At 73.3% G+C, this 48,892-nt stretch carries 42 protein-coding genes and 1 other RNA gene; 10 read left to right on the top strand and 33 right to left on the bottom strand.

Features of this window, described 5'->3' with window-relative positions:
• Positions 1-90: 90 nt before the first annotated feature.
• A complete protein-coding gene (locus tag ACIBG6_RS12970) occupies positions 91-864 on the bottom strand; it encodes a cyclase family protein (RefSeq protein WP_399222635.1) in 774 nt (257 codons plus the stop codon).
• Between the two features lie 228 nt (positions 865-1,092).
• Here ACIBG6_RS12970 and ACIBG6_RS12965 point away from each other — a divergent pair, with 228 nt between their 5' ends.
• The gene (locus ACIBG6_RS12965) at positions 1,093-1,557 is read left to right on the top strand and encodes a nuclear transport factor 2 family protein (RefSeq protein ID WP_399222634.1); all 465 of its coding nucleotides are present in this window, start codon (positions 1,093-1,095) and stop codon (positions 1,555-1,557) included.
• A gap of 165 nt (positions 1,558-1,722) precedes the next feature.
• On the opposite strand, the gene ACIBG6_RS12960 is transcribed toward ACIBG6_RS12965, so the two are convergent.
• From ACIBG6_RS12960 to ACIBG6_RS12905, 12 genes are all read right to left on the bottom strand, one after another.
• Positions 1,723-1,986, bottom strand: a complete 264-nt coding sequence (locus ACIBG6_RS12960; protein WP_384147617.1) for an acyl carrier protein — start codon at positions 1,984-1,986, stop codon at positions 1,723-1,725.
• Positions 1,974-2,744: a 4'-phosphopantetheinyl transferase family protein gene (locus ACIBG6_RS12955; protein WP_399222633.1), complete on the bottom strand. Its 771-nt coding sequence runs from the start codon at positions 2,742-2,744 to the stop codon at positions 1,974-1,976. The genes ACIBG6_RS12960 and ACIBG6_RS12955 overlap by 13 nt, the downstream gene beginning before the upstream one ends.
• Before the next feature lie 161 nt (positions 2,745-2,905).
• Positions 2,906-4,639 carry an acyl-CoA dehydrogenase family protein gene (locus tag ACIBG6_RS12950; RefSeq protein WP_399222632.1) on the bottom strand — a complete coding sequence of 578 codons (1,734 nt, stop codon included), beginning with the start codon at positions 4,637-4,639 and terminating at the stop codon, positions 2,906-2,908.
• 61 nt (positions 4,640-4,700) lie between these two features.
• Entirely contained in the window at positions 4,701-5,666 is a 966-nt protein-coding gene (locus ACIBG6_RS12945; RefSeq protein ID WP_399222631.1) for an aromatase/cyclase, read from the bottom strand.
• 152 nt (positions 5,667-5,818) lie between these two features.
• On the bottom strand, positions 5,819-6,613 hold the full coding sequence (locus tag ACIBG6_RS12940) for an SDR family NAD(P)-dependent oxidoreductase (RefSeq protein WP_399222630.1): 795 nt from the start codon (positions 6,611-6,613) through the stop codon (positions 5,819-5,821).
• A complete protein-coding gene (locus ACIBG6_RS12935; RefSeq protein ID WP_399222629.1) occupies positions 6,586-7,707 on the bottom strand; it encodes an acyltransferase domain-containing protein in 1,122 nt (373 codons plus the stop codon). The genes ACIBG6_RS12940 and ACIBG6_RS12935 overlap by 28 nt, the downstream gene beginning before the upstream one ends.
• Positions 7,704-8,921: a ketosynthase chain-length factor gene (locus ACIBG6_RS12930; RefSeq protein ID WP_399222628.1), complete on the bottom strand. Its 1,218-nt coding sequence runs from the start codon at positions 8,919-8,921 to the stop codon at positions 7,704-7,706. Before ACIBG6_RS12930 ends, ACIBG6_RS12935 begins: the two co-directional genes overlap by 4 nt.
• Positions 8,918-10,186, bottom strand: coding sequence for a beta-ketoacyl-[acyl-carrier-protein] synthase family protein (locus ACIBG6_RS12925; protein ID WP_399222626.1), 1,269 nt, complete (start codon positions 10,184-10,186; stop codon positions 8,918-8,920). The genes ACIBG6_RS12930 and ACIBG6_RS12925 overlap by 4 nt, the downstream gene beginning before the upstream one ends.
• Before the next feature lie 64 nt (positions 10,187-10,250).
• Positions 10,251-11,375 (bottom strand): ketoacyl-ACP synthase III family protein, encoded by a 1,125-nt coding sequence (locus tag ACIBG6_RS12920; protein WP_399222625.1) that lies wholly within the window; start codon positions 11,373-11,375, stop codon positions 10,251-10,253.
• Positions 11,376-11,422: 47 nt separating this feature from the next.
• Positions 11,423-12,916, bottom strand: a complete 1,494-nt coding sequence (locus tag ACIBG6_RS12915; protein ID WP_399222624.1) for an MFS transporter — start codon at positions 12,914-12,916, stop codon at positions 11,423-11,425.
• Positions 12,917-13,159: 243 nt separating this feature from the next.
• Positions 13,160-13,834 carry a response regulator gene (locus ACIBG6_RS12910; RefSeq protein ID WP_399222622.1) on the bottom strand — a complete coding sequence of 225 codons (675 nt, stop codon included), beginning with the start codon at positions 13,832-13,834 and terminating at the stop codon, positions 13,160-13,162.
• Positions 13,831-15,111 (bottom strand): histidine kinase, encoded by a 1,281-nt coding sequence (locus tag ACIBG6_RS12905; protein ID WP_399222621.1) that lies wholly within the window; start codon positions 15,109-15,111, stop codon positions 13,831-13,833. Before ACIBG6_RS12905 ends, ACIBG6_RS12910 begins: the two co-directional genes overlap by 4 nt.
• Positions 15,112-15,280: 169 nt before the next feature.
• Here ACIBG6_RS12905 and ACIBG6_RS12900 point away from each other — a divergent pair, with 169 nt between their 5' ends.
• The gene (locus tag ACIBG6_RS12900) at positions 15,281-16,438 is read left to right on the top strand and encodes a serine hydrolase domain-containing protein (protein WP_399222620.1); all 1,158 of its coding nucleotides are present in this window, start codon (positions 15,281-15,283) and stop codon (positions 16,436-16,438) included.
• Positions 16,439-16,537: 99 nt separating this feature from the next.
• Here the strand turns inward: ACIBG6_RS12900 and rnpB are convergent.
• Positions 16,538-16,936: RNase P RNA component class A (gene rnpB, locus ACIBG6_RS12895), an RNA gene on the bottom strand.
• Between the two features lie 78 nt (positions 16,937-17,014).
• Here rnpB and ACIBG6_RS12890 point away from each other — a divergent pair.
• Positions 17,015-17,773, top strand: coding sequence for a MerR family transcriptional regulator (locus ACIBG6_RS12890; RefSeq protein WP_399222619.1), 759 nt, complete (start codon positions 17,015-17,017; stop codon positions 17,771-17,773).
• Positions 17,770-18,621: a hypothetical protein gene (locus ACIBG6_RS12885; RefSeq protein ID WP_399222618.1), complete on the top strand. Its 852-nt coding sequence runs from the start codon at positions 17,770-17,772 to the stop codon at positions 18,619-18,621. The genes ACIBG6_RS12890 and ACIBG6_RS12885 overlap by 4 nt, the downstream gene beginning before the upstream one ends.
• Here ACIBG6_RS12885 and ACIBG6_RS12880 read toward each other — a convergent pair.
• Positions 18,566-20,008 (bottom strand): RNB domain-containing ribonuclease, encoded by a 1,443-nt coding sequence (locus ACIBG6_RS12880; RefSeq protein WP_399222616.1) that lies wholly within the window; start codon positions 20,006-20,008, stop codon positions 18,566-18,568. The genes ACIBG6_RS12885 and ACIBG6_RS12880 overlap by 56 nt on opposite strands.
• Positions 20,009-20,103: 95 nt before the next feature.
• Between ACIBG6_RS12880 and yaaA the strand changes: the two genes are divergently transcribed.
• Together yaaA and eda are read left to right on the top strand one after the other, a co-directional pair.
• Positions 20,104-20,871, top strand: a complete 768-nt coding sequence (gene yaaA, locus ACIBG6_RS12875; RefSeq protein WP_399222615.1) for a peroxide stress protein YaaA — start codon at positions 20,104-20,106, stop codon at positions 20,869-20,871.
• 66 nt (positions 20,872-20,937) lie between these two features.
• Positions 20,938-21,576, top strand: coding sequence for a bifunctional 4-hydroxy-2-oxoglutarate aldolase/2-dehydro-3-deoxy-phosphogluconate aldolase (eda, locus tag ACIBG6_RS12870; protein ID WP_399222614.1), 639 nt, complete (start codon positions 20,938-20,940; stop codon positions 21,574-21,576).
• Here the strand turns inward: eda and ACIBG6_RS12865 are convergent.
• The 5 genes from ACIBG6_RS12865 to ACIBG6_RS12845 form a co-directional block, all read right to left on the bottom strand.
• Positions 21,566-22,378, bottom strand: coding sequence for a GNAT family N-acetyltransferase (locus ACIBG6_RS12865; RefSeq protein ID WP_399222613.1), 813 nt, complete (start codon positions 22,376-22,378; stop codon positions 21,566-21,568). The two genes, eda and ACIBG6_RS12865, sit on opposite strands and share 11 nt — an antisense overlap.
• Positions 22,379-22,441: 63 nt before the next feature.
• Complete coding sequence (locus tag ACIBG6_RS12860) at positions 22,442-24,082, bottom strand: bifunctional RNase H/acid phosphatase (protein ID WP_399222612.1); 1,641 nt, start codon at positions 24,080-24,082, stop codon at positions 22,442-22,444.
• A complete protein-coding gene (locus ACIBG6_RS12855) occupies positions 24,082-24,822 on the bottom strand; it encodes a zinc ribbon domain-containing protein (protein WP_399222701.1) in 741 nt (246 codons plus the stop codon). Before ACIBG6_RS12855 ends, ACIBG6_RS12860 begins: the two co-directional genes overlap by 1 nt.
• A complete protein-coding gene (locus ACIBG6_RS12850; RefSeq protein WP_399222611.1) occupies positions 24,819-25,649 on the bottom strand; it encodes a Nif3-like dinuclear metal center hexameric protein in 831 nt (276 codons plus the stop codon). Before ACIBG6_RS12850 ends, ACIBG6_RS12855 begins: the two co-directional genes overlap by 4 nt.
• 62 nt (positions 25,650-25,711) lie before the next feature.
• Positions 25,712-26,761, bottom strand: a complete 1,050-nt coding sequence (locus tag ACIBG6_RS12845; protein WP_399222610.1) for an ABC transporter substrate-binding protein — start codon at positions 26,759-26,761, stop codon at positions 25,712-25,714.
• A 227-nt stretch (positions 26,762-26,988) separates the two neighbouring features.
• Here ACIBG6_RS12845 and ACIBG6_RS12840 point away from each other — a divergent pair, with 227 nt between their 5' ends.
• Complete coding sequence (locus ACIBG6_RS12840; protein WP_399222608.1) at positions 26,989-28,137, top strand: hypothetical protein; 1,149 nt, start codon at positions 26,989-26,991, stop codon at positions 28,135-28,137.
• A gap of 25 nt (positions 28,138-28,162) precedes the next feature.
• Here the strand turns inward: ACIBG6_RS12840 and ACIBG6_RS12835 are convergent, their stop codons facing one another.
• Positions 28,163-29,263, bottom strand: a complete 1,101-nt coding sequence (locus tag ACIBG6_RS12835) for a Gfo/Idh/MocA family protein (protein WP_399222607.1) — start codon at positions 29,261-29,263, stop codon at positions 28,163-28,165.
• A gap of 79 nt (positions 29,264-29,342) precedes the next feature.
• Here ACIBG6_RS12835 and ACIBG6_RS12830 point away from each other — a divergent pair, with 79 nt between their 5' ends.
• On the top strand, positions 29,343-29,747 hold the full coding sequence (locus tag ACIBG6_RS12830) for a winged helix-turn-helix transcriptional regulator (RefSeq protein WP_399222606.1): 405 nt from the start codon (positions 29,343-29,345) through the stop codon (positions 29,745-29,747).
• Positions 29,748-30,051: 304 nt separating this feature from the next.
• On the opposite strand, the gene ACIBG6_RS12825 is transcribed toward ACIBG6_RS12830, so the two are convergent.
• The 4 genes from ACIBG6_RS12825 to ACIBG6_RS12810 all read right to left on the bottom strand — a co-directional run bounded on the left by ACIBG6_RS12825 (position 30,052) and on the right by ACIBG6_RS12810 (position 33,824).
• A complete protein-coding gene (locus ACIBG6_RS12825) occupies positions 30,052-30,993 on the bottom strand; it encodes a 3-oxoacyl-ACP reductase (RefSeq protein ID WP_399222605.1) in 942 nt (313 codons plus the stop codon).
• Positions 30,994-31,029: 36 nt separating this feature from the next.
• The gene (locus tag ACIBG6_RS12820) at positions 31,030-32,106 is read right to left on the bottom strand and encodes a Zn-dependent alcohol dehydrogenase (protein ID WP_399222603.1); all 1,077 of its coding nucleotides are present in this window, start codon (positions 32,104-32,106) and stop codon (positions 31,030-31,032) included.
• A 41-nt stretch (positions 32,107-32,147) separates the two neighbouring features.
• Complete coding sequence (locus ACIBG6_RS12815) at positions 32,148-33,002, bottom strand: MaoC/PaaZ C-terminal domain-containing protein (RefSeq protein WP_399222602.1); 855 nt, start codon at positions 33,000-33,002, stop codon at positions 32,148-32,150.
• Positions 33,003-33,443: 441 nt separating this feature from the next.
• On the bottom strand, positions 33,444-33,824 hold the full coding sequence (locus tag ACIBG6_RS12810; RefSeq protein WP_399222601.1) for a hypothetical protein: 381 nt from the start codon (positions 33,822-33,824) through the stop codon (positions 33,444-33,446).
• A gap of 164 nt (positions 33,825-33,988) precedes the next feature.
• Here ACIBG6_RS12810 and ACIBG6_RS12805 point away from each other — a divergent pair, with 164 nt between their 5' ends.
• A complete protein-coding gene (locus ACIBG6_RS12805; protein ID WP_399222700.1) occupies positions 33,989-34,621 on the top strand; it encodes a response regulator in 633 nt (210 codons plus the stop codon).
• A 12-nt stretch (positions 34,622-34,633) separates the two neighbouring features.
• Here ACIBG6_RS12805 and ACIBG6_RS12800 read toward each other — a convergent pair whose 3' ends face one another.
• The 7 genes from ACIBG6_RS12800 to ACIBG6_RS12770 all read right to left on the bottom strand — a co-directional run bounded on the left by ACIBG6_RS12800 (position 34,634) and on the right by ACIBG6_RS12770 (position 47,386).
• Positions 34,634-35,923, bottom strand: a complete 1,290-nt coding sequence (locus ACIBG6_RS12800; protein WP_399222600.1) for a phospholipase D-like domain-containing protein — start codon at positions 35,921-35,923, stop codon at positions 34,634-34,636.
• A 25-nt stretch (positions 35,924-35,948) separates the two neighbouring features.
• Positions 35,949-37,433, bottom strand: a complete 1,485-nt coding sequence (locus tag ACIBG6_RS12795; protein ID WP_399222598.1) for an MFS transporter — start codon at positions 37,431-37,433, stop codon at positions 35,949-35,951.
• A 73-nt stretch (positions 37,434-37,506) separates the two neighbouring features.
• The gene (locus ACIBG6_RS12790) at positions 37,507-38,706 is read right to left on the bottom strand and encodes a lipid-transfer protein (protein WP_399222596.1); all 1,200 of its coding nucleotides are present in this window, start codon (positions 38,704-38,706) and stop codon (positions 37,507-37,509) included.
• 13 nt (positions 38,707-38,719) lie between these two features.
• Positions 38,720-40,894, bottom strand: coding sequence for an acyl-CoA dehydrogenase (locus ACIBG6_RS12785; protein WP_399222595.1), 2,175 nt, complete (start codon positions 40,892-40,894; stop codon positions 38,720-38,722).
• Positions 40,895-41,080: 186 nt separating this feature from the next.
• On the bottom strand, positions 41,081-41,488 hold the full coding sequence (locus ACIBG6_RS12780; protein WP_399222594.1) for a hypothetical protein: 408 nt from the start codon (positions 41,486-41,488) through the stop codon (positions 41,081-41,083).
• Between the two features lie 19 nt (positions 41,489-41,507).
• Positions 41,508-46,040: a polymorphic toxin type 27 domain-containing protein gene (locus ACIBG6_RS12775; RefSeq protein ID WP_399222699.1), complete on the bottom strand. Its 4,533-nt coding sequence runs from the start codon at positions 46,038-46,040 to the stop codon at positions 41,508-41,510.
• Positions 46,041-46,387: 347 nt separating this feature from the next.
• Complete coding sequence (locus ACIBG6_RS12770) at positions 46,388-47,386, bottom strand: GlxA family transcriptional regulator (protein WP_399222593.1); 999 nt, start codon at positions 47,384-47,386, stop codon at positions 46,388-46,390.
• Positions 47,387-47,438: 52 nt separating this feature from the next.
• Between ACIBG6_RS12770 and ACIBG6_RS12765 the strand changes: the two genes are divergently transcribed.
• On the top strand, positions 47,439-47,843 hold the full coding sequence (locus tag ACIBG6_RS12765; protein WP_399222592.1) for a cupin domain-containing protein: 405 nt from the start codon (positions 47,439-47,441) through the stop codon (positions 47,841-47,843).
• A gap of 26 nt (positions 47,844-47,869) precedes the next feature.
• On the opposite strand, the gene ACIBG6_RS12760 is transcribed toward ACIBG6_RS12765, so the two are convergent.
• Entirely contained in the window at positions 47,870-48,844 is a 975-nt protein-coding gene (locus ACIBG6_RS12760) for an endonuclease/exonuclease/phosphatase family protein (protein ID WP_399222590.1), read from the bottom strand.
• Positions 48,845-48,892: the final 48 nt, after the last annotated feature.

Below are 48,892 nucleotides of genomic sequence, written 5' to 3'. Positions count from 1 at the left end.
AAGCCGGCGAGGCATGGTGGGGGGTCGTGGCGGGGGGGGTCCCCGTGCGGGAGGGGTTCCGCCCCGCTCCTCGTCCCGCGGCGCCGCCGCTCACTCCGGGACGTGGGCCACCGCCCGGGTCCAGCCCGCCCCGGCCCGGGCGATCTTGACGGGGAAGCAGGTGACGGTGAAGCCGTACGGGCGCGGCAGGGCCTCCAGTCCGGCGAGCCGCTCGATCTGGCAGTACTCGATCTCCCGGCCGGCGAAGTGCGCGGGCCACAGCACGTCGCGGTCGCCGGTCTCCTGGAACGTCTTGATGATGTGCCCGAAGGGGGCGTCCAGACTGAAGGCGTCGGTGCCGATCACCCGGATGCCCAGGTCGAGCAGGTACCGCACGGCCGAGCCGTCGAGCCCGGTGAAGTCGGTGAAGTAGCTCTGGGTGCCGACGCGGGCGGCGGCGCCGGTGTCGAGCAGCACGATGTCCAGCGGCTGCGGCTCGTACCCGGTCTCGGCCACCGCCTTGCGCAGCCGGTCGGCGTCGACGGTGCCGGTGCCCGCGGCCCGCAGGTCGAGGACGAAGGCCGGGCGGTGGAACCAGTCGAGCGGCATCTGGTCGATGGTGCGGGGCACTCCGTAGGTGCCGCGCGACCCGTAGTGGGCGGGGGCGTCCACATGGGTGCCGGTGTGTGCGGTGAGGGTCAGGAAGTCGTTGGTGAGGAACTCGCCGTCGGGCAGCACGGAGGTGTCGAAGTCGACGCCGAAGACCCGCTTCATGCCCTCGGCCATGTGCCGGGCGCCTTCCTCGGCGGACATGATCGTGTGGGTCACGGTGTCCGGCTCCCAGAACTCGCCGTCCACCGGCGAGGACAGATCGATCAGAGGCATGGGCGTGCTCCTTGGCAGTCGGGCTCGGACGGACGCCATCGTCGGCGGCGGGCCTCGTACGCCCCTGGAGGATGTGTGAAACCCCGCCGCCCCTCAGGGCCCCCTCGGAACTCCCCTCCGAGCCCCTTCAGAACCGGCCGAGTCCTCTTCGAGGAGCCCCGGCGACCTTGGTGACGGCGGCACGGGCCGACCGCGGCCGCCGACCGTCCCATCACCGGAGGGAACACCATGCCGACCGTCACGTCCGACGCCCCCGCCGCCGGAGCGCAGACCGAACTCCGCCACGAGGTCGAGGAGTTCTACGCCCGGCACTTCCAGGCCGGGGACGGGGGCGACGCGGTCGCCTGGGCCGAGGGCTTCGCCGTGAACGGCTCCTTCAGCTCCAACGCCCGCCCCGAGCCGGTGGTCTCGCGCGCCGTCATCCTGCCCGCGGTCACCGCGATGTTCGCGGCCCGTACGGCGGAGGGGACGCAGCACCGGCACATGCTGACCCAGCTGACCGTCGAGCCGCGCGAGGACGGCACCGTCCTCACCCGCTCGTACGTCCTCGTGGTCTCGACGCCCCGCGAGGGCGGTCCGGCGCTGCTGGCCAGCACCCTCGTGACCGACGTGCTGAACCGTGAGGACGGCGCGCTGCGCATCCTCGCCCGGCACGTCGACCGCGACGACCTGCCGCCGACGTCCACGCTCTGACCGCACCACCGCACCACCGGCACCACCCACACCGACTCCGTGCCCCGGTCTCATCCCCCGTGACCGGGGCACGGTCATGTCCGCGGGCGGCACGCACGGCGAAAAGGGGCGGGGCCCGGCCACCTTCCGGTGGTCGGGCCCCGCCCCTCTGCCTGGCTCGCCCGTTCAGGCGGCGACGGGCACGGCCTCCGCGCCGTTGACCAGGGCGAGGAGGAGGGCCGGCGTCTCCGCCTCCGCCACGACGTCGTCGGGCAGGGCGACCCCGAGGTCGCGCTCGATCCGGCCGGTCGCCTGGAGCAGGGCCAGCGAGTCGTAACCGAGCTCCACGAAGGGGGTGTCGAGGATGTCGCCCCCCAGGTCCACGCCCTCCTCCTCGCCCGCGGACTCACGGAGGATCTGCAACAGGGTGTCAAGCGTCAGCCGGGCCATGATGGAAGTCCCTTCCCTACAAGCTCTGTCGAGTCACTTACAAGAGGATTCTCGGCCGACTTCCTCGACAACCGATCGAGCGGATCTGAACACTCCGCATGCCCGTCCCGCCTGGTGTCGCGCACCGCGAGACCCACGAGGTGGGTGCCGTCCAGCGGCAGCGTCGTGAACCGCCAAGCGGGGTCGGTGACCGGGGTGCCGTCGTCCCGGAGCAGCACGGCCTCTCCCCCGCCCCCACCCTCCTCCGGGACGAACCCGAACGACGTGAAGGGGAGCAACCGCCCCTGGGCCAGGGCCTTGGTGTACGCCTCCTTGAGCACCCAGAGCCGCAGCAGCCGGGCGTCGCGCTCCGCCTCCGGCAGCCGGGCGAGCGCGTCGCGTTCGGCGGGTGCGCACATCCGGGGCTCCAGGCCCGTGCCGTACAGCCGCCGGCCCGCGCTCTCCACGTCGACGCCGACGCAGCCGAGGACGGTGACCGCGACGCACAGCAGGTCCCCGGTGTGGCTGAGGCTCAACGCGACCCGGGGCCTGCCGCGTACGAGGGGGCGGCCGGTGAGTCCGTAGGCCAGTTCGAGGCCGTCCGGCTCCACCCGCAGCGCCCGCGCGGCCGCGTACTTGAGCAGCAACCGTCCGGCCGCGAACCGCGCCGCGTCGGCCCCCTGCCGGGCCTCGTACCGCGCCCGGTCGTCGCCGAGCAGCGCCCGCAGCCGCGCGGGGGCGGTCAGGGAGGGGTGCCAGGGCGCCACCCGGGACCACACGACGGCGGTTCCGCACCGCGCCAGGTCCCAGGCGACCGGCCCCCACGGCCCGCGGGGCCCGGGCACGTGCCGGGGTACGGGTACGGGCCGGGGTACGGGTACGGGCCGGGGTACGGGTACGGGCCGGGGTGTAGGTATCGGCCCCCCGTCGCTCGGCGGGCTCATCCCGCGAGCACCCGGTCGTCGAGGTCGTAACTGCGGGCCTCGGCGGCCCGGCGCAGGACCTCCTCGCAGAGGCCGGCCTCGACCCCGGGCGGGAGCGGTGGGGCGGCCCGGCCGAGTCGGCGCAGGATCCGGTGCAGGGCCACGGCGAGCCAGCCGGGATCGGCGGCACTGGCGTCCCGGGGGCTCTCCCGCCAGACGCCGAAGCCGGCGGCGGCGGCGAGCAGCAGGGCGTACCGGTCGGTGAGCGGGAACACCCGGGACGGGTAGGGGCCGGACCCGAACCTCCCGAGACCGTCGCAGGCCTCCTGGAGGCGGACGGTCTCGGCGGCGAGCAGCCCGAGCTGGGCCCGCAGGGTCCGGAGCACGGGATCGCCGCCCGCGAGCCGCCGTTCGCCCGGCGCCTCGGCGAGCAGGGCGCAGAGCCCGTCGCGGCCGTCGGCGGCGGTGAACACGGCGGGGTCCAGCGGCAGCACGGGGCCCGGGCGGAAGAGCGCGGCGGGCGGCGGCGCCTCGCCGGTCCAGCGGCCGCTGCCGATCCAGCCCAGGTGCTGGGCCATGACGGTCTGGCAGACGACGTTGCCCACATGGCCGAAAGTGACCGTGGGGAAGTCCCGTACGTGCTTCTGGAGGATGGCGTAGGCGCCGTCCCGGGCGTGGAAGGCGCCGCCCAGGATCACGGAGAGGGCGTTGAGGTTCTCCTCGACCCCCGCCGGGACCAGGTACTTGGCGGCGGCGGCCAGGACCGGGGAGCCGCCCGGCAGCAGGTGCAGGGCCCGGGCCGCCGTGCGGGCGAGGGCGTCGGCGAGCAGGAGGTCGGCGAAGGCGCCCGCGACGGCGGTCCGCGCGTACGACACCTGGGGCAGCGGGCGGCTGAAGGGCCGCTGCTCCACGGCGTACAGGGCGGCGGTGCGCAGGGCGGTGTCGGAGACCCCGATGACCATGGAGGGGACGGCCGCGTGGATGAGCGGGAAGACGGAGAGGCTGTGGCGCACGCCGCCGCCCCAGCTGCCGAGCAGCGCGCTGCGGGGCAGCGGGCGCTCGGTGAACTCCAGGCTGCCGACGCGCAGTCCGCGCATGCCGGCGGCCCGGCGGGTCTCGCCGCGGCGGACGCGCGAGCCGGTGAGGTCGGCCGCGTCGAGCAGGAAGAGCGAATGCCCGCCACCACCGCCGTCATCGCCCTCGCCGGTGCGGGCGAAGGCGACGACCAGGCGGGCGTCCTGCGCGTTGTGGACGGCGCGCTTGCGGCCGTCGAGCAGAAAGCCGTCCGGGGCGTGCCGGGCGTGCAGTTCGTCGCTGACGAAGTCGTTGCCGTGGGCGAACCGGTGGTACGCGATGGTGGCGCGGCCCCCGTCGAGCAGGACCTCGGCGGTCCTCGCCCGCTGGGTGTCGTCGCCGAAGGCCCAGACCGCGGTGGCGGCCATGAAGGAGGTGAGCGCGCTGCCGACGCCCAGTGCGGCGTCGCGGCGGAACAGGGCGCGCAGGACGGGCCCGAGCTCGTCGGTGCCGCGCAGCCGGCCTCCGAGGGAGGCCGGCACGAACTCGGCGTTCAGGCCGAGCCGGTCGTAGAGCGCGACGCCCGCCGGGGGCAGGACGCGCTCCTCGTCGGCGGCGAGCACCGCGGCCCAGCCGACGGGGTTGGCGGGATCGCGCGGATCGCCGAGCGCGGCCTCGACGGCGTCGATCCGCGCCCCGACCGGGAGGGCCGGGACGACCGGGACCCCGACCTGCACCCTGCCCGATGCCTCAGCCGAATCCCCGGCCGGACCCCGGCCCCGCCCCGGGCGCATGGGGTCACGCCCGGGCGGCCTCGGCGTACGCCTTGGCGTGCCGAAGCGTGGTGGAGCTGTTCGTCCCGAGGGCGTGGCGCACCAGGGACCTGGCCTCGGTGAGCGTCGCGGCCTCGCCGAGGGCCTGCCGTACGCCGGCCGGGTCCAGGGTCACGGTGTGCCAGGAGGTGGCGGTGACCTCGTCCCCGTGCTGGACGACGGTCCAGCGGCCGGTGTGGCCGGCCATGACCGGCGGCACCTTCAGCTGCTTGTAGACGAGCAGGCCCCGCTCGGGGAAGCTCACGCGGACGGAACGGGTGTGGTGGAGGGAGCCGTCGGGGCTGCGGGTGTCCATGTCGAGGACCTGGATGCCGCCGTCCTCCTCGGTGAAGCGGGTGGCGGCGACGTGCGGCAGTCGCTCGGGCCACTGGTCGGCCCGGTCGAGGAACGCGTACACGTCTCGGGCGGAGCCCTGGATCCGCTCGCTGTCGCTGAAGGTGAACGTCAGCTCGTCCCCCTCGGCGCCGGCGGCGGCCTGCTCGGCGGTGTCCCGCAGGGCGGCCAGCTCCTTCACGCTGTTGGTCTCGACGGCCCTGGCCACCCACTCGGCGGCCTCGGGGTCGTCGTCCACGACGGCGTAGTCGTGGAGCAGGACCACCCGGCAGCCGCCGGCCGTGTCGGCCTCCACGCGCCATTCGCCGCCCATCGCGGCCACCGGCGCGGAGGAGACGACCTGACGGAAGACGACCGTGCGCGCGGTGCGGTCCAGGGTGCGCCGGGAGGCCCAGGAGCGGACCTCGCCGTTGGCGAAGGCCCAGATGCGCAGGGCCTGTTCGGTGCCGTCGTCCTGGGTCACCTCGGCGTACACGGTGGGCCCGAACACCTGGGGCCACCGGGTCACGTCCGCGACCAGGGCGAAGACCTCCTCGGGCGGGGCTGCGACGACGGTCTCGTGCCGGGTGACGTGGATGGTGGGGGCGGTGGTGGTCAAGGCGGTCTTCCTTCCGGTGGCGGGGGGGGGCCGGCGCCACCGCCGGAGGGGCGGCGCCGGGGGGAGGCTGCGGGCGACGGTGGACGTCCGACGCCGGCCGTGGCGGGCGCGCACGGCCGTGTCCGGCCGTGGCGGGCGGGCGGGCGGGCGGGTCAGTAGTTGCCGAGGCCGCCACAGACGTTGAGGGCCTGCGCGGTGATCGACGCGGCGGTGTCGGAGGCGAGGTAGCCGACGAGACCCGCGACCTCTTCCGGGGTGGAGTAGCGGCCGAGCGGGATCTTCGCCTGGAAGCGCTCCAGGACCTGCTCCTCGGTGGTGCCCCAGTGGTCGGCGTACCCCTGGCGCACCCGGCCCGCCATGGGCGTCTCGACGTAGCCGGGGCAGACCGCGTTGACGGTGATGCCGGCGCGGGCCTGGGCGAGCTCCAGGCCGAGGGCCTTGGAGAAGCCGACGACGCCGTGTTTGGAGGCGGAGTACGGGGCGGCGAGGACGACGCCCTGCTTGCCGCCCGTGGAGGCGATGCTGATGATCCGGCCGGCCTTGCGCTCCAGCATGCCGCCGGTGGTGAGCGCCTCGCGGGTCAGACGGAAGACGGCGTTGAGATTGGTCTCGATGACGTCCTCCCACAGCTCGTCGGAGAGTTCGGCGGTGATGCCGCCGCCGCCCCGGCCCGCGTTGTTGACGAGGACGTGCAGGGGTCCGAGGCGGTCGACGGCGGCCCGGACCACGTCCTTGGCGTCCTGCTTGGAGGTGACGTCGGCGCGGACGCCGTCGGCCTCGTGGCCGGCGCTCCGCAGCTTGTCGACGACGGCGCGGACGTCGTCCTCGTTGCGGGAGCAGACGAAGACCGCGTGCCCCTGCTCGGCGAGGAGTTCGGCGCAGGCGAGACCGATCCCGCTGGTGCCGCCGGTGATGAGGGCTACGCGGCGCCCGCTGTTGCTGTCCATCTCTGGTCCTCTCGCTGTCGCGTGGAAGGGGAAGGGGTGGTGGGGTCGGCGGAGTCGGTGGGGCCGACGAGGTCCGCAGGGGCGCGGTGCCCGAGCCGATGCCCGTGCTCCCGCAGCTTCCGGGCCACGGTGGCCAGTTGCTTGACGTCGAGCGGCGCGCCGGCCCGCACCGGGGAGAGGGGAACGACGGCCGATCCGTTCCGGGTGACGGCGGTGTGGCGGCGGGCGAGCATGGAGAGCCCCTGCCCGGGTCCCGCCTCGACCAGGAGGAAGGGGCCGCCGCCGACGGGTCCGGCCCCGTCGAGGAGGTGGTTGAGCGCCGGGCCGAAGAGGACGGTCCTGGCGGGTTGCATCGCCCAGAACCCCGGGTCGCTCAGCTGCGGTTCGGCCAGCGGGCGCGTGGTGTATCCGGAGACGACGACGGTCCGCGGCGCCTTGTAGGCGATCCGCTCGTACGCGGGGCGGGTGCTCGCGCAGGCCGCCTCGACGGAGGGGCTGTGGAAGCCGGTGGTGGCCTTGGCCCGCATCCAGGTCAGCGATCCGGCGTCCAGGGCGTCGGTGACGGCGGACAGGTGGGGCTCGGGGCCGGCGATCATCACCTGGGTGGGGGCGTTGACCGCGCCGACGACGACCTGCGAGGTGAGCCAGGGGGTGAGCAGCGCCGGACTGGCGGACACCGCGACCATCCCGCCGGGCGGGGCGGCGGCGAGCGCCCGCACGCGGGCGTCGAGGGCGGTCACCGCGTCGGGCAGGTTCATGATCCCGGCGAGGACGGCGGCCGCGTACTCGCCGGCGCTGTGCCCGACGAGCGCGACGGGCCGGACGCCCCAGGAGGCGAGGAGCGTGCCGTAGGCGACGTCGAGGGCGAAGAGCAGGGGCTGGGCGCGGCGGACGTCGTCGATGTCGACGAGGGGCCGCTCGGCGAGCCAGTCGTCCCGCACCCGGCGCCCCTCGGCCCCGAGAAGCCCGAGGACCTCGTCGACGACCCGGGTGAAGACCGCTTCGGTGCCGTAGAGCCCGTGGGCCATCCCGGGGTACTGGGAGCCCTGCCCCGGCAGCATGAGGATGACGGGGGTGGGCGCCGCCCCGTTCATCGTTCGCTCCCGCGCAGGAGGACGGCGCTGTTGAAGCCGCCGTGGCCGCGGGCGACGACCAGGGCCGTGCGCAGGCGGGCCTCGCGGGCGGTGCCGGTGACCAGGTCGAGGCCGTACGAGGGGTCGGCGGAGTCGACGTACGGGGTCGGCGGGATGACGCCGTCGCGCAGGGCGAGCAGCGCGGTCGCCGTGTCGAGGGAGCCGCCGCCGGCGAAGAGCCGGCCGGTGCCGGCCTTCGGCGCGGTGACGGGCACCCCGCGCTCCCCGAAGACCGCGGCGAGCGCCTCGGCCTCGGCCCGGTCCCGGTCGGGTACGCCGGACGCGTCGGCGAAGACGACGTCCACGTCGGCGGGGTCGGCCCCGGCCTCCGCGAGAGCCGCGCGGATCGCCCGCTCCAGGCCGGGCGGCCGGCCGGAGCCGGGCTTCGGGTCGAGGGTGGCCGCGTACCCGGCGATCTCCCCGTACACCTGGTGGGCGCCGCGGGCGCGGGCCGCTTCGGCGTCCTCGACGACGAGGAGCGCCCCGCCCTCGCCGGGCACGTAGCCCGACGCCTCGGCGGAGAACGGCAGGTAGGCGCGCTCGGGGTCGTCGACGCGGCTCAGCTCGCCGGTGGCGATCTGGGCGACCCAGCCCCACGGGCAGAGCGCCCCGTCGACGCCGCCGGAGACGACGAGCCCGGTGCCGCGCCGCAGCTGCCGCCGGGCGTGGCCGAGCGCGTCGATGCCGCTCGCCTGGTCCGTCACCAGGACGCCGCTGGGGCCGCGGAGCCCGTGCCGGATGGATATCTGGCCGGTGTTGACGGCGTAGAACCAGGCGAAGGACTGATAGGCGGAGACGTACTCCTTGCCCTTGCTCCACAGGTTCTGGAGCTCGCGGTGGCCGAACTCGACGCCGCCGCCGGAGGCGCCGGTGATGACGCCCATGCCGTACTCGTCGAGCGCGGCGGTGTCGACGGCCGCGTCGGCGAGCGCCTCGTCGGCGGCCTTCAGGGCGAGCCGCGTCATGTGGTCGGTCTGCGGGATGAGCCTGCTGGGCAGGTGCTCGGCGGCGTCGAAGCCGTCGACCTCGCCGGCGATCCGCGTCGGGTACTGCGTGGCGTCGAAGCGGGTGAGGGGTCCGAGACCGCCCTGCCCGTCGAGCGCGGCCTTCCAGTAGGCCTCGGCGCCCAGGCCGTTGGGCGCGGTGACGCCGATGCCGGTCACTACCGCGGTCACGGGTTCCTCCTGTCGGGGTTCGCGAGGACCATCGCGGTCTGGAAGCCGCCGAAGCCGCTGCCGACGCTCAGGACGACGTCGGTGCGGTGGTCGCGCGCGGTCAGCGGCACGTAGTCCAGGTCGCAGTCGGGGTCGGGGGTGTGGAGGTTGGCGGTGGGCGGCACCACGTCGTGCTCGATGGCGAGCGCGCAGGCCGCGATCTCCAGGGCGCCGATGGCGCCGAGGGAGTGCCCGATCATCGACTTGATGGAGCTGACGGGTACGTCGTAGGCGTGGGCGCCGAGGCTCCGCTTGAAGGCGGCGGTCTCGTGGCGGTCGTTCATCTTGGTGCTGGAGCCGTGCGCGTTGACGTAGTCGACGGCGTCCGGGGAGATCCGGGCCTCGCCGAGGGCGCGGTCGATGGCCTCGGCCATCTCCCTTCCGTCGGGCTTGAGTCCGGTCATGTGGTACGCGTTGCAGCGCGAGGCGTAGCCCGCGATCTCGGCGTAGATGTGGGCGTTCCTACGCCGGGCGCTCTCCAGTTCCTCCAGGACGAGGACGGCGGCGCCCTCGCCGAGGACGAGACCGTTCCGCGTGAGGTCGAAGGGCCGGGAGGCGGCGTTCGGTTCGTCGTTGCGCGGGGTGGTGGCGTGGATGGCGTCGAAGCAGGCGGAGGTGATCGGGGAGATCGGGGCCTCCGTCGCTCCGGCGATCATCACGTCGGCGCTGCCCTCGCGGATGAGTTCGGCGGCGTGGCCGAGGGCGTCGAGGCCGGAGGTGCAGCCGGTGGAGACGACGGCGGAGGGGCCTTCGGCGCCGGCCTGCCAGGCGAGTTCGGCGACCATGGAGCTGGGCACGAAGTGGCGGTAGAGGTCGGCGACCGCGTACTCGTGGTCGACCTCCCACTTGCGTCCGCCGTCGCTGACGACGACGTACTCCCGCTCCAGGCTGGTGGTGCAGCCGACGGCGTTGCCGAGGGTGGAGCCGATCCGGCCGGGGTCGTGGGCGGAGAGGTCGAGGCCGCTGTCGGCGAGCGCCTCCCGTGCGCTGACGACGGCGAACTGGGCGGCCCGGTCGAGGCGGCGGATCTCCTGGGGGCCGAGCCCGGCGGCGCGCGGGTCGAAGTCGACCTCGGCGGCGAGCCGGGAGCGGAACGGCGAGGCGTCGAAGTGGGTGATGGTGCGGGTGGCGGAGCGGCCGGCGGTCAGCAGCTCCCAGTAGGCCTTGACGCCCACGCCGCCCGGGGCGACGGCCCCGATGCCGGTGATGACGACTCTGCGGGTCACGGGCGCACCCCCGCGCGGCTGCGGAGCGCCTCGGCGGCTCCTCGTACGACGCGTACGACTCGGGTCACTTCTGGTGTCCTTCCACAGGGGCGGATACGAACGGGGCGGGGGCGGCCGGCGGAGCCGGCGGGGCGGCGGATCCCCCGGGGTCGGCGGCCGGCGGCACCGGCGGGGTCTCGATGACCCGGACGACGGCGCAGGACCACGTGAAGCCGGCCCCGACGCCGGCGAGCAGGACGTGCTCGCCGGGCCGGAGGGCGCCCGTGGCGGCGAGGTGCGCGAGGGCCGCGAACTGGTCGGCGGCGCCCAGGTGGCCGACCGTGCGGCCCCAGTCGAAGACGGTGCGCTCCTCGGGGATGCCGAAGGGCTGGAAGAAGGCGGCGTCCAGGCGGCGCCACCCCAGGTTCGGCAGGACGAAGCGGTCGATCCGGTCCAGGGTCACGTCGGCCTCGGCGAGCGCCCGCTTGAGGGCGGCGCGCTGTCCGGCGGCGACGCGGGCGACGGTGAACGACATGCCCGCCCCGCCGACGTAGGCCCGCTTGTGGCGTTCCATGTCGACGACGGGGTGCCGGCCGAACGGCGCCGCGCCGAACGGGTCGTCGCCCCGGTGCATGCCCTCCAGGTCGGAGTCGGCGACGGTGGCGAGGCTCAGCAGCCGGGCGAACCCGGTGCGCCGGGAGAGGACGAGGGCGGCCCCGGCGTCGCCGTACAGGGTGCCCGGGTCGGAGCGCCACCGGTCGAAGGCGGGTTCGCAGAACCGGTCTCCGGCCGTGAGCAGCGCCGCCGACCGGGTGTCGCCGCCGAGCAGGTATCCGGCGGCCAGGTCGAGCGCGGCCATGCCCCCGTTGGACATCTGCCGCACCTCCAGGGCGGGGCCCTCGCCGCACGGCACCTCGCGCTGGATGTACGAGGCGGGCGGCCACAGGTCGTGGCCCTGGTAGTGCACGGTGGCGTGCAGCAGCAGGTCGATGTCCGCGGGGCCGAGCCCGGCGTGGGCCATGGCCCGGCGGCCGGCCGTGACGGCGAGCACCGGTCCGGGCTCGGACGCGGACACCGCGACGCTGTCCATCCGCATCTGCCGGGCGGTGCGCTCGTCGATCCGCCCTTCGGCGACGGCGTCGCGCACCCGGCGGGTTGCCGGGACGCTGCTGCCGACCCCGGCGATGAAGACGTCGCGTTCGTACCTCAACTGGGTCCCTCCACAGGGATGCTCGGGCTGTGTACGGGGGCGGTCGGTCAGCCCCGCGCGCCCACCGGCTCCTCGACGGGACGCTCCACCGGCAGTCCGGAGGCCTTGACCTCGCTCACGCCCTGACCGCCGGAGGTCGCGTTCTCCTTCCGCCCGTCGAGCCGGAGCGACCAGACGGCCGCGCAGGCGACGGCGGCCGCGCCGATCCAGAGGGCGGTGACCATGCCGTCGACGAAGGTGTGCGGGTCGGTGTAGCCGCCGTGGGAGGCGAAGACCGCGGCGAGGACGGCCACTCCGAAGACGCCGCCGAGCTCCCGGATGGTGTTGTTGACGCCGGAGGCGATGCCTTCCTCCTCACGGCGTACCGCGCCGAGCGCCAGGTTGGCGGCGGGCCCGAAGTACAGCCCCATGCCGAGGCCGTTGAGGACGAAGGCGGGAAGCAGCGTCAGGAACCCGGAGGTCTCCGTCACGGTGGCGGCGATGAGCGCGAGGCCCGCGGCCTGGAGCACCATGCCGGCGATGACGATGGGCTTGCCGCCGATCTTGTCGGAGAGGATGCCGCCGATGGGCGCGGCGATGAGCGTCATGCCGGTCCAGGCGAGCAGCCGGACGCCGGCGCCGAGCGGCGAGGCGCCCTGGACGGTCTGCACGTACTGGGTGACCAGGAAGATCGACCCGAACATGCCGAAGTACATGAGGAGCGAGACGCCGTTGATGGCGTTGAAGCCGCGGTTGCGGAAGAGGGCGAGCGGCATCATCGGGTACGGGGTACGGCTCTCCCACACCAGGAAGGCGACAAGAGCGAGAACACCGACGGCGAAGCTCCCGAGGACCCGGAGGCTGGTCCAGCCGGCGGCGTTGCCCTCGACGAGGCCGAAGACGAGGCCGAGCATGCCGACGCTGGCGAGGACGGTGCCGGCCAGGTCGAGCGGCTTGCGCTCGCCGTGGCTCTCGGCGAGCCAGCCGGGCGCGAGGGCGAGCAGGGCGATGCCGATCGGCACGTTGATCCAGAAGATCCACTGCCAGGACAGGTAGTTGATGACGACACCGCCGACGACGGGCCCGAGCGCGACCGCGAGTCCGCCGACCGCGCCCCAGATGCCGAGCGCGGCTCCGCGCTTCTCCGGCGGGTACGCGGCCGACAGGAGGGTCAGCGTGAGGGGCAGGACGATCGCGGCGCCGATGCCCTGCACTCCGCGCCCGGCGATGAGCAGCCCCATGCCGGGGGCGAGCGCGGACATCACGGAGCCGGCGGTGAAGACGGCGATGCCGAGGGTGAAGAGCCGCTTGCGCCCGAACCGGTCGGCGACGACGGCGGCGGACAGCAGGAGCACGGCGAAGACCAGGGTGAAGGAGTTGACCGTCCACTCCAGGGCGCTGAGGCTCGCGTGCAGGCTGTCCCGGAGCTCGGGAAGCGCGGTGGTGACGACCAGGTTGTCCAGGGACACCATGAACACGGCGACCGCGGCGACGGCCGCGGTCCGTCCCGGATGGCCGTGTGTCACCTCGGACCCTGTGGGCGGTACGTCGATGGAGGCCATCGTGGGAACCCTCTCCTTCTTCACAACGTCGACTGCTGCCGTGAAGAAAGGTCACCCCGGGCGATAGCGCACCACTGGAGACCTTCTGAAGCGTGCCGGGGCGTGGTCCGGAGGCGGGTCCCTCATGGGGGAACCACACGAAGCGGCCCCGCCCCCGGAGTGCGCGAGAGCCGCCCCTCCGGTCCCCCGGGGTGGGGAATCAGAGGGGCGGTTCCGGTGCGGTTCCCGACGACGTTCCGGGGCTCAGCCGGCGAACCCCGGTACCACCAGGCCGGATTCGTACGCGATCACCACCGCGTGGGTCCGGTTCTGTGCGCCGAGCTTGGTCAGCACGTTCCCGACGTGCGTCTTCACCGTCTCCAGGCTCACCGTGAGCGACTCCGCGATCTCCGGGTTGGACAGGCCGGTGGCCATCAGCCGCAGCACCTCCTCCTCCCGCCCCGTCAGCGCCGCCCTCGGCAGGGCCTCGGCGGAGTGCAGCGGTCGGGGTGCGACCATCCGGCGCAGGGTCGTCGGGAAGAGGATCGCCTCCCCCGCCGCCACCACCCGCACCGCCTCCGCGATCTGCCGGACCGGAAGCCGCTTCAGCACGAACCCGCTGGCGCCCGCGCTGAGCGCGGCGGTGACGTGGTCGTCGTTCTCGAAGGTGGTGATCACCACGACCTTCGGCGGTTCGGCCGACCCGGCGAGGAGGTGCCGGGTGGCCTCGATCCCGTTGCGGCGCGGCATCCGTACGTCCATCAGGACCACGTCCGGGCGCAGCCGCCGTGCCTGTTCGACCGCCTCGACGCCGTCGGCGGCCTCGCCGACCACCGCGAGCCCCGGCTGTGCCGCGAGCAAGGTGCGCAGACCGCTGCGGGTGACCTCGTCGTCGTCCGCGATCAGGAGGGTGACGGGTGTGCTGCCGGTGCCGGTCATGGCGTCAACCGTACGGGGAGCCGGACGGCCAACCGCCAGTGCCGCGGCCCGTCCTGGCCCGCGTCGATCTCGCCGTGCAGAAGTCGCACGCGCTCGGCGAGGCCGGGCAGGCCGTGCCCGGACGTGGGGAAGGCGCCCGGCCCCGTGCTCGTACGCGGCCCGTCCCCGGTCCGGTTGACCACACCGAGCTCCAGCCGGTCCGGCGCGGCCGCCACGCGGACCTCGATCGGACCGCCCGCTCCGTGCCGCATCGCGTTCGTCAGCCCCTCCTGCAGGATCCGGTAGGCCGCGCGGGAGAGCGTCCCCCGCACCTGCGCCGGGTCCCCCGACAGCTCCAGCTCCACCACCGCGCCCGTGTGCCGCAACCGGTCGAGCAGCTCGGGCAGATCGGCCAGGGTGCGGGTCGGCGCCGTCTCGGCCTCTCGTTCGCGCAGGACGCCGAGCACGTAGTCCAGGTCCTCCAGCGCGGCCCGGGACGACTCCTCGATGCTGCGCAGGGCGGCCCGCGCCGCCACCGGGTCGGCGGAGAGCACCTCGCCCGCCACCGCCGCCTGGATCGTGGTCGTCGTGAGCGTGTGCCCGATCGAGTCGTGCAGTTCGTGGGCCAGTCGGTTCCGTTCGGCCAGCCGCAGTTCCCTCTCGGCCGCCAGCGCGAGCCGCTCGGCCGAGGACGGCCCGAGCAGCCGGGGCGCCGACCAGCGCAGGGCCTTCGTCACCACCACGCACACGCTCGCCGCGAGCAGCAGGCAGCCGAGCGCGACCGCCCAGCTCTGCCAGCCGCCCTCCACCCGTACCGTCCGGCCGAACAGGCTCAGCCCCACCTCGGCGTCGAGCCAACCCCCCGGAAGGGTCAGGCCCGCGAAGAGCAGCACGCCGCTCGCCAGTGCTCCCGTCCATCCGAGCGCCACGTGCAGCAGCAGCCAGAGAGGAGTCCGCCAGCGGTCGACGCGGGACGGCACGGCGGCGGCCGGCCCGTCGCCGGGCCGGCTCGTGGGCGTACGTACGGCGACAGGCTCGGGCAACGACACCCTCAGCAGCCTGCGCGCGGACACGACCAGCACCCGCCGCGTGGTGCGCGCGAGACCGACCAGGCCGATCAGTGCCGCCCAGCCGAGCAGGACCACGACAATCTGCACGCCCTCGGGAGCGGAGCGCCACGCCAGCGCCGGCAGCAGCGCGAAGGACAGCAGGGGAAGGCTCGCCAGGACGGCGCCGTAGGCGAACAGCGCACCCGAGTACGTGGAGCGGCGCAGCAGCGGCCGAAGTCCCTTGATCATGATCGGCCAGTATGTACGGGCGGCACACGCGCGGCCTCCCCCGATCGGGGGAGCACGTTCTCCCGCTTTCCCGCGATGCGCGCCGGAGCCCAGGAATCCATGATCGTGCCCTGCCCGGTCGACGGGCGGCTCATCCGACAGCACCCCACGATTCCCCTGGAGTTGACTCATGCGTGAGCAGACCTGGCACGGGCCCCGTACCTCCACGACGCGGCGCCGCGGAGTGCTGGCGGCCGCGGCCGCGGTGGCCGTCGCCGTCATGACCACGGGCGCCCTGGCTCCGCCCACGGCATCCGCCGCCCGGCCGGACACCGTCCAGCAGGGCCTGAACGGACTGGTGCGCGACGGCCGACCCGCCGCGCTGGCGACCGTCCAGGGCCCTGACGGCCGCACCCGCACGTACACCGCGGGCGTCGGCGACCTGGCCACCGGTGCGAAGGTGCCGAGGGACGGCCAGGTGCGGATGGGCAGCAACACCAAGACGTTCGTCGCGGTCGTCGTGCTGCAACTGGTCGGCGAGGGGAAGATCGCCCTCGACGCCTCCGTCGACACCTACCTCCCGGGCCTCGTACGCGGGAAGGGCAACGACGGCCGCCGCATCACCGTCCGTCAGCTCCTGCAGCACACCAGCGGGCTTCCCGAGTACGGGGCGCACATCAGCGACGACGAGATTGCGCACCGGTACTTCGAGCCTCGCGACCTCGTCGACATCGCCCTCAAGTACAAGGCCGAGTTCGCGCCCGGGACGAAGTGGAGCTACAGCAACACGAACTACGTCCTGGCCGGCCTCATCGTCCAGAAGGTCACCGGCCGCCCCCTCGCCGAGGAGATCGACCGGCGCGTCGTCCAGCACATCGGGCTGCGCCACACCTACTTCCCCGCCCCCGGCGACAGGACCATCAGGGAACCTCACCCGAAGGGCTACCGCGTGATGCCGGCGGGCGAGCCGCTGCGCGAGTACACCGAGATCGACCCGTCGGCAGGCTGGGCGGCGGGCCAGATGATCTCCACCAACTCCGACCTCAACCGCTTCTTCACCGCGCTCCTCGACGGCGGCCTCCTCCCGGCCGCCCAGCTCGCCCAGATGCGCACCACCGTCCCGGTCGGCGACACCGGCGCCCACTACGGCCTGGGCCTCATGAGCAGGAAGCTGTCGTGCGGCGGCGTCTACTGGGGCCACGGTGGCGACATCGTGGGATACGAGACCCGCGGCGGAGCGACCGACGACGGCTACGCCGCGAACATCGCGGTGACGAGCATCCCGGCCGACATCTCGGGCACGAGGCGCGTCGAAACCGTCGTGGACACGGCCCTCTGCCGCCGCTGACGCCGCCTCGCGCCGGGGATCGGTCGCCGGTGGCCGGTACACGAGAAGGGCCCCTGACCAGTCATCAACCTGATCAGGGGCCCTCCCCACGCGGGCCGACAGACGAGTCGGGCTGTACGCCGGGTTCTGTGCCCCGGGACCTCGCGGTCGTCGGGGCGACGGCCATCCATCTAGGACCGGCGTTGCCGCCGGCCTCCTGCGGTCTACCCGCGGACTCGGGCGAGCAGCCCTCGAACATCCGCGCAGGGACACCGGAGTGTCCCCTCTTGACCTTGCTCCGGGTGGGGTTTACCTAGCCGCCTGAGTCACCTCAGGCGCTGGTGGTCTCTTACACCACCGTTTCACCCTTACCGAGGGCCGAAGCCCCCGGCGGTCTGTTTTCTGTGGCACTGTCCCGCGGGTCACCCCGGGTGGCCGTTAGCCACCACCCTGCTCTGTGGAGCCCGGACGTTCCTCGGGAAGATCCGAGGATCTCCACGCGGCCGCCCGCCCGGCTCGTCTGCCGTGCCGACCATGCTACCCGCCGCGACGGAGCCCGCTTGACCTTGTCGCAGCGTCAGGGTTTCTACTGATCGCATGCGTATCGGCGAGATCGCCGCGCTCGTCGGGGTCACCCCGCGGGCCGTGCGGCACTACCACCAGTCGGGGCTGCTGCCCGAGCCCGCGCGGCGGGCCAACGGGTACCGGGAGTACGGGATCCGGGACGCCGTGCTGCTCGCCCGGATCCGGCGGCTGACCGAGCTGGGGCTCGGCCTCGACGAGGTGCGCGGGGTGCTCGCGGACGACGAGGGGCGCGGGCTCGTGGAGGTGCTCCGGGAGCTGGAGGAGGACCTCGCCCGGCAGGAGGCGGTCATCCGGGAGCGGCGGGAGCGGCTCGCCGCGCTGCTCGACCGGGCGCGGGACGGGCTGCTGCCGGCCGAGGGGCCCGTGTCGGCGGAGTTCGGCGAGCTGCTTGCCGGGCTCGGCCCGGTAGCCGACTCGCCCATGGCGGCGAAGGACCGCGAGATCCTCGCCCTGCTCGACACCGTCGTGCCGGAGGAGGAGCGGGCCAAGCTGGTCGGTCTGCTGCAGGGGGCCACCGCGTACGCGCACGAGGTGTACGCACGCCTCGACGCCCTCGCCGGGGCGGAGCCCGACGACCCGCGGGTGGCCGAGGCCGCCCGGGTGCTCGCCGCCTGTCTGCCGGACGAGGCGGGCGTGGAGCTGCCCGGCGAGGGGGCGGGCGGGCTCGCGGACGTGTTCTTCGGCGACCTCGCGCCCGCCCAGTCCGCCGCCGTCCGCCTCGCGCTGCGGCTCGTCCAGGAGCGACAGGACCCACAGGAGGGTGACCGATGACCGGCGACACACGTGAGCGTGCAGGGATCGTCCGCATCCTGCGGCTCGTCGCGTACACCGCGCTGCCCGCAGAGGTCGTCCTCGCCGTCTGTCTCGTCGCCGGGGTACGGATACCCGGCGCCGTCCTCGCCGTCACCGAGGTGGTGACCGTGACCCTCCTGACGGTCGCCGGGCTCGTCTTCCTCCGGCTGCGGCGGCGCGGGCTCTCCGCCCGGGAGGCCGTCGCCGAGCTCGTGCCCGAGGCCGTGCTGCGGCTCGTCGGGCACGAGCTGCGGCTGATGACGAGCCTGGTGCGGTGGGTCGCGCGCCGGCCGCACGGCGTCGACGGCGCGGACGGCGTCTTCCCGCACGCCCGCGACCAGGCCGCGCTGATGTACGGCTTCGCCTTCGTCTGCCTCGTCGAGACCGTCGGCATGTCGTACCTGCTCGCCGACTGGCCCGTCGTCCACGCGGTCGTCCTCGTCCTCGACGTCTACACCGTGCTGTTCGTGCTGGGCCTGCACGCGGCTTCCGCGACCCGGCCGCACGTCCTGACCGGCGACGTCCTGCGGCTGCGGCAGGCGGCCCACGTCGACGTACCCGTACCGCTCGGCCTGATCGCCTCCGTCCGCCGCGAGTCGCTGTTCTCGCACGAGAAGACCGACGGCGAGCTGAATCTCGCCGTCGGATCGCAGACCTCCGTGACGATCGAGCTGACCGAGCCGGTCGACGCGCCCCGGCTGCTCGGCGCGCCCCGGCCCGTACGGATCGTGCGGGTCCACGCCGACGACCCGAAGACCCTGGCCGACGCCCTCACGCGGGCGCGAACAGCACCTTCGCCGACCCCGGGTCCGCCGCCGCGAGCCTGACCCGCAGCCACTCCCCCAGCGGCAGGTGGGAGGTGCCGCCCTCGATCCGGGCGACGACCGCCGGGTCCTCCAGGTGGACGGTGCCGACGGCCGGTTCGCGCTCCTTCACGTCGATCACGTACGCGTCGAAGACCTCGCCGACCCGTTCCTTCAGGAGCGCCGCCTCGACGATGTCGACGCTCTCGCGCTCGACGGTGTTGGCGCGGCGCGTGCCCGCCGCCATCTCGTCGGGGAGCGTGGGCAGCGCGGCGCGTACCCACTCGGGCGGTTCGTTCCCCGCGACCGCCGCCAGGCACAGCTCGCCCGCGTACCGGTCGACGAGCCTGCGCAGCGGGGCCGTGCAGTGCGTGTACTCGTCGGCGACGGCGGCGTGCACGGCCGGGGTGGGGATGTGGCCGTCGGTGAAGACGGTGTACCCGGCGCCGCGCAGGAGGGTGGTGCACTCCTGGAGGAAGGCGGCGTGGCGCGGGTTCGTGGGGTCGGCGGACCGGACGACGTCCGCGTACGAGACGTGGTGCGGCCAGTCGACGCCCAGCGCCCGCGCGGAGCGGCGCAGCCGGGCGACCGCGCCGTCGGGGGCCGTGGGCAGGGTGCGGAGGATGCCGGTGCCGGCGGCGGTCATGAGGTCGGCGGCGGCCATGCCGGTGAGCAGGGAGATCTGGGCGTTCCAGCCGTCGACGGGGAGCGGCGCCCGGTAGGCGAGGGAGTACGTGTGGTCGGTCTCGACGATCTCCTGCTCGGGGACGCTGAGGGAGATCCCGCCGCGTTCGCCTTCGAGGGCCTCGCGGAGCCGTCCGACCTCGCGGAGGAGGGTGAGGGGTTCCTCGGCCGTGCCGGCGTTGATCTGCCGCTGCACGCCCGCGTAGTCGAGCTTGGCGCGGCTGCGGACGAGGGCGCGGCGCACGTCGGTGGCGACCCTGCGCCCTTCGGCGTCGAGGTCGATGCGCCAGAGCAGCGCGGGGCGGGGTTCGCCGGGGAGGAGGCTGGCGGCGCCTTCGGAGAGGGCGGTGGGGTGGAGGGGGACCTTGCCGTCGGGGAAGTAGAGGGTGAGGGCCCGCCGGTGGGCCTCGGCGTCGAGCGCGGAGCCGGGTGCGACGAAGGCGGCGACGTCGGCGATGGCGTAGTGGACGCGGTAGCCGCCGTCGGACCGCCGGGCCAGGTGCATGGCCTGGTCGAGGTCGGTGGAGGTCGGCGGGTCGATCGTGAGGAACGGCAGATCGGTGGCGTCGTACGCGGGGAGCCGCGGGGCCTTCGCGGCGGCCTCGGCCTCGGCGAGGACGGCGGGCGGGAAGGCGTCGGGGATCGCGAGCTCGGTACGGAGTGCGCGCAGGGCGGCCCGCAGCGGAGCCTCGGCTGCGCCGGTCACGTGGATGTGGCGGCGTGGCATGGGTCGAGCCTATGGCTCGGGGTAGGGCCCGGCACCTCGTAGGCTGGACGGCCGGGGCCGCACCCCCATCCCCGTCCGTACGAAGGAGAACCACCGTGCTCGTGCTGTTGCCGCCCTCCGAAGGCAAGGCCTCCTCGGGGCGCGGGGCGCCGCTCAAGCCGGAGTCGCTGTCCCTGCCGGGGCTCGCGGAGGCGCGGGCCGCGGTCCTGGACGAGCTGGTCGAGCTGTGCGTCACCGACGAGGAGAAGGCGCGGGAGGTCCTCGGGCTGAGCGAGGGGCTGCGCGGCGAGGTCGCGAAGAACGTCGAGCTGCGGACGGCGGGCGCGCGTCCCGCGGGCGAGATCTACACAGGCGTGCTGTATGACGCCCTGGGTCTGGCGACCCTGGACGCGGCGGCCCGGAAGCGCGCGGGGCGGTCCCTGCTCGTGTTCTCGGGGCTGTGGGGCGCGGTGAGGGTGACCGACCGGATTCCGTCGTACCGCTGCTCGATGGGGATCAAGCTGCCGGGGCTCGGCGCGCTGGGCGCGCACTGGCGGGGCGCGATGGCGTCCGTGCTGCCGGAGGCGGCCGGGGACGGGCTCGTCCTGGACCTGCGCTCGTCGGCGTACGCGTCGGCGTGGAAGCCGAAGGGGGAGGTGGCGGCGCGGACGGCGACGGTGCGGGTGCTGCACGCGCCGACCCGGAAGGTGGTCAGCCACTTCAACAAGGCGACGAAGGGCCGGATCGTGCGGAGCCTCCTGGAGGCGGGCGCGGTGCCGGGTTCGCCGGAGGAGCTGGCCGTGGCGCTGCGGGATCTGACGTACGTGGTGGAGGAGGGCGGCAAGGCGGGGGCGCTCGACGTCCTGGTGGACGAGATCCACTAGATCTTCCCATTGCATCCTGCGCAACGGTCGTTGCGTGTCACGCTCGCCCTGGGCACGATGAGGCCCATGACGAGCGTGTTCGACCTTGCCCCGACGTCCCCCGTCGTCCCCGTCGTGGTGATCGAGGACGCCGCCGACGCCGTCCCGCTCGCCCGCGCCCTCGTCGCCGGCGGGCTGCCGCTGATCGAGGTCACCCTCCGCACCGCCGCCGCGCTCGACGCCCTCCGGGCGATCGCGGCCGAGGTGCCGGAAGCGGTCGTCGGCGCGGGCACGGTCGTCTCGGCGGCCGGGGTCGCGGACGCGGTCGGCGCCGGGGCCCGGTTCCTGGTGAGCCCCGGGTGGACCGACCGGCTCCTCGACGCGCTGCGGGAGCCGGGCGTGCCCTTCCTGCCGGGCGTCTCGACGGCCTCGGAGGTCGTGGCGCTGCTCGAACGCGGCGTGGAGGACATGAAGTTCTTCCCGGCGGAGGCGGCGGGCGGCGTCCCGTATCTGAAGTCCCTCGCGGGCCCGCTCCCGCAGGCCCGCTTCTGTCCGACGGGCGGCATCTCCCTCGCCTCCGCGCCCGCCTACCTGTCCCTCCCGAACGTCGGCTGCGTCGGCGGTACGTGGATGCTGCCGCCCGACGCCCTCGCGGCCCGCGACTGGGCCCGGGTCGAGGCCCTCGCGCGCGGTGCGGCGGCGCTCCGGGTCCCTGTCAGCGGCTGAGGCCGGTGAACTCGATCCCCAGGTGATCCGTCACCGGGCGGTAGCCGAGCCGCTGGTAGAGGGCGTTGCTGGTGGGGTTGGCGAGGTCCGTGAAGAGGAGGACCTGTGCGGCGCCGCCGTCCCGCGCGGCCCGGCTGACCGCCTCGGTGGCACCGGCCGCGTAACCGCGTCCGCGCTCGGCGGGCGGGGTGTAGACGAGGTGGACGCGGGCCTGGCCCTCGATCGTGGGCGAGACGCACGCCATCGACACCGGGCGGCCGTCGGGGGCCTCCCAGAGGACGAGCCGGCCGTCGGAGACCCGGTCGGTAACGGGCCCCGTGAAGTCCTGGTCCGGACTCGGCTTCTCCCCGATGTCCCGGGCGAACTCCCACGCCCAGGCGGCGGTGAGCGGGATGTCCGCCGAGGTGGCGACGCGGGCGCGGCCGGCCGGGGCCGGGTCCGGCGGGACGAGCTCGCCGAGCCGGAAGAGCCGCATGCGGCCCGTCGGCGTCCACGGGAGGCCGGTGGCGTCCGCGAAGGCCTCGACGGCCGCGGTCTCCCCGCGTACGGCCGTCGGCTCCTCGCCGGCCGGGAAGGCGAGGGCGCGGGCGGCTTCCACCGTCACGGCCCCGAAGACCGGCGTGTGCGACGGGGACACCGCGAGCACCCCGGTGACCCGCCCGTCGGCCTCGGCCCACCAGCCGAGCCGCCCGGCGGAGTCCATGAGGGTGAGCACGGCGGTGTTACGGGCGGCCTCGGCGGCCAGAAGCCCGCCCGCGGCGGCGCGGAAGGCGGCGGCGTCCTCGGTGAAGTACCACGTCATGGAAGGTGATGGTGGTACGCCACCGGGGACGGGGTCCAGCCTTTTACGGCCGCCCGCCGCGGCTCAGCGCAGGTGCGAGGTGTCGTTGAGGAGCCGTACGGACGCGTTGCCGTCGGCGTAGTAGGCCACCGCCGAGATCGAGGCCGCCGACAGCTCCATCCGGAACAGCGACTCCGGCGGGGCGCCGAGCGCGAGCCGGACCAGGGTCTTGATCGGGGTGACGTGGGTGACGAGGAGGACGGTACGGCCCGTGTGGGCGGCGGTCAGCCGGTCCCGGGCGGCGGCGACGCGCCGGGCGACGGCCGCGAAGCTCTCGCCCCCGCCGGTCGGCGCGGCCTTCGGGGAGGCCAGCCAGGCGTCGAGGTCGTCCGGGTGGCGCTCGCGGACCTCGCCGAAGGTGAGGCCCTCCCAGGCGCCGAAGTCGGTCTCGCGCAGCCCCCGGTCGACGTGGACGTCGAGCCCGAGGCGGGCGGCGACGGCGGCGGCGGTCTGACGGCAGCGGGTGAGGGGCGAGCTGACGATCTCCTGGATGGTGCCGCGCGCGGCGAGCGCCTCGGCGACGGCCTCGGCCTGGCGCAGCCCGGCCGCCGACAGCTCGGGGTCGGTGCCGCCGCTCCCCGAGAACCGCTTCTCGGGCGTGAGCGCGGTCTCGCCGTGCCGCAGCAGCACGAACGTCGCCGGTGCCCCCATGTCGGGCCCGGCGGACCAGCCCTGCCGGGGGGCGGCGGGTGCGGTGGCCTTCGGCTGCGCGGGGGCGGCGGTGCCGGACAGGGCGGGCGCGCCCGCGGGCGCCTGCGCCGCGTCCCCGGTGGCCTGCGGCTGGAGCTGCGGCTGCGGGGCAGTGGCCGTTCCGGGCGTCGTGGCCGGGTCGGTGACCGGCGCGTGGACGCGCGCGGCGCGGCCGGTCGGCGCCGTCGCGCCCGCCTCGGCCTCGAAGTCTCCGGAGGCCGCGGAGTCGCCCGGGCTTCCCAGGGGCGCGACGGCCTGCTCGACGGCGAACAGGCCGTCGTCCGGCTCGTCGTCCGGGGCCGGCACCCCCGGCGCGGTGTTCGGCCAGACGCCCGTTCCCTTTCCCGTGCCCGTCCCCGTTCCCGTGCCCGACACGGCACCGACTCCGGCGGACGTCGGCGTCCCGCCCGGCCGCGGCGCCAGGGCCGCGCGGGCGCGCGCCGCGCCCGCGGCGGCGTCGCCGGGCGGGCCGGACGGCGGCGGGGTCGCGGCGTTGCGGGCGGCGCCGGCGTCCAGCGCGGCCGTCGAGCCGGAGGGCTCCCACTGGCGGCCCTGCTTGCCCGCGTCCATCGCCTCGTTGGCGAGCCGGTCCGCGTGCTTGTTCAGCTCGCGCGGGATCCACTCGTAGCGGACCCGGCCCACGGGGAAGACGCGGCCCGCCTCGGCGGCCAGCGGCTTCATGTCCGGGTGCTTGATCTTCCAGCGGCCGGACATCTGCTCGACGACCAGCTTGGAGTCCATGCGGACGTGGACGGTGGCGTCCGGGAAGAGCGCCCGGGCCGCCGTGAGCCCCGCCACCAGGCCCTTGTACTCGGCGACGTTGTTCGTCGCCACGCCGATGTACTCGGCCGCCTCCGCGAGCGTCTCGCCCGTCACGGGGTCCAGGACGACCGCCCCGTAACCGGCGGGCCCCGGGTTGCCCCGGGAACCCCCGTCGGCCTCGACGATCACCTCACGCGAAGACGGAGACGGCATTACAGACCGGACTCCGAGGTGCGGACCAGGATCCGGCGGCAGTTCTCGCACCGGACGACGGCGTCGCGGGCGGCGGCCCGGACGTCGTTCAGCTCGGTGATGTTGAGCTCGATGTGGCAGCCCTCGCACTTGCGCTGGTACAGCCGCGCCGCGCCGACACCGCCCTGCTGCTCGCGCAGCTTCTCGTACAGCTTGAGCAGGTCGGCCGGGACGGAGCCCGCGACGAGCTCGCGCTCCTTGGCGACGGACGCGGCCTCGGCGTCCAGCTCGCCCTGGGCGGCGTCGCGCCGGGCGGTGGCGTCGTCGGTCTTGGACTGGACGGCGGAGACCCGCTCGGTCAGCTCGGCGACGCGCTCCTGGGCGGACTCGCGGCGCTCCATGACCTCCAGGACGATCTCTTCCAGATCGCCCTGGCGCTTGGCGAGGGAGACGATCTCGCGCTGGAGGTTCTCCAGGTCACGCGGGGAGGCGGCGCCGGAATCGAGCCGCTGCTGGTCGCGGGCGGCGCGCTGGCGGACCAGGTCGACGTCCTGCTCGGACTTGGTCTGCTCGCGGCCGCAGTCGCTCTCCTCGGTCTGCGCGGCGACGAGCAGGTCGCGCAGCTGCGTGAGGTCCTTGGCCAGCGACTCGATCTCGGCGTGCTCGGGGAGCGACTTCCGCTTGTGGGCGAGCTGCTGGAGTCGGACGTCCAGGGCCTGGACGTCGAGGAGGCGGATCTGGTCGGCGGGCGCGGCGTTCAGTTGGGGGCTCCAGGGGAGGTGTGGTGGGAGGACCAGGGGTCGGTGACCGTCTTCGAGACGTGGACGCGGAGGTCCCAGCCGTGGCGGTCGGAAATCGCGTCGAGCTGGGCGGCGGCCTGCTCGCACCAGGGCCATTCGGTGGCCCAGTGGGCGGCGTCGACCAGGCCCAGTGGCCCGGACGATGTCACGTGTTGGGTGGCCTCGGAGGCCGGGTGGTGGCGCAGGTCGGCGGTGAGGAAGGCGTCGACGCCCGCGGCCCGTACGGCGTCGAAGAGGCTGTCGCCGGAGCCGCCGCTGACCGCGACGCGGCGGACGGTCATGCCGGGGTCGCCTGCGACCCGGATGCCCTGCGCGGTGGCGGGCAGCCGCTTCGCGGCGCGGGCCGCGAACTCGGCGAGGGTCTCGGGGTGGTCGAGCTCGCAGATCCGGCCCAGGTTGTTCTCGGGCACGAGGGGGCCGGTGACGCGGAGGTCGAGCGCGCCGGCGAGGGCGTCGGAGACGCCGGGCTCGGCGGTGTCGGCGTTGGTGTGCGCGACGTGGAGGGCGACGTCGTGCTTGATGAGGTCGTGCACGACGCGGCCCTTGAAGTGGCCGGCCGCGACCGTCGTCGTACCGCGCAGGTAGAGCGGGTGGTGGGTGACGAGCAGGTCGGCGCCGAGGGCGATCGCCTCGTCGGCGATCTCCTGGACGGGGTCGACGGCGAACAGGACGCGGGTGACCTCGGCGTCGGGGTCGCCGCAGACGGTGCCGACGGCGTCCCACTGCTCGGCGCGCTGGGGCGGCCAGAGGGCGTCGAGCGCGGCGATGACTTCAGACAGACGGGGCACGGAGGAAAGGCTACCTGTCCTCCGTGCCCCGCAGCCCGGGCGTACCCGCGTACCGCTTCGCGCTACTTCTTGACGAGGTCGGCGCGCAGGTCGTCGAGGACGCTGTTCGCCGCGGTCACGCCGAGGCCGAGGTACCAGGTCTCGTCCGGGACGTCCTTGGCCTGGCCGGCCTTGACGGCGGTCAGGTTCTTCCAGAGCGGGTTGCCCTGGGCGGCGTCCTTCTTGGTGGCCTTGGCGTCGCCGTAGACGCCGGTGAAGATCCAGTCGGCGTCGGCGTCGTCGATCTTCTCCGGGCTGATCTCGGCCGCGAGCTCGTCGATCTGCTGGTTCTTGGGCCGGGGCAGACCGGTGTCCTCCAGGATCGTGCCGATGAAGGAGGCCTTCGCGTAGAGGCGGATCTTGCCGGGGAGGTAGCGGACCATCGAGATGGTCGGCTTGTTCGGGCCGCTGGCCGCGCCGATGTCAGCCCCCAGCTGCTTCGCCTTCGTCTCGTACGCGGAGAGCTTCGTCTTCGCCTCGGCCGTCTTGTCGAGCGCGGCGGCGTTGAGGAGGTAGTTCTCCTTCCAGGTGAAGCCCGGGCGGATGGAGAAGACGGTCGGCGCGATCTTCGACAGCTCGTCGTACTTGTCGGCGGCGCGCAGCTGGCTGCCGAGGATGAGGTCGGGCTGGAGGTTGGCGATGGCCTCCAGGTTGAGGTTGTTGATGGTGCCGACGGACTTCGGGGTGCCCGCGTCCTTCTCGAGGTAGCCGGGGATGGCCTCGTCGCCCTCGGAGGGGGCGTAGCCGACGGGCTGGACGCCGAGGGAGACGACGTTGTCGAGCTCGCCGACGTCGAGGACGACGACCCGCTTGGGGGCGGCCTTCAGCTCGGTCGTGCCGAGGGCGTGGGTGAGCGTGCGCGGGAACTGGCCCGGCTTCGCGTCGGTCCCCATGGCCGCGGTCTTGGCGGCGGCGTCGCCGAAGTCCTTGCCGCCGGTGGCGACGTCCTTCTTCTTGGTCGCGTCCTCCTTCGCGGAGGCGTCGGACCCTCCGTCCCCTCCTCCGCAGGCCGCGAGGGAGAGCGCGGCGGCGAGGGCGACGGCGGCGGCGGTGCCGCGACGGCGGAAGGACATGAGAAGGCTCCTGATACGGGGATGCAGGGATTTCGGACGCGACCGACCGGAGTAAACAACTCCGCTTAGGCTCGCCTTACCTTACTCATCACCGGTCACTCCAGCACAGCCACCCCCTCCCCCTCAGCCGAACCGCCGGGCAATCACCCTTATGTGTGAAGTGACCGGGCTCGTGTTGTTCGGCAGGAAGTGCGAAAACTAGCTTCGTGGCCGGAGGTGACGAGTCGATGACAGCGTGTGCCATCGAGACGGCGGCCGAGGACGACGGCCGCGACAAGGACCCCACCGGGTCGGCCGGCTTCACGATCACGGCCAACGGCGCGTACGCGGCCAGGCTCGCGGGCGCCGGTGACGCCCTGTACGTGGAGCGGTGGACGCTCGACGGCCCCGAGCCGTACGCCGTCCCGCTCCCCCTCGGCCAGCCGGAGGAGCCGCACACCCGGCTGCTGCCCCTCGCGGACGGCCGGGTGCTCGTCGCCCGCCGCGTGGACGGGCGGAGGAACACGTTCTCGCTGCTCTACCCCACAGGACCGGCCACCGGGGAGCTCCAGCTCGGCGCGGTGGAGGCGCCCGGCTCCGAGCGGCTGGTCCTCCTGCCGGCCTCGCCGGACGGCATCTGCGCGTACGCGATGTGCGTCGGCCCCGACACGACGACGCTGTGGCTCGTCGCGGGCGGCGCCTTCGGCCCCGAGCAGGTCGCCGAGGTCGAGGGCCGCTGCTCGGGCGGGGTGTGGCTCGACCGTACGGGCCGGATGCTCGCGCTCGACCGGCGGCTGGACGACGGACCGGTGAAGGCCGTCACCGTCGACCTGGAGCGCGGCGGCGAGGTGACACCGCTGCTCCAGATCACCGAGGAGAGCGACGACCGGCTGCTCCTCGCCGACCCGGACAGCGGGCTGCTCCTCATCGGCTCCGACGCGCCGACGCCGGGGCGCGAGCGGCTCGGCTGGGGCGTGCTCGGCAGCCTGCTGCCGGTGCGGTTCCCGGAGTGCCTGCGGCTCGACGACGCGACGGTGACGCCGTTCGCGGTGCAGCCGGGGCAGGTCCTGATGCCGGAGAGCTGCTCGGTGGCGCTGCGGATCGACGCGGCGGGCGGCAGCTGGGTGGGGACCTGGGAGCCCTCGTCCCGCCGGCTGGTCCAGTCGGCCGCGCCCGTGGGCTGGCTGGCGGGCGCGGGCCTGTGGACGGCCGAGGGCGTGCTGCGGCTGCCGTACGCGACGGCCGGGGCGCCGTGCGGCCTCGCGGACCTGGAGACTCCGCCGGAGCCGGAGCCGGTGCCGGCGGTACGGGTCGAGGTGACCGCCGACGAGCCCCGGGTGTGCCGCCCGGTGCCGTTGCAGCAGGCACCACTGGCCGACCGCAAGCCCACGGGCTGATCCGGGACTCCGCACCGTCAGGCGTTCAGCCGAGCCGCTCCCGCCGGCCCGTCTCGGCGGACCGCTTGATCGCGTCGAGGAGGCGGTGCGTGCGGACCGCCGTGCCGAAGTCGGGGTCGAAGGGTTCGCCGGTACGGATCGCCCGCGCCAGATCCGCGTACACCTGGTGCACGTTGCTCACCGGCGACGGCGCCCCGCCCGCCGCCGGGAGGTAGCGCTCGGGCGGCGTGAGCGTCTCGACGGGGCCGCCGTCGGCCTTCGCGTGCGTGAGGACGAACTCGGGTCCGACCAGGGAGTCGTCGGTGGAGCGCAGGACGAGCCGGCCGGCCCGTCCGTGCACCTCGACACGGAAGCCGTCGCCCCGCGGTCCGCCCGTCATGAAGTGCGCGGAGGCCGCGGCGCCCGACTCCAGCAGGCCCGCCACCACGATCTGGTCCGGCGAGGTCACCTCGATCTCCTCGCCGGTCTCCTGGAGGGTGACCGTGCGGATCCGGGTCGTCAGGGACGCGGACAGCTCGGCGAAGTCGCCCACGATCGACCGGTACATGTCGAGGGAGTGGCCGCCGACGACCGCCACGTGGTTGACGCCCTTGGTGTGGTCGAACAGCGCCGTGTACCGCCGCGACCAGACCTCGGGCGCCGCGAGCGAGTAGGTGAGCGAGGTGGAGAGCATCTCGCCGACCGCGCCCTCGGCGAGCAGGTCGCGCAGATACCGGACCATCGGGTGGTGGCGGGACTGCAGCCCGACCGCGGCCTGGACCCCGGCCGCCTCCGCGCTCGTACGGAACCGCTCGGCGGTCGCCGCGTCGAGCGCCAGCGGCCACTCGCTGTACACGTGCTTGCCGGCCGCGATCGCCGCTTCCACCAGGCCGTCCCGCTGCGGGAGTTGTACGGCGATGGTGACCAGGTCGACCTCGGGGTGCTCCATCAGCTCCCGGGCGTCGTCGAAGGCGTACCGGGCCCCCCACACCTCGGCCGCCGCGCGTGCCGACTCCGGGCTCGTACCGGCGACCGCGGTGATCTCGTAGTCGTCCCGCGAGGCCGCCAGGGCCGGCAGGTGGATGGCGCGCCCCCAGCCACGCTCCGCGTGCGCCCCGACCACTCCGACCCGAATCCTGTCCGCCACGACGACTCCCCCTGCGATCTGTTCCGCTGACAGGGATCATGGTCTGGGACCATGGGCCGGAGCGGAAGGAGGCACATTCATGTCCCAGGGGAACACCGATGTGACCGTCCAGGTCGGCGCCGTGAAGGAGTGCGAAACTCCCGCCGCGGAGGCCGCCTGCTCGGTGCTCGACCTCCTCGGCAGGGTCAGCGGGAAATGGAGCATCGGCATCCTGCTGGTCACCACGCAGGGCCCGGCCCGCTTCACCGAACTGGAGCGGCAGCTCAAGGGCATCAGCCGCCGCATGCTGACACTGACCCTGCGCAACCTGGAGCGCGACGGCCTGCTGAACCGCACCGTCTTCCCGACGGTGCCGCCGAGGGTCGAGTACACGGCGACGCCGATGGCGCGGGAGCTGTACGACTCGCTGGTCGGCCTCGCCGGCTGGGCCGAGCGACACGTCGAGACGATCGACCGCGCCCGGGCCACGTACGACGGGACATGACGGACTCCGCGTCATTAAACTCATGGGTTGCACAGCAAGACCGAACGACCGATTCATACGGGGTGAGTTGCACCATGTCGGAAGCAAGCACGGAGGGTAAGGAGCCGCACGGCTCCGGAAGGCATCGCGGAGAGGCGTCACCGGCGGAGGACTCCACGTCCTCGCCGCACGGCCGCCACCGCCGCGAACCCGACGCGCACTGACCGAGTAGTCCAGCAGACGGTTCGGCATGATGAAGGGCCCCGGGTCTCCCCGGGGCCCTTCACCGTTCCCCACCTTCCCCCTGCTCCCCCTGCTCCCCGCGTCAGCCCTTCTTCAGGCCCAGTACCTCCGCCGCGGCGAAGGTCTCGCCCGCCGGGCGGGACGCGTAGTGGGGGGTCAGTACGGAGTCCAGTTCCTCGTACGTGAACGCCTCCTTGGCCGTGTCGAACTTGGCCGACACCCTGGGCCTGTCCACGACCGCCACCATCCCGCCGTGGACGACGAGCAGCTGGCCGTTGACCCCGGCCGCCGCCGGGGAGGCGAGGTAGCCGACGAGCGGCGCCACGTGCTCCGGGGACAGCGGGTCGAGCTCCCCCTCCCCCGGCTCGCCGAAGCCCGCGAACACGTCCTCCGTCATGCGGGTCCTGGCCCGCGGGCAGATCGCGTTGGCCGTGACCCCGTACCGGGCGAGCGCGAGCGCCGACGAGGTCGTCAGGCCCACGATGCCGCCCTTGGCCGCCGCGTAGTTGGGCTGGCCGGCCGAGCCGGCGAGGAAGGCCTCGGAGGAGGTGTTGACGATCCGGCCGTAGACGCCGGTCTCCCCCGCCTTGGAGCGGCCCCGCCAGTGCACCGCCGCGAAGTGGGTGGTGTTGAAGTGGCCCTTGAGGTGGACCCGTACGACGGAGTCCCACTCGTCCTCGCTCATCGAGAAGACCATCCGGTCGCGCAGGATGCCCGCGTTGTTGACCAGGACGTCCAGCTTCCCGAACTCGGCCACCGCCAGGTCGATCAGGCCCCGCGCCGTCTCGAAGTCGGAGACGTCGCCGAGGTGGGCGACCGCCCGGCCGCCCGCCGCGCGGATCTCCGCGGCGACCTCCTCGGCGGGCGCGGCGGAGGCGTCCCCGGAGCCGTCGCGGCCGGCCTGCCCGTAGTCGTTGACGACGACGGCCGCGCCGAGCCGGGCCAGTTCGAGCGCCTCGGCGCGGCCGAGGCCCCGTCCGGCGCCGGTGACGATCGCGCTCAAACCCTCAAGAGGGAGTGACATCTCGCAGAAGTCCTCTCAGATCTCGGATCTCGGGTCTCAGATCTCGATGCAGGTGCGGAGTGCCGTACCCGTACGCATCTGCTCCAGTGCCTCGTTGATCCCGGCCAGCGGCACCCGGTGGGTGATGAGCGACTCCAGGTCCACGCGGCCGGCCCGCCAGAGCGCGATGGTCCGCTCGTACGACGTGAGCACGTCCCCGCCGCCGTACATGGACGGCAGGATCTTCTTCTCGTCGAAGAACAGCTCGAACATGTTGAACTGGAGGAAGTCGTCGAGGGCGCCCGCGCCGACGACGCAGAGCGTGCCGCCGCGCCGGGTCGTCTCGTAGGCGGTGCGGGCGGTGGCGGACTTGCCGACGACCTCGAAGACGTAGTCGAAGCCCTCCCCGCCGGTGATCCGCTGCTTGGCGTCGGCGAGCGCGTCCGGGGCGACGGCCTCCGTGGCGCCGAAGCGCAGCGCGGCCTCGCGCCGGGACTCGACGGGGTCGACGGCGATGATCTGGGCGGCGCCCTGGAGCTTGGCGCCCTGGATCGTGGAGATGCCGACGCCGCCGCAGCCGATGACGGCGACCGACGAACCGGCCTCCACCTTCGCGGTGTTGATGGCCGCGCCGAGCCCCGTGGTGACGCCGCAGCCGATGAGGGCCGCGATGTCGAAGGGCACGTCGTCGGGGATGGGGACGGCGCAGCCCGCGGGGACGACGACCTCCTCGGTGAAGGTGCCGGTGCCGGCGAAGCCGAAGACGTCCCCGCCGGGGCGCTTGAAGTTGGGCGTGCCGGCGTTCATGAAGCCGGCCAGGCAGAGCTGCGTCTGGCCGCGCTTGCAGGCGGGACAGCTGCCGCAGGCGGGCAGCCAGCAGAGCAGGACGCGCTGCCCCGGGGTCAGGTGGCCGACGCCGTCGCCGATGTCGAGGATCTCGCCCGCGCCCTCGTGGCCGGGGATGAAGGGGGCGGGCTGCGGCAGGACGCCGCTCATCGCGGAGACGTCGGAGTGGCAGAGGCCGGTGGCCCGGACGCGGATCCGCACCTTGCCGGGGCCGAAGCCCACCGCCTCGACGTCGTCGAGGACTTCGAGTTTGTCCTGGCCGATCTCGTGCAGTACGGCTGCGCGCATGGTGCGGCTCCCCTCAGGAGTACGGGAATGGGTACGGAGTGTCAGGAGTGCTCGACGACGGTGTCGGCGAGGACGGGGGCGTCGTCGCGCTCCACGGCGGTGACCGCCACCTGGACGCTGCCCTCGCCTGCCCACATCCGCAGGCGCAGGGTCTCGCCGGGGAAGACGATCCCGGCGAAGCGCGTGCGGTACGAGCGGACGCGGGTGACGTCCCCGTCGAGCAGGGTGTCGACGACGGCCTTGAGGGTCATGCCGTACGAGCAGAGGCCGTGCAGGATCGGCCGATCGAAGCCGGCGAGCTTGGCGAACTCGGGGTCGGCGTGGAGCGGGTTCCAGTCGCCGGAGAGCCGGTAGAGCAGGGCCTGTTCCTCGCGGATCGGCCGCTCGACGGTGGCGTCGGGCTCCCGCTCCGGGAGCGCGAGGCGCTCGGAGGGTCCGCGGTCGCCACCCCAGCCGCCTTCGCCGCGGACGAAGATCTGGGCGTCGTTGGTCCAGAGCGGGCCGTCGGCGTCGGAGGCCTCGGAGCGCAGGACGAGGACGGCGGCCTTGCCCTTGTCGTAGACGGCGGCGACGCGGGAGGTGGAGACGGCGCGGCCGCTGACGGGGACGGGCCGGTGGAGCGTGACCGACTGGCCGCCGTGCAGGACGGCGGCGAGGTCGATGTCGATGCCGGGGGCGGAGAGCCCTCCGACGACGCCCATGCCGGCGCCCGCGACGGTGGCGAAGCTGGGGAGGACGTGGAGCCTGGACTCCAGGGTGTAGCGGAGCTCGTCGGGGTCGGTCGCCGGCAGGCCGGCGCCCAGTCCCAGGTGGTAGAGCTGGACGTCCTTGTGGTCCCAGGAGATCTCGGCGCTGCGGGGTTCGGCGGCGACGGCCTTGGCGGGGTCGATCGGCATCGGGCTGCTGCTCCTCGTGGGCGAGGTGGCGGGAAAGACCTCGGCGCGACCGTCCGCACCGTCGGTCGCACCGAGGCCGTGCGGGACCGTCCCGGAACGCGGCCGTTCTAGAACGCGTTCTAGGTCGGTGGATCTCATGTATAGCCGAGGCGAAAGGAGTTGGGAACCCTCCCGACACCCCCTACCTGACGAGCCGTCAGCACATGGTCCCGGGGCATTTGTCCCGGCCAGGTCCGTACATCCCCGCCTGCCGGACGGGGCCGCCGGATTCCGGCTCCCTCCCCTTCACCCTCCTCGTCATGTACGCGGCGGTCTCGTGAGGCGCGGACTCGGGCCCGGCTCCCAAGGGCGGCTTCCGGGACTCCGGGGAACTCCCCACGGGGAGCACGGGGGAGGGTCATGACGACGAGGCCGAGGGGAGGCAGACCCTGAGAAGCCGAGTCACGGGACGATGTACACGCCCTCGTCATCCGGACTACCGACCTGAACCTTGCACTCCTTCAGGTTCAGGATCTCTACCTGATGAATGAGATCGTTGAGTACGGCGGTTTCCTGTTCTCCGTACGACTCATCCATGTATTCGTCAAGATAAAGCGCTGACGCAAAGCTCGCGTGCGCTTCGCTGAAAGCGGCACCGGCGGCGTGAAGTCTGTCGATCTCGCTTCGCTGTTCGTCCGGCTGCTCCAGTGCGCGCCAGCTCCCCACCAGGTGCCGCATGGACACGGAGACTTCCTGCGATGCGTTCGACGCGGCGTTTCGATCAGTTTGCTCGGGGTTGGTCTTCCGTATGAGCTCCTCGTGATTCTTCCGCAGGCTCACCACCCATGAATGCCTCCTAGAGGCGGATCACGCGGATCACGGTTTTAGTGTCCCCCCGCATTGATGCACACGCACCTCGGCAGGACCACGCCCCGCCGACGCGTCGAGCAGGGCGCGTGGCCGGGCCCCAACAGGCGGTCCGCCATACGCTGTTCCCTGTGACCGAGATGCCTCAGGACCACCGCCCGGCAAAGTCCGTACGAGTCCTCCTCGCCGAGGACCAGGGCATGACGCGCGGCGCGCTGGCCCTGCTGCTCGGGATGGAGCGCGACATCGAGGTCGTGGCGCAGGTCGGGCGGGGGGACGAGATCGTGGACGCGGCGCTGCTCGCGCGGCCCGACGTGGCCCTTCTCGACATCGAGCTGCCGGGGCGCAGCGGTCTCGACGCCGCCGCCGACCTCCGGGACGAGGTCCCGGACTGCCGGGTCCTGATCCTCACGACCTTCGGCAGGCCGGGCTGTCTGCGCCGGGCGATGGAGGCCGGTGCGGCGGGGTTCCTCGTGAAGGACGGGCCCGTGGAGGAGCTGGCCGAGGCGGTCCGGAAGGCGCTCCGCGGCGAGACGGTCATCGATCCGGCCCTCGCTGCCGCCGCGCTCGGCGCCGGTCCGAACCCGCTGACCGGCCGGGAGCGGGAGGCCCTGGCCGCCTCGGTGGACGGCGCGACGATCGCGGACATCGCGGCCCGGCTCCAGCTGTCCGAGTCCACCGTCCGCGACTACCTGTCCTCGGCGATCGGCAAGACGTCCACCCGCAACCGCGTGGAGGCGGTGCGGGCGGCACGTCGGCAGGGGTGGCTGTAGTCCCGGACGTCCCTACAGGCCCTCGGACTGGGCCGCCGCCCGCTGGGCCTCGAAGTTCCCCACGTACGCGTCGAAGACCGCCGCGTCCTCGTACTTGAGCAGCGTCTCGTCGTTGTACCGGAGCGCCGTCGTCGTGTAGGTGTGACTGCCGGTGAAGACGATCTTCTTGTTCGCGCCGCCGTAGTACGTGCCCTCGATCAGCAGGTACTTGGTGTGGGAGTCGGAGCCGCCGCGCTTGTCGTTGTCGAGCTGGTGCAGGGTGATGCGGCCCTTGCCGGTCACCGGCCTGGTGAGCCAGTTGGCCACCTGCCCCATGGGCTTGTCGTCGGTGGTCCAGTTGTCGAGCGAGCGGTAGACGATCTCGATGTGGCAGCCCGCGTTGGCGAGTTCCCACAGCTTCTTCGCCACGTCGGTGCGGGTGATGTGCCCCTGGGCGATGCGGATCTTCGTACGGCCGTCGGTCGTGCCGAAGCCCGGGGAGTTGCCGCCGCAGGAGTCCGCGGTGCCGACCGGGGCCACCGTGGCGAGGATGTTGACGACGGGGTCGATGGTCGCCCGCGGGAAGAAGTAGACCTTCGCCTTGCCCGCCTGGGTGTCGTGCGCGTAGTCGGCGACCTGCGGCGTCTGTCCGACGGCGGCGGCGGCCTGGTCGTCGAAGTACCCGGCGTACGCGTCGAACAGTGCCGTGTTGCCGGCGACCGTCAGCGCGTCGTTCCACCAGTCGTCGAGGTCCTGCCCGGTGAGGTTCCCGGAGGACTGCACCAGCACGTCGTCGACGTACGTGTCGCCCTTGCCCTTGGTGCGGGAGAACAGGAAGAACTTGTTGTGGTTGACGTTGTCGTACGTGCCGTTCGGGTCCGCCTCCGTGGTGCCCGGGTCCAGGGCCAGGCAGGCCTCCTCCGCCTTGCAGCCGCGGACCCACGAGTCGGGGCTGCCCGCCGGGTCCGCCAGCCGGGTCTTCAGGGTGTCGAGCCCCGCCGACCTGCTGTCGTCGTCGACGACGACCTGGACGGCGACGCCCCTCTTGTGGGCGTCTCCCAGCTTGTTGGCCAGGTACCCCGACTGGAACAGGTAGAGGGAGATCCGGATGGACGACCCGGCCTCCGCGCCGTCGACGAGGTCGCCGAGGTGGTAGAGAATCCGCCCCCGAGCGGCGGCGTCGGTGCTGTTCGGCTCGTTGAACAGGGCGCCGGTGGTCACCGCGAGGACGGGCTCGGCCGACGCCGACGGCGCGACCGTGAGGGCGGCGCCGACGGCGAGCGCGGTCACGGCCGTTCTGAACTTGCTCTTGATCGATATCACCCGGGGATTGTCGCCCGGGGATACGTCAACCGGCGCGCCGCACCGGCTTCGGGAGCCACAGGAGCATCAGGACCGACGCCGCCACGAGGACCCCGGCCGAGACCCGGAAGGCCATGGCGTAGCCGGGGACCAGGTAGGCCTGGGACGCCAGGGAGGCCGGGTCCACGTAGTCCTCGAAGGCGACGTAGCCGCTCGTGGGCGTGGCCACCGCCGCCGCGACCGTGGAGAGGACGGACAGACCGAGGGCTCCGCCCATCGTGCGGGAGGTGTTGACGAGGCCGGAGACGAGACCCGCGTCGCCCGGTTCCGCGTGGGAGGTGGCGAGCGTGGCCAGGGGGGTGGTGGCCAGGCCGATGCCCGCCATCATCACGACGCCGGGGCCCAGGATCGTCCCGAGGAAGGTGCCGTCGGCGGTCAGCGTCGACTGCCAGGCGAAGCCTGCCGCGCCGATGAGTGCGCCGGTCACGGCGACGTTCCGGGCGCCGAGGACCGGCATGAGGCGCGGGGCCAGCTTGGAGCCCAGGATGACGCTGAGGGAGCTGGGGACGAGGGCGAGGCCGGCCTGGATCGGGGTGTAGCCGAGGACGTTCTGCGCGTACACCGTCATGAAGAACCACATGCCGAAGGAGCTCGAACCGCACAGCAGGATCGCCGCGTTGGCCGCCGACACGGCCCGGTTGCGGAAGATCTTCAGCGGCATCAGCGGGGCCGCCGTGCGCGCCTCGACGGCGACGAAGACGGCGAGGAGGGCGAGGCCGCCGAGGAGCGTCAGGAGGGTGGCCGGGTCGGTCCAGCCCGCCTCCTCGGTCTGGACGATGCCGTACGCGAGGGTGGCGAGCCCGCCGGTGACGAGGACGGCGCCCGGCAGGTCGAGGCGGCGGCCGGTGCCGGTGGCGCCCTCGCGGAGCCAGAGCAGGGCGGCGGCGAGGACGAGGACGCCTATGGGGACGTTGATGAGGAGGACCCAGCGCCAGGAGAGCAGGTCGACGAGGACGCCGCCGACGAAGCCGCCCGCCGCGCCGCCGGCCGCGCCGACCGCCGTCCAGGTGGCGATGGCCCGGGTGCGGGCGGGTCCGGCCGCGACGGCGCCGGTCACGAGGGTCAGCGTGGCGGGCGAGACGAGGGCGGCGCCGAGGCCCTGCACGGCGCGGGCGCCGATCAGGTACTGGCCCTCGGGCGCGAGGCCGCCGACGACGGACGCGGCGGTGAAGAGCCCGAGCCCGAGCAGGAACATCGCCTTCCGCCCGTAGAGGTCGGCGGCCCGTCCGCCGAGCAGCATGAAGCCGGCGAAGGCGATCGAGTACGCGCTGAGCACCCATTGCAGGCCGAACGCGGAGAGCCCGAGGTCGGTCCGCATGGACGGCAGGGCGACGTTCACGACGGAGACGTCGAGGACGACGAGGAACTGGCCGGCGCAGGCGGTCAGGACGACCAGCCACGGGCGGGGCGTGCGTATCGAGGAGGCGAGGGATGCGCTCGTGGCGGAGTCGGTCTGCGGCATGAATGTCATGGTCGCAGACCGACTCCGCCCCGTACATGGGCATTCCGCCCTACGACCTCCAAGGGCGGGCGTCCCCGTGGACCTACGCCTTCCGCAGCAGCGTCACCACCGCCGCACCGCCCAGGCCGATGTTGTGCGCGAGCCCGACCCGCGCCCCCGTGACCTGGCGCGGGCCTGCCTCGCCGCGCAGCTGCCACACCAGCTCCGTCGCCTGCGCGAGGCCGGTCGCGCCCAGCGGGTGGCCCTTGGAGATGAGCCCGCCGGACGGGTTCACGACCCACCGTCCGCCGTACGTGGTGGCGCCGGACTCGACGAGTTTGCCGGAGGCGCCCTCCTCGCACATGCCGAGCGCCTCGTACGTGAGCAGTTCGTTGATCGAGAAGCAGTCGTGGAGCTCGATGACGTCGACGTCCTCGATGCCGAGCCCGGAGCGCTCGTACACCTGGCGTGCGGCGGCCCGGGACATCGGGCGGCCGACGGCGTCGATGCAGGAGCCGGAGGCGAAGGACTCCCCGGTGTCGGTGGTCATCGCCTGGGCGGCGATCTCCACGGCCCTCCCCCGCAGCCCGTGTTCCTCGACGAACCGTTCGGAGACGACGACGGCCGCCGCCGAGCCGTCGGAGGTGGGCGAGCACTGGAGCTTGGTGAGCGGCCGGTGGACGGTCCTGGCGGCGAGGATCTCGTCGACCGTGTAGACGTCCTGGAACTGGGCGTTCGGGTTGTTCGCCGAGTGCTGGTGGTTCTTGGCGCCGACGGCCGCGAGCTGCACCTCGGTCGTCCCGTACCGCTCCATGTGCTCCCGGGCCGCGTTGCCGAAGATCTGCGCGGTGGGCGGGGACATCTCGAAGCCGTGGGCGGCGGCCATGATGCCGTAGTGCCGGGCGACCGGCGAGGTCTTGAAGTCCTCGGCACCCGACGAGCCTCCCCCGCCGAGCGAGCCCCGCGCCATCTTCTCGAAGCCGAGGGCGAGGACGCAGTCCGCGATGCCGCCCTCGACGAACTGCCGGGCGGTCATGAGGGCGGTGGAGCCGGTCGCGCAGTTGTTGTTGAGGTTGTAGACGGGAATGCCGGTGAGCCCCAGTTCGTACACGGCCCGCTGCCCGGCGGTGGAGGCCTGGAAGCAGTAGCCGACGGCCGCCTGTTCCACGCTCTCGTACGGGACGCCGGCGTCGGCGAGGGCGGCGGTGCCCGCCTCCTTCGCCATGTCCCAGTACTGCCAGTCCCGGGTCTCCGGCTTCTCGAACTTCGTCATCCCGACACCGACGACGTACGCCTTGCCCATCAGAGGATCCCCCTCAGTCTCTCGGCAGGCCGAGCAGGCGCTCGGCGACGACATTGAGCTGTACTTGGGTGGTGCCGCCCGCGATGGTGAGGCAGCGGGACATGAGCATTCCGTGCAGCGCCCGTTCGCCGGGCCCCTCGCGCAACGCGCCCTCGTGGCCGAGGAGTTCGAGGATGAGTTCGGCCGTCTTCTGCTGATGGAGGGTCTGGACGAGCTTGCGGACGCTGGCGCCCGCGCCCGGTTCGAGGCCGGACACCTGGAGCAGGGTGGTGCGCAGGCCGATGCAGGCGAGGGCGTGCGCCTCGGCGACGAGGCCGCCGATCCGCGCGCGGACGGAGCTGTCGTGCTGCGCGGCCTGCTCGATGAGGGCTTCGAGTCCGGTGTCGAAGGCGACCTGGTCGGCCATGTGGACGCGTTCGTTGCCGAGGGTGTTGCGGGCGACCCGCCAGCCGTCGTTCACCTCGCCGACGACGGCGTCGGCGGGGAGGACCGCGTCGTCGAACCAGACCTCGTTGAAGAGGGAGTCCCCGGTGATCTCCTTGAGCGGCCGGATGTCGATGCCGGGGGTGTTCCGCATGTCGACGAGGAAGTAGGTCAGCCCCTTGTGCTTGGGGGCGGTGGGGTCGGTGCGGGCGAGCAGGATGCCGTGGTGGGCCCACTGGGCGGCGCTCGTCCACACCTTCTGTCCGGTGATCCGCCAGCCGCCGTCCTCGGTGCGTTCGGCGCGGGTGCGGAGGGAGGCGAGGTCGGAGCCGGCGCCGGGTTCGGAGAAGAGCTGGCACCAGAGCCGTTCGCCGCGCAGGGTCGGCCCGAGGTGCGTCTCCTGCTGCTCGGGGGTGCCGTGGGCGAGGAGGGAGGGTACGACCCAGGCACCGATCCCGAGCCCGGGCAGGGCGATCCCGGCCTCGTCCAGCTCCCGCTGCACGGCGAGCTGCTGGAGGGGTCCGGCGCCGAGTCCGTACGGCTCCGGGAGGTGCGGGGCGGCGTAGCCGGTGGGGGCGAGGGCGCGCCGGGCGGCGGCCGGTTCGAGCCCGACGGCGGGGGCGACGGCTTCGCGGGCCTCCCTCCTGTACGCGTCGGCCTCGGGCGGCAGGTCGAGGCGGAGGCCGCGCCGGACACCGTCGGAGGCGTGCCGCAGGGCGGCGAGACGGTGGTGGTCGCCGGTGCCGAGGAGCTGGCGGGCGACGACGGCGCGGCGGAGCAGGAGGTGGGCGTCGTGTTCCCAGGTGAAGCCGATGCCGCCGAGGATCTGGATGCAGTCCTTGGCGCAGGTGTACGCGGCGTCGAGGGCGGTGGCGGCGGCGAGCGCGGCGGTCAGGGAGCGGGCCTCGTCGTGTCCGGCGCGGGCGGCGTCCCAGGTGAGGGCGCGGGCCTGTTCGAGCCGGACGAGCATGTCGGCGCAGAGGTGTTTGACGCCCTGGAACTGTCCGATGGGCCGCCCGAACTGCTCGCGGGTGCGCGCGTGTTCGGCGGCGGTCTCGACGGCCCGGGCGGCGGTCCCGCAGGCGTCGGCGGCGAGGAGGACGGCGGCGAGGTCCCGCACGAGGCCGGTACCGATGTCCCTGCCCAAGGCGAGTTCGCGTGCGGCGGGGACGTGGACGGCGCGGGCGGTGAGTTCGCCGGTGGGCCGGGTCGGGTCGGCGCTCTCGTGGGCCCGGACGGCGAGCCCTTCGGTGTCGACGGCGAGCCAGACGGAGCCGTCGGCGGTGGCGGCCCGGAGGAGGACGAGGTCGGCCTGAGCCCCGCCGAGGACGGGGGGCGCGGCGCCGTCGAGGAGCCAGCCGCTCGCGGTCCGTACGGCGGTGAGGCTCCCCGTACCGCCGAGGGCGACGGCCGCGATCCGCTCGCCGCGCGCGATCGAGGCGGCCAATTGCCCCTGCCCGGCCCGCTGGAGGACCTCGGCGGCGAGGACGGACGGCAGGTACGGCCCCGGCAGCAGCGCCTGCGCGGCCTCCTCGACGACGACGGCGAGGTCGACGAGATCGCCGCCCCCGCCGTCGTACTCCTCGGGGAGGTGGAGCCCGAGGAGGCCCTGCTCGACGGCGGCGTCCCAGTAGGCGGGCCGGCCGGCGGCGGCGTCGGGGACGTCCAGGTGTTTGCGGACCTCTTCGGGAGGTACGGCGCGGGTGAGCCAGCCGCGGACGGATCGGGCGAGCTCCCGCTGTTCGTGCGTGATGGCGATGCCCATGCGCCGCAGACTAGAACACGTTCCATTCTGACGGAAGGTCAGATGACGGTCGGATGATGGTCGGATCCGGCCCGGGCGGTCCCGGCGGTCCGTTCAAGGGCGTCGACGAGGGGCCGGTCATGCCGAGAGGGCGGCGCCCGCGATACGGGTGCCGCCCTCACCTTGCGTGTCCTCAGCGCCGAGGCGTCAGAAGAGGTTGCCCGAATCCACCGGGAAGTCCGGCGGCCAGGGGCCGTCGAACAGCGACTCCCGGCCGTCCATCAGCGCGTACTCCGCCTCGCGCCAGTCCGGAGGGCTGCTGACGACGAAGCTGTCGCCGTCAGGGTCCAGCATCCAGGTGTGAACCGCCTCGTCCGGCTCCAGCCCGTGCCGCTCCGCCAGCACGGCGAACTGCTCCGGACCGGCGCGCCGGATGTGGAGGCCGTTGCGGTAGTAGGGCTGCAGGAACATCAGCCTCACGTGGCCGATGTGCACCTCGATGTGGGTCGAGGTGCCGTCGATCAGCGTCGCCTCGCTCTGCAGGAAGAGCTGCCGGTGGGACGGGTTGAACCCGGACACCCGGAACAGCCTCCCGGTACGGATGAATTCGGTCATGCCCGAAGCCCTCTCTTGATTACGGCACCGGATTCCCGTTGGCCAGCTTGAAGCGCTCGGGGAAGACTTCCTTGCCGCCCATGCGCCACTCGATCGACGACCAGTTACGGGCGCCCGTCCGGACCGCGGTGCGCAGCTTTATCATCTCCCACGCGGTGCCGAAGCCACTGGACCTGATCAACTTCCAGTCGCTGCCGACGATCGTCTCGCCCCGCTGCAGGAGCAGCTTGAGCGCCTCGTCGGCGTTGGCGGCGCCGGCGACGCCGTCCAGGGAGACCGTCAACCGCACGTTGGGGTTGGACACCGACCTCTCGACTCCGACCGTCCAGATCGGACGCTCACCCATACCCATGTCCCGCGGCAGGCTCGTGCCGTAGGCACCGTTGTTGAACGTCTTGGCACCGATCGTCCTCGCCAGGTCGTCCGCGTAGGGGTTGATGCCGAGGACGACGTGGTCTCCGTCCTTCACCAGGTCCTTGAGGATCTTCTGGATGCACTCCTCAGGCGTTTCCTGGGCAGCGAACGCCAGAACGCGGACGGTCGGGCCCGCCCTCGAAGCGGCTGACGTACAGGCCTCGAACGCCACCTGCATGATCTTGCTGGCGATGCCCGCGGCTGCGGCCTCGGAGAACCGGAGGGAGCGCAGGGCAGCCCACGCGTCGATGAATCCGATTCCGGTCCTGGCGGCGGCGTCCACCGCCAGGACGGCATCCGCGAGGGGGCGGATGACCTTGCCGGCGAACAGGAGGGCCACATCCACCACGGCCCAGGCGCAACCGCCCCAGCTCCCGTTCTCACCACCGGGGGTGAGTTTCTGGGCGCATCGGATCCAGCTGCCGAAGAGGATGTCGATGGGATCGACGCCCTGCTGGTACTCCCCGATCGTGATGGTGTGCGTGACCTCGGTGTACTGCGTGTCCGTCTTGTACTCCTCCAGGAACACCATGTCCCCGGAGAAGCACGAGTTCTCCCATACCTCCGTCTTGCACAGGTACAGGTCGAGGTCGGCCTTGTAGCCGATCCTCGTGGTCATCGTGCAGTCGCCGTCGTAGAAGAGCTGGTCCCACCAGCCGTCGCAGCCCTCGGTCTTCTTCAGGACCTGCGGCTTGCCGACCTGCTCGATGTTGTCGACGACGTAGAACACGCCACCGATGAGCCCGCCGGCCCCGTCAGGGACCGTCCCGGTCTCGATCTGCTGGGTGTTCCCCGCGTTCTCGGCCTGCGTCGCCGCGTCCTGGGCGGACTCGGCGTACGCCTGGGCGTCCTTGGCGGCTTCCTCCGCCGCCGTCGCCGCGGCGTCGGCCCGCTCGGCGGCGGCCCTGGCCTGGCTCGCGGACTCCTCCGCCTGCGTGGCGGCCGCGCGGGCGGCGGCGGCGTCGAGGGCGGCGGCGTCGGCGGAGGCGCGGGCGGCTTCGGCGTAGCCTTCGGCGCGGCCCGCGGCCTTGTCGGCGGCCTCCGCGTCGGCGGCGGCCTGCTGCCCGTACTCGATGGTGCGGGCCAGTGACTGCTGCGCCTTCGCCGCGGCGGTCGCCGCCGCGGCCGCGTAGGCCAGTGCCTCCTTCGAGTAGCCGCGGGCGTCAGCGGCGTGCTTGGCGGCGTTCGCCGCGTGCTGGTAGGCGGCCTTGGCGTCGCCCTGTGCCTGGTCGGCGATGGCCTGGGCGGCCGCCGCTTCCTCGGCCGCGTTGACGGCGTGGGCGTCGGCAACGGCCTTCTGCTGCTCGGCGATGGTCTTCGCCGCCTGGCCGGACAGGACCACCAGAGAAGCGGCCGAGTCCTTGGTGACGTACGGCGAGCCGAGCTGGATCGCGTCGTTCGCGGGAGCCGCGACCTGCGCGGCCGAGTTCCCGGCGTCCACGGCCGCCTGCGCGGTGACGTAGGCGAACCCCGCCGCCTTCGCCGCGGCGACGGTGGCCTTGTCGGCCTCGGCCTTGGCCGCGTCCGCCTCGGCCTTGGCCGTCTTCGCCTTCGCCTCGGCCTCGTCGGCCGCTTCGACCGACAACGCGGCCTCGGCCGAGGCGTGCTCGGAGGCGTCGATGGCGTCGGCGGCGGCGCTGGTCGCGGTGCGCACCGCGGCGTCCGCCCGCAGCTTCGCCGCCTGCGCCTCGTCCGCGGCAGCCCGGGAGCGCTTGGCGGCGGCCTCCGCGCGGGTCGCTGCCGCGTCCGCGTCCGCTGCCGCCTGAGTGGCCGCGTCGGCCGCGGTACGGGCCCGGCCGGCCGCCGCCTCGGCGTCGTCCGCGTGCCCGTCGGCCGCGTTGGCCGCCGCCCGCGCGGCGTCCGCCGCGTCCCCGGCTTCCAGGGATTCGGCGTAGGCGAGCTTGGCGTCGGCCTTGGCGCGTGCCGCGTCCGCCTTCTGCTGGGCGTCCCACGCGTCGTCGCGCAGTTCCTTGGCACGATCCCGGGCGGTCTCGGCGTCCTTCTGCCGGGCCACCGCCGTGGTCTCCGCCGCCTCGGCGTTGACCTTGGCGGTCTCGGCGTTGGCCGCTTCGGTTTCCGCGGTCCGCCGGTGCTGGGCCGCCTCCGACTTCTTGAGGTCGGCGGTCTCCTTCTCCTTCTTCGCCGTGGCCGCTTCGGCCTCGGCCTTCAGCCGCTTCGCGTGCGCGTCGGCCGCCGCCGCCTTGGCGTCCGCCTCCGCGATCAGGGACTCGGCGAGCTTGGCCTCGGCCAGCTCCTTGTCCTTCTTGGCGTTGTCACGGTGCAGCTTGGCCGCGTCCGCGGCCGCCTTGGCCTGCAGTTCGGCCCGGTAGGCCGCCTGCTTGCGGAACTCCGCCTTGGACTGCGCGGCCTGCGCCAGCGCCCGCTGGGCGATCGTGGCGCTGTCCGCGGCAGCCGCCCGGGTGGCCGCCTCGGCGGTCTCGCCGGCCTTCACCAGCGCCGCGACCGCGGCCGCCGCTCCCTGCGTGACCTGCGCCTTCTGCTGGCCTACCAGCAGACCCCGGCCCCGCGGCGCCCCGTTGGCGTCCGCGATCGCGTACGCCGCCTGCTCGGCGGTGACACTGGCGCTCTGGGCGGCCGTCGCCTCCGTCGCCCGGCTCTTGAGCTCGGCCAGGTCGACCGCCGCCCCTGTGCGCGCGGCACTCAGCCGCTGCGACGCCTTGGTGAACTCCGCCGACGGCGGAACGCTGCCGTTGTGCTCGGTGACCTTGAACAGCACCTTCTGCGTGGAGCTGGTGCTGCAGGCGGCCGCGAGCGCGTCCTGTCCGGAGAGGTACGTGGGGAAGCCCAGGCACTTGTTCGCGCCCAGGTTCTGGAGGGTGGCGGCGGCCCGGACGCTGAACTTCCACGCCTGCATGGGCGTGCCGTTGCACGTCCAGATCTGGATCTTCGTCTGGTTGGTGGCGACGTCGAGGCACTTCTGCGCGTTGACGTTCAGCAGGCTGTAGCCCGCGCCGTAGTGCCCGTTGATCTTCCACTGCTGGGCGGCCGCCGTGGAGCAGGAGACGACCTCGACAGCCGTGCCGTTCGCGGTGCCGGAACCCTGCACGCCCAGGCACTTGCCTGTCGCGCCCGGGATCTGGATGGCCATCGGGGAGGAGCCGATCCAACCGATGCCGCCCGCGGACCAGTAGTCCTGCCAGCGGGTGATGTGGTCGGCGACCCACGAGTGGCCGAGCAGCCTGCCCATCGACTCGGAGGCCCGGGTCAGCGCCTGGACGGCGTTCTTGTTCGCGGTGAGGATGCCGTTGCGCTGGGCGGCCTGCGAGCCGAGCTCCTGCTGCCACTCCGCCCCGGCGGTCGCGGAGACCTCGCCCAGGACCTTCTCCGGGTCGATCGGATCACGCCACGCGCAGGCGGCGAAGCGGGACTTGAGGTCCTCGACCGCGACCCGGTGCTCGGCGGTACCCGGCACCGGCGCCTTGTTCGGGAAGCCGCCCGAGCTCAGGAAGAGGCGGGCGTTGTCCGCGCCGGTCGGCTCCAGGCTCCAGTCCGTCAGGTACTCGTAGGCGTCCCGCAGGGCGATCTGCCGGTTCCAGTCCGGCACGGACGGACTGGGGTCGCTGCCGTACAGCGGCTGTCCCAGAGCCTTGACCGCCGCGACGGTCTCCGCGTCGGCCCGCGGAGTGGCGTCCTCGTAGAAGTCGCTCTCGTCCTTCCAGAACCGGTCGGCGATCCACGCCGTGAGGCCGGTCTGGGAGTGGAAGTCCTCACCGTCGTCACCGCTGGTCCCCGGCGGCCACTCGAAGTCGGTGACGGAACCGAAGCCGCCGGGCGTCTCAAGCCCGGTGATCTTCCAGCTGGTGTGGAGCGCGTCGAGCCGGTTCAGCTCGACGAGCGCGGCATCCCGGTCCGACGTGTACGCGGTGGCGAGCGGAGTGCCCTCCCAGTATTCCCGGTCGGCCAGCTCCCGCAGCCGCTCCGGACTCTGGTTGAGCCCGTCCTGCGCGGTGGCGGCCATGGCCGGCCCGCCCAGCCGCAGTACGTCGCTCATCAGGCACTGGTCCTGCCGCAACCGCTCGGCGGCGGTGTCCTCGTACCAGTCGTAGTCGGAGGCGGCGAGCTGGGTCCGCGGTGTCGTGTAGTCGGCGCTCACACCCACCCCGGCCACCACGGCCATGGCGAGCAGCGGCGGGAGCAGACGGCTGGTCAAGCGGGAAAGTCGATACAAGGGTTCGGGAGACCCTGGGGGTCTGGAGCGCAAGGGAGTACCACTTCTGCTCAGGGAGCCGACCGAAGGATCCGGCGAGGCCGGCATGACTCGGCGGCCTCGCGCCCTCGAACCTGACGGCCGCTCAAGTAAGAGGTCCGGCCATAGAACAAAGGCTCGAACCCGGGGGCAGGATGGTACCCACAGAGCGGTCGGCGTGGATAGGCAATTGATCTTTCCCAGAAGGGAAGTTGAGCGGATGAGCGGCGACCACGCGGTGCCGCCGAGAGCGGCGTCATCCGCGCGGGCGACCGGTACTACCCGGGACCGACCGAGGGTCCGAACCGGCGCCTGTACTCGGACGGGGCGAGGCCCGTCTCGCGGCGCATCAGGGCGCGCAGGTGCGCCGCCGTGCCGAGCCCGCTGCTCCGCGCGACCGCGTCGAGGCGCGCCTCGCCCCGCTCGATGAGCCGGCATGCCAGGGCGACGCGCTCCCCCGTGAGCCAGGCCAACGGCGTCGTCCCCAGCTGCGCCCGGAACCGGCGGTGCAGGGTCGCGGGGCTGACGGCGGCGCGGGAGGCCAGGTCGGCGACCGTCAGGGGCTCGTCGAGGCGCTCGAGCGCCCAGGCGAGGACCGGCGCGAGGGACTCGTCGGGGATGTCGGGTACGGGCCGCTCGACGAACTGCCGCTGCCCGCCGTCCCGGTGGGCCGCGAAGACGAGCCGCCGGCTGACGGCGTTGGCGACCTCGGCGCCGTGGTCACGCCGGACGACGTGCAGCCCGAGGTCGAGCGCGGCGGCGCTGCCGGCGGCGGTGAGGATGTCGCCGTCGTCGACGAAGAGGACGTCCTCTTCGAGGGTCACGGCCGGGAAGCGGGCGCGGAAGGAGTCCGCCCACTGCCAGTGCGCGGTGGCCCGCCGCCCGTCGAGCACCCCGGCCTCGGCGAGCGTGAAGGCGCCGCTGCAGAAACCGACGAGCCGCGCCCCGCGTGCGTGCGCCCGCCGGACGGCATCGAGCACCGCCGGGCGGCGCGGCACCGCGACGTCGGGACGGTTGGGGACGATCACGGTGTCCGCCGTCTCGGTCGCCTCCAGACCGGCGACGCCGGAGAGCGTGAAGAAACCGTCCCTCATGAGGGTGTCCGGCTCGGGTGAGCAGAGCCGGAAGTCGTACAGCTCACGGCCGAGTTCGGGCCGGCGCAGACCGAAGATCTCGGTGGCGCACCCGAGCTCGAACGGGTTGGAGTTCGCGTCGACGATCACGACGACCCGGTGGAGGGGGTCCGGCGAGAGCGGCTGAGAGGATCCTTGCGGCATGTGCGATTCCTAGCACTCACACGGCCCGGGCTCCGGCCGCGAGGATCCCCTCATGAGCGACGACGACCACGCACCCATCGCCCTCGACCGGGCCCTTGCCTCCTTCGACGCCCTGTGGAGCCCCCGCATCGTGACCCAGGTCAACGACTACGACGTCCGCGTCGCCAAGGTCGCGGGCGAGCACGTCTGGCACGCCCACGACCACACCGACGAGTTCTTCCTCGTCCTCGACGGCGAACTGCACCTCGCCCTGCGCGAACCGGCCGGGGAACGCACGGTGCGGCTCCCCCGGGGTTCGGTCTTCACCGTCCCGCGCGGCACGGAGCACAAGCCGCACGCCCCCGACGGCGCCTCGATCCTCATGTTCGAGCCCACGGGGACGTCGACGGTCGGCGACCGCCACGACGACCTTCCGGGACACGTCGACGAGACGACTGGGCACGCGCTCGACGCCTGACGGGGACGGACGGACGGGGGGCGGGGCTACTTCTCCCAGGCCGCCGCGCCTCGGAGGAGGTGGTGGTCGGACAGCTTCTTCGTGCAGGGCAGCGCATCCCCCTGCACGGTCTTGAACCACTCGTAGCTCAGGAACAGGTAGTCGATCTTGCTGGTCTCCTCCGTGTGGGCCGAGCAGCCCGGGCTGGCGGTCTCCTCACCGCTGCGGCAGCGGTCCGCCTCCTGGAGGCAGCCGGCGCCGAACTCCGCCTTGTCGTTCTCGTCGACCTCCTGGAACCGGCCGGCCGAACCCGTCCCGTGGTTGTAGAGGACGTTCATGTCCTGGTGCTCGGGAAGCTGGTTGAAGTCCCCCGCGAGGACCACGGCCTCGCCGTCCGTCCGACCGGCCTCGACGAGCTCCGCCACCTTGGCGACCTGAAGCGTCGTGGTCGCGTCGTGGAAGTCGATGTGGGTATTGCAGGCCCGGACCACTCGGCCGTCCAGACCGGCCCGGGCGCACAGGAGGATGCGGTCCTCGGTCGGGGCCGTGGCCACCTCGGGCAGGAACGTCACGCTGCGCGAGCCGGCGACGATCGAGCCCGTCCCCTTGGAGAAGATCGCCAGGCCGAAGCGGCGGTCGTCCTGGTCCCACTGGTCGCAGTCGGAGGCGGTGCCCAGCGACGCACCCCACACGGTGTCGTAGCTGTCCGTCCCGACGCGCCACTGGGGCGACAGCGCGTCGCGGATCAGCTTCCACTGGCCGTAGCAGAGCTCCTGGAGCATGACCAGGTCGCTGTCCCAGGTGTCGATCTCCTCCACGAGCCCGGACACCCACGCGGACCTGGCCGCGTTCGTCTCCGCCGGGAGCGGGCACTTCGCCCCGCACACGTTGTACGAGATGAAGCGCAGCGGCTTCGCGGTCTCCGGGGTGACCTCGTCGGCCTGGGCGGGCCCCGTTCCGGCGGTGAGGAGCAGGCCTATCGAGAAGAGCGCGGCAAGCAGCGCTCTGAACGACGCGCGCATGGGCACGTCCTTTCATGATCGGTAACGGACGGCGCATCCTCGCACGGC

The sequence above is a fragment of the Streptomyces sp. NPDC050842 genome (assembly GCF_044456565.1).
GTDB lineage: Bacteria > Actinomycetota > Actinomycetes > Streptomycetales > Streptomycetaceae > Streptomyces.
This window is presented reverse-complemented; position numbering and strand designations above follow the sequence as displayed.

Excerpts from the sequence above, each read along its gene's own strand:
- ACIBG6_RS12970 (WP_399222635.1), bottom strand. The coding sequence starts at position 864 with ATGCCTCTGATCGATCTGTCCTCGCCGGTGGACGGCGAGTTCTGGGAG.
- ACIBG6_RS12965 (WP_399222634.1), top strand. The coding sequence starts at position 1,093 with ATGCCGACCGTCACGTCCGACGCCCCCGCCGCCGGAGCGCAGACCGAA.
- ACIBG6_RS12960 (WP_384147617.1), bottom strand. The coding sequence starts at position 1,986 with ATGGCCCGGCTGACGCTTGACACCCTGTTGCAGATCCTCCGTGAGTCC.
- ACIBG6_RS12940 (WP_399222630.1), bottom strand. The coding sequence starts at position 6,613 with ATGGACAGCAACAGCGGGCGCCGCGTAGCCCTCATCACCGGCGGCACC.
- ACIBG6_RS12935 (WP_399222629.1), bottom strand. The coding sequence starts at position 7,707 with ATGAACGGGGCGGCGCCCACCCCCGTCATCCTCATGCTGCCGGGGCAG.
- ACIBG6_RS12915 (WP_399222624.1), bottom strand. The coding sequence starts at position 12,916 with ATGGCCTCCATCGACGTACCGCCCACAGGGTCCGAGGTGACACACGGC.
- ACIBG6_RS12910 (WP_399222622.1), bottom strand. The coding sequence starts at position 13,834 with ATGACCGGCACCGGCAGCACACCCGTCACCCTCCTGATCGCGGACGAC.
- ACIBG6_RS12905 (WP_399222621.1), bottom strand. The coding sequence starts at position 15,111 with ATGATCAAGGGACTTCGGCCGCTGCTGCGCCGCTCCACGTACTCGGGT.
- ACIBG6_RS12900 (WP_399222620.1), top strand. The coding sequence starts at position 15,281 with ATGCGTGAGCAGACCTGGCACGGGCCCCGTACCTCCACGACGCGGCGC.
- ACIBG6_RS12890 (WP_399222619.1), top strand. The coding sequence starts at position 17,015 with ATGCGTATCGGCGAGATCGCCGCGCTCGTCGGGGTCACCCCGCGGGCC.
- ACIBG6_RS12885 (WP_399222618.1), top strand. The coding sequence starts at position 17,770 with ATGACCGGCGACACACGTGAGCGTGCAGGGATCGTCCGCATCCTGCGG.
- ACIBG6_RS12880 (WP_399222616.1), bottom strand. The coding sequence starts at position 20,008 with ATGCCACGCCGCCACATCCACGTGACCGGCGCAGCCGAGGCTCCGCTG.
- eda (WP_399222614.1), top strand. The coding sequence starts at position 20,938 with ATGACGAGCGTGTTCGACCTTGCCCCGACGTCCCCCGTCGTCCCCGTC.
- ACIBG6_RS12865 (WP_399222613.1), bottom strand. The coding sequence starts at position 22,378 with ATGACGTGGTACTTCACCGAGGACGCCGCCGCCTTCCGCGCCGCCGCG.
- ACIBG6_RS12860 (WP_399222612.1), bottom strand. The coding sequence starts at position 24,082 with ATGCCGTCTCCGTCTTCGCGTGAGGTGATCGTCGAGGCCGACGGGGGT.
- ACIBG6_RS12845 (WP_399222610.1), bottom strand. The coding sequence starts at position 26,761 with ATGTCCTTCCGCCGTCGCGGCACCGCCGCCGCCGTCGCCCTCGCCGCC.
- ACIBG6_RS12840 (WP_399222608.1), top strand. The coding sequence starts at position 26,989 with ATGACAGCGTGTGCCATCGAGACGGCGGCCGAGGACGACGGCCGCGAC.
- ACIBG6_RS12830 (WP_399222606.1), top strand. The coding sequence starts at position 29,343 with ATGTCCCAGGGGAACACCGATGTGACCGTCCAGGTCGGCGCCGTGAAG.
- ACIBG6_RS12825 (WP_399222605.1), bottom strand. The coding sequence starts at position 30,993 with ATGTCACTCCCTCTTGAGGGTTTGAGCGCGATCGTCACCGGCGCCGGA.
- ACIBG6_RS12820 (WP_399222603.1), bottom strand. The coding sequence starts at position 32,106 with ATGCGCGCAGCCGTACTGCACGAGATCGGCCAGGACAAACTCGAAGTC.
- ACIBG6_RS12815 (WP_399222602.1), bottom strand. The coding sequence starts at position 33,002 with ATGCCGATCGACCCCGCCAAGGCCGTCGCCGCCGAACCCCGCAGCGCC.
- ACIBG6_RS12805 (WP_399222700.1), top strand. The coding sequence starts at position 33,989 with ATGCCTCAGGACCACCGCCCGGCAAAGTCCGTACGAGTCCTCCTCGCC.
- ACIBG6_RS12795 (WP_399222598.1), bottom strand. The coding sequence starts at position 37,433 with ATGACATTCATGCCGCAGACCGACTCCGCCACGAGCGCATCCCTCGCC.
- ACIBG6_RS12790 (WP_399222596.1), bottom strand. The coding sequence starts at position 38,706 with ATGGGCAAGGCGTACGTCGTCGGTGTCGGGATGACGAAGTTCGAGAAG.
- ACIBG6_RS12785 (WP_399222595.1), bottom strand. The coding sequence starts at position 40,894 with ATGGGCATCGCCATCACGCACGAACAGCGGGAGCTCGCCCGATCCGTC.
- ACIBG6_RS12780 (WP_399222594.1), bottom strand. The coding sequence starts at position 41,488 with ATGACCGAATTCATCCGTACCGGGAGGCTGTTCCGGGTGTCCGGGTTC.
- ACIBG6_RS12775 (WP_399222699.1), bottom strand. The coding sequence starts at position 46,040 with ATGGCCGTGGTGGCCGGGGTGGGTGTGAGCGCCGACTACACGACACCG.
- ACIBG6_RS12770 (WP_399222593.1), bottom strand. The coding sequence starts at position 47,386 with ATGCCGCAAGGATCCTCTCAGCCGCTCTCGCCGGACCCCCTCCACCGG.
- ACIBG6_RS12765 (WP_399222592.1), top strand. The coding sequence starts at position 47,439 with ATGAGCGACGACGACCACGCACCCATCGCCCTCGACCGGGCCCTTGCC.
- ACIBG6_RS12760 (WP_399222590.1), bottom strand. The coding sequence starts at position 48,844 with ATGCGCGCGTCGTTCAGAGCGCTGCTTGCCGCGCTCTTCTCGATAGGC.